Annotated in this window: 49 protein-coding genes and 3 pseudogenes; 18 read left to right on the top strand and 34 right to left on the bottom strand. The window is 67.0% G+C overall.

The genetic code is table 11. From position 1 onward, the window contains the following. The first annotated feature begins 199 nt into the window (after nt 1-199). Both GVY39_RS30165 and GVY39_RS30160 read left to right on the top strand, forming a co-directional pair. A complete protein-coding gene (locus GVY39_RS30165) occupies nt 200-772 on the top strand; it encodes a TetR/AcrR family transcriptional regulator (protein ID WP_159930313.1) in 573 nt (190 codons plus the stop codon). A gap of 310 nt (nt 773-1,082) precedes the next feature. Continuing rightward, nucleotides 1,083-1,274, top strand: a pseudogene (locus GVY39_RS30160) (pantetheine-phosphate adenylyltransferase); the annotation flags it as partial. Between the two features lie 342 nt (nt 1,275-1,616). Here GVY39_RS30160 and GVY39_RS30155 read toward each other — a convergent pair. From GVY39_RS30155 to GVY39_RS30125, 7 genes are all read right to left on the bottom strand, one after another. After that, entirely contained in the window at nt 1,617-2,681 is a 1,065-nt protein-coding gene (locus GVY39_RS30155) for an S-adenosylmethionine:tRNA ribosyltransferase-isomerase (RefSeq protein ID WP_159930311.1), read from the bottom strand. Nucleotides 2,682-2,833: 152 nt separating this feature from the next. Beyond that, nucleotides 2,834-2,986: a hypothetical protein gene (locus GVY39_RS30150; protein WP_159930310.1), complete on the bottom strand. Its 153-nt coding sequence runs from the start codon at nt 2,984-2,986 to the stop codon at nt 2,834-2,836. Nucleotides 2,987-3,473: 487 nt separating this feature from the next. Continuing rightward, the gene (locus GVY39_RS30145; protein WP_236565755.1) at nt 3,474-4,937 is read right to left on the bottom strand and encodes a DHA2 family efflux MFS transporter permease subunit; all 1,464 of its coding nucleotides are present in this window, start codon (nt 4,935-4,937) and stop codon (nt 3,474-3,476) included. A 5-nt stretch (nt 4,938-4,942) separates the two neighbouring features. Next, nucleotides 4,943-5,557 (bottom strand): NADPH-dependent FMN reductase, encoded by a 615-nt coding sequence (locus GVY39_RS30140; protein ID WP_159930308.1) that lies wholly within the window; start codon nt 5,555-5,557, stop codon nt 4,943-4,945. A 281-nt stretch (nt 5,558-5,838) separates the two neighbouring features. After that, nucleotides 5,839-7,425 carry a carboxylesterase/lipase family protein gene (locus GVY39_RS30135; protein WP_159930307.1) on the bottom strand — a complete coding sequence of 529 codons (1,587 nt, stop codon included), beginning with the start codon at nt 7,423-7,425 and terminating at the stop codon, nt 5,839-5,841. Nucleotides 7,426-7,597: 172 nt separating this feature from the next. Further along, nucleotides 7,598-8,104, bottom strand: a complete 507-nt coding sequence (locus GVY39_RS30130; protein WP_201295401.1) for a MarR family winged helix-turn-helix transcriptional regulator — start codon at nt 8,102-8,104, stop codon at nt 7,598-7,600. A gap of 169 nt (nt 8,105-8,273) precedes the next feature. Beyond that, nucleotides 8,274-8,705: a serine hydrolase gene (locus GVY39_RS30125; protein WP_255466325.1), complete on the bottom strand. Its 432-nt coding sequence runs from the start codon at nt 8,703-8,705 to the stop codon at nt 8,274-8,276. A 393-nt stretch (nt 8,706-9,098) separates the two neighbouring features. Between GVY39_RS30125 and GVY39_RS30120 the strand changes: the two genes are divergently transcribed. From GVY39_RS30120 to GVY39_RS30105, 4 genes are read left to right on the top strand one after another with little or no spacing between them, the layout of a single operon-like run. Beyond that, nucleotides 9,099-9,431: a PadR family transcriptional regulator gene (locus tag GVY39_RS30120; RefSeq protein WP_159930305.1), complete on the top strand. Its 333-nt coding sequence runs from the start codon at nt 9,099-9,101 to the stop codon at nt 9,429-9,431. 2 nt (nt 9,432-9,433) lie between these two features. Continuing rightward, nucleotides 9,434-9,793, top strand: a complete 360-nt coding sequence (locus GVY39_RS30115) for a DUF1048 domain-containing protein (RefSeq protein WP_159930304.1) — start codon at nt 9,434-9,436, stop codon at nt 9,791-9,793. Nucleotides 9,794-9,803: 10 nt separating this feature from the next. Next, nucleotides 9,804-10,610 carry an ABC transporter ATP-binding protein gene (locus tag GVY39_RS30110; protein ID WP_159930303.1) on the top strand — a complete coding sequence of 269 codons (807 nt, stop codon included), beginning with the start codon at nt 9,804-9,806 and terminating at the stop codon, nt 10,608-10,610. An 11-nt stretch (nt 10,611-10,621) separates the two neighbouring features. Beyond that, complete coding sequence (locus tag GVY39_RS30105) at nt 10,622-11,383, top strand: ABC transporter permease (protein ID WP_159930302.1); 762 nt, start codon at nt 10,622-10,624, stop codon at nt 11,381-11,383. 107 nt (nt 11,384-11,490) lie between these two features. Here the strand turns inward: GVY39_RS30105 and GVY39_RS30100 are convergent, their stop codons facing one another. Together GVY39_RS30100 and GVY39_RS30095 are read right to left on the bottom strand one after the other, a co-directional pair. Further along, nucleotides 11,491-12,201 (bottom strand): cation transporter, encoded by a 711-nt coding sequence (locus GVY39_RS30100; protein ID WP_159930297.1) that lies wholly within the window; start codon nt 12,199-12,201, stop codon nt 11,491-11,493. Next, nucleotides 12,201-12,530 carry a helix-turn-helix transcriptional regulator gene (locus tag GVY39_RS30095; protein ID WP_159930296.1) on the bottom strand — a complete coding sequence of 110 codons (330 nt, stop codon included), beginning with the start codon at nt 12,528-12,530 and terminating at the stop codon, nt 12,201-12,203. The genes GVY39_RS30100 and GVY39_RS30095 overlap by 1 nt, the downstream gene beginning before the upstream one ends. Before the next feature lie 274 nt (nt 12,531-12,804). Here GVY39_RS30095 and GVY39_RS30090 point away from each other — a divergent pair, with 274 nt between their 5' ends. Continuing rightward, entirely contained in the window at nt 12,805-13,641 is an 837-nt protein-coding gene (locus GVY39_RS30090; RefSeq protein ID WP_159930295.1) for an alpha/beta fold hydrolase, read from the top strand. Nucleotides 13,642-13,787: 146 nt separating this feature from the next. Here GVY39_RS30090 and GVY39_RS30085 read toward each other — a convergent pair whose 3' ends face one another. Next, entirely contained in the window at nt 13,788-14,084 is a 297-nt protein-coding gene (locus GVY39_RS30085) for a hypothetical protein (RefSeq protein ID WP_159930294.1), read from the bottom strand. Then, nucleotides 14,085-14,477, bottom strand: a complete 393-nt coding sequence (locus GVY39_RS30080; protein WP_255466324.1) for a heme-binding protein — start codon at nt 14,475-14,477, stop codon at nt 14,085-14,087. Nucleotides 14,478-14,537: 60 nt separating this feature from the next. Between GVY39_RS30080 and GVY39_RS30075 the strand changes: the two genes are divergently transcribed. After that, nucleotides 14,538-15,569 carry a DUF2293 domain-containing protein gene (locus tag GVY39_RS30075; RefSeq protein ID WP_236565752.1) on the top strand — a complete coding sequence of 344 codons (1,032 nt, stop codon included), beginning with the start codon at nt 14,538-14,540 and terminating at the stop codon, nt 15,567-15,569. Nucleotides 15,570-15,581: 12 nt separating this feature from the next. Here GVY39_RS30075 and GVY39_RS30070 read toward each other — a convergent pair whose 3' ends face one another. Next, nucleotides 15,582-18,908: a protein kinase gene (locus GVY39_RS30070; RefSeq protein WP_159930291.1), complete on the bottom strand. Its 3,327-nt coding sequence runs from the start codon at nt 18,906-18,908 to the stop codon at nt 15,582-15,584. Nucleotides 18,909-19,235: 327 nt separating this feature from the next. On the opposite strand from GVY39_RS30070, the pseudogene GVY39_RS35440 reads away from it, so the two are divergent. Further along, nucleotides 19,236-19,355: pseudogene (locus GVY39_RS35440) on the top strand (three-helix bundle dimerization domain-containing protein); the annotation flags it as partial. Nucleotides 19,356-19,382: 27 nt separating this feature from the next. Here GVY39_RS35440 and GVY39_RS30065 read toward each other — a convergent pair. Beyond that, on the bottom strand, nt 19,383-19,784 hold the full coding sequence (locus GVY39_RS30065; protein ID WP_159930290.1) for a hypothetical protein: 402 nt from the start codon (nt 19,782-19,784) through the stop codon (nt 19,383-19,385). A 64-nt stretch (nt 19,785-19,848) separates the two neighbouring features. On the opposite strand from GVY39_RS30065, the gene GVY39_RS30060 reads away from it, so the two are divergent. Beyond that, entirely contained in the window at nt 19,849-20,439 is a 591-nt protein-coding gene (locus GVY39_RS30060; RefSeq protein WP_159930289.1) for a DUF3558 family protein, read from the top strand. Between the two features lie 18 nt (nt 20,440-20,457). On the opposite strand, the gene GVY39_RS30055 is transcribed toward GVY39_RS30060, so the two are convergent. Further along, nucleotides 20,458-20,811, bottom strand: coding sequence for a cupin domain-containing protein (locus GVY39_RS30055; protein WP_159930288.1), 354 nt, complete (start codon nt 20,809-20,811; stop codon nt 20,458-20,460). 120 nt (nt 20,812-20,931) lie between these two features. Between GVY39_RS30055 and GVY39_RS30050 the strand changes: the two genes are divergently transcribed. Continuing rightward, entirely contained in the window at nt 20,932-21,930 is a 999-nt protein-coding gene (locus GVY39_RS30050; protein WP_201295399.1) for an aldo/keto reductase, read from the top strand. A gap of 97 nt (nt 21,931-22,027) precedes the next feature. Here GVY39_RS30050 and GVY39_RS30045 read toward each other — a convergent pair whose 3' ends face one another. Beyond that, nucleotides 22,028-23,269 (bottom strand): oxygenase MpaB family protein, encoded by a 1,242-nt coding sequence (locus tag GVY39_RS30045; protein WP_159930287.1) that lies wholly within the window; start codon nt 23,267-23,269, stop codon nt 22,028-22,030. Between the two features lie 599 nt (nt 23,270-23,868). Here GVY39_RS30045 and GVY39_RS30040 point away from each other — a divergent pair. Then, on the top strand, nt 23,869-24,183 hold the full coding sequence (locus tag GVY39_RS30040) for a hypothetical protein (protein WP_159930286.1): 315 nt from the start codon (nt 23,869-23,871) through the stop codon (nt 24,181-24,183). Nucleotides 24,184-24,232: 49 nt separating this feature from the next. Here GVY39_RS30040 and GVY39_RS30035 read toward each other — a convergent pair whose 3' ends face one another. The 5 genes from GVY39_RS30035 to GVY39_RS30015 all read right to left on the bottom strand — a co-directional run bounded on the left by GVY39_RS30035 (nt 24,233) and on the right by GVY39_RS30015 (nt 27,590). Then, entirely contained in the window at nt 24,233-24,433 is a 201-nt protein-coding gene (locus tag GVY39_RS30035; protein ID WP_159930285.1) for a hypothetical protein, read from the bottom strand. A gap of 60 nt (nt 24,434-24,493) precedes the next feature. After that, entirely contained in the window at nt 24,494-25,114 is a 621-nt protein-coding gene (locus GVY39_RS30030; protein WP_201295398.1) for an AAA family ATPase, read from the bottom strand. Nucleotides 25,115-25,195: 81 nt separating this feature from the next. Beyond that, nucleotides 25,196-26,434 carry a PepSY domain-containing protein gene (locus GVY39_RS30025; RefSeq protein WP_159930284.1) on the bottom strand — a complete coding sequence of 413 codons (1,239 nt, stop codon included), beginning with the start codon at nt 26,432-26,434 and terminating at the stop codon, nt 25,196-25,198. Nucleotides 26,435-26,620: 186 nt separating this feature from the next. After that, nucleotides 26,621-26,827: a hypothetical protein gene (locus tag GVY39_RS34805; RefSeq protein WP_223516885.1), complete on the bottom strand. Its 207-nt coding sequence runs from the start codon at nt 26,825-26,827 to the stop codon at nt 26,621-26,623. Between the two features lie 286 nt (nt 26,828-27,113). Beyond that, entirely contained in the window at nt 27,114-27,590 is a 477-nt protein-coding gene (locus tag GVY39_RS30015; protein ID WP_159930283.1) for an SRPBCC family protein, read from the bottom strand. A 112-nt stretch (nt 27,591-27,702) separates the two neighbouring features. Between GVY39_RS30015 and GVY39_RS30010 the strand changes: the two genes are divergently transcribed. From GVY39_RS30010 to GVY39_RS29995, 4 genes are read left to right on the top strand one after another with little or no spacing between them, the layout of a single operon-like run. Then, nucleotides 27,703-28,455, top strand: coding sequence for an SDR family oxidoreductase (locus GVY39_RS30010; RefSeq protein WP_195070731.1), 753 nt, complete (start codon nt 27,703-27,705; stop codon nt 28,453-28,455). Between the two features lie 44 nt (nt 28,456-28,499). Next, a complete protein-coding gene (locus GVY39_RS30005) occupies nt 28,500-29,366 on the top strand; it encodes a carbohydrate ABC transporter permease (RefSeq protein WP_159930281.1) in 867 nt (288 codons plus the stop codon). Continuing rightward, nucleotides 29,356-30,177, top strand: a complete 822-nt coding sequence (locus tag GVY39_RS30000; RefSeq protein ID WP_159930280.1) for a carbohydrate ABC transporter permease — start codon at nt 29,356-29,358, stop codon at nt 30,175-30,177. Before GVY39_RS30005 ends, GVY39_RS30000 begins: the two co-directional genes overlap by 11 nt. Next, entirely contained in the window at nt 30,174-31,448 is a 1,275-nt protein-coding gene (locus GVY39_RS29995; RefSeq protein WP_159930279.1) for a sugar ABC transporter substrate-binding protein, read from the top strand. The genes GVY39_RS30000 and GVY39_RS29995 overlap by 4 nt, the downstream gene beginning before the upstream one ends. 55 nt (nt 31,449-31,503) lie before the next feature. Here the strand turns inward: GVY39_RS29995 and GVY39_RS29990 are convergent, their stop codons facing one another. From GVY39_RS29990 to aztB, 6 genes are all read right to left on the bottom strand, one after another. After that, nucleotides 31,504-33,354 carry a hypothetical protein gene (locus tag GVY39_RS29990; protein ID WP_236565751.1) on the bottom strand — a complete coding sequence of 617 codons (1,851 nt, stop codon included), beginning with the start codon at nt 33,352-33,354 and terminating at the stop codon, nt 31,504-31,506. 59 nt (nt 33,355-33,413) lie between these two features. Further along, on the bottom strand, nt 33,414-34,094 hold the full coding sequence (locus GVY39_RS29985) for a hypothetical protein (protein ID WP_159930278.1): 681 nt from the start codon (nt 34,092-34,094) through the stop codon (nt 33,414-33,416). Between the two features lie 125 nt (nt 34,095-34,219). Next, the gene (gene bla / locus GVY39_RS29980; RefSeq protein WP_159930277.1) at nt 34,220-35,125 is read right to left on the bottom strand and encodes a class A beta-lactamase; all 906 of its coding nucleotides are present in this window, start codon (nt 35,123-35,125) and stop codon (nt 34,220-34,222) included. 67 nt (nt 35,126-35,192) lie between these two features. Continuing rightward, the gene (gene aztD, locus GVY39_RS29975; RefSeq protein WP_159930276.1) at nt 35,193-36,356 is read right to left on the bottom strand and encodes a zinc metallochaperone AztD; all 1,164 of its coding nucleotides are present in this window, start codon (nt 36,354-36,356) and stop codon (nt 35,193-35,195) included. A gap of 33 nt (nt 36,357-36,389) precedes the next feature. Further along, a complete protein-coding gene (gene aztC / locus GVY39_RS29970; protein WP_159930275.1) occupies nt 36,390-37,307 on the bottom strand; it encodes a zinc ABC transporter substrate-binding protein AztC in 918 nt (305 codons plus the stop codon). Next, nucleotides 37,304-39,310: a zinc ABC transporter permease AztB gene (aztB, locus tag GVY39_RS29965; RefSeq protein ID WP_159930274.1), complete on the bottom strand. Its 2,007-nt coding sequence runs from the start codon at nt 39,308-39,310 to the stop codon at nt 37,304-37,306. The genes aztC and aztB overlap by 4 nt, the downstream gene beginning before the upstream one ends. 57 nt (nt 39,311-39,367) lie before the next feature. Between aztB and aztA the strand changes: the two genes are divergently transcribed. Beyond that, on the top strand, nt 39,368-40,063 hold the full coding sequence (gene aztA / locus GVY39_RS29960) for a zinc ABC transporter ATP-binding protein AztA (protein WP_159930273.1): 696 nt from the start codon (nt 39,368-39,370) through the stop codon (nt 40,061-40,063). Here the strand turns inward: aztA and GVY39_RS29955 are convergent. Continuing rightward, nucleotides 40,060-41,259: an MCE family protein gene (locus GVY39_RS29955; protein ID WP_159930298.1), complete on the bottom strand. Its 1,200-nt coding sequence runs from the start codon at nt 41,257-41,259 to the stop codon at nt 40,060-40,062. The genes aztA and GVY39_RS29955 overlap by 4 nt on opposite strands. A 182-nt stretch (nt 41,260-41,441) precedes the next feature. Between GVY39_RS29955 and GVY39_RS29950 the strand changes: the two genes are divergently transcribed. Then, a complete protein-coding gene (locus tag GVY39_RS29950; RefSeq protein ID WP_159930272.1) occupies nt 41,442-42,809 on the top strand; it encodes a cytochrome P450 in 1,368 nt (455 codons plus the stop codon). Nucleotides 42,810-42,861: 52 nt separating this feature from the next. Here the strand turns inward: GVY39_RS29950 and GVY39_RS29945 are convergent, their stop codons facing one another. The 7 genes and pseudogenes from GVY39_RS29945 to GVY39_RS34800 form a co-directional block, all read right to left on the bottom strand. After that, nucleotides 42,862-44,088 carry a cytochrome P450 gene (locus GVY39_RS29945; protein ID WP_159930271.1) on the bottom strand — a complete coding sequence of 409 codons (1,227 nt, stop codon included), beginning with the start codon at nt 44,086-44,088 and terminating at the stop codon, nt 42,862-42,864. Between the two features lie 31 nt (nt 44,089-44,119). Then, complete coding sequence (locus tag GVY39_RS29940) at nt 44,120-45,250, bottom strand: dihydrodipicolinate reductase (RefSeq protein ID WP_159930270.1); 1,131 nt, start codon at nt 45,248-45,250, stop codon at nt 44,120-44,122. Between the two features lies 1 nt (nt 45,251). Further along, nucleotides 45,252-46,859, bottom strand: coding sequence for an acyl-CoA synthetase (locus GVY39_RS29935; protein ID WP_159930269.1), 1,608 nt, complete (start codon nt 46,857-46,859; stop codon nt 45,252-45,254). 24 nt (nt 46,860-46,883) lie between these two features. Beyond that, a complete protein-coding gene (locus tag GVY39_RS29930) occupies nt 46,884-48,134 on the bottom strand; it encodes a hypothetical protein (RefSeq protein ID WP_159930268.1) in 1,251 nt (416 codons plus the stop codon). Between the two features lie 5 nt (nt 48,135-48,139). After that, on the bottom strand, nt 48,140-48,691 hold the full coding sequence (locus GVY39_RS29925) for a nuclear transport factor 2 family protein (protein WP_159930267.1): 552 nt from the start codon (nt 48,689-48,691) through the stop codon (nt 48,140-48,142). Beyond that, the gene (locus GVY39_RS29920; RefSeq protein WP_159930266.1) at nt 48,691-48,915 is read right to left on the bottom strand and encodes a ferredoxin; all 225 of its coding nucleotides are present in this window, start codon (nt 48,913-48,915) and stop codon (nt 48,691-48,693) included. The genes GVY39_RS29925 and GVY39_RS29920 overlap by 1 nt, the downstream gene beginning before the upstream one ends. A 61-nt stretch (nt 48,916-48,976) precedes the next feature. Then, nucleotides 48,977-49,105: pseudogene (locus tag GVY39_RS34800) on the bottom strand (cytochrome P450); the annotation flags it as partial.

The raw sequence follows: 49,105 nt of genomic DNA, 5'->3' as shown, positions 1-49,105 counted from the left end.
ACACCAGACCGACGGCCATTCACCCGCAACAATATTCACTCACCCCGGCACCACCAAACCCAGCACAGCCAACTCCGCCGACAACTCACAAGCGGCCACGGCTGACGACAGTTTCCGGACGCTCACTAAGAGAACCGAATGGTCTACTCCGGCTCGCCGCTAGGCTGGATCGCCTGTACTGAGGGGAAGAGAGAGGCTCATGGCTGCGGATGCGCGACGGCGCTTGATCGAGAGCGCGATCGAGCTGATCCGACGTCGAGGGGTGGCAGGCACCGGGGTGGCCGATCTGCTCGAGCACAGCGGCACCGCACGGCAATCGATCTACAAGCACTTTTCCGGCGGAAAGACCGAGTTGATCGAGGAGTCCGTGCGGACCGCGGGGGCCTGGATCGAGCAGATGATCGAACAGATGGCCGAGACCCTCTCGCCGCAGGAAATGCTGCAGGCTTTCGTCGAGTACTGGAAATGGGTGCTGGTGACCAGCGACTACCAGTCCGGATGCCCGATCGCCGCCGCGGCATACGGCGGAAGCGAAGCACCTGGCGTCCGGGAGTTGGCCAGCCAGGCATTCCGGCACTGGGAGCACCACCTGGCCGAGAAAGCCATCGCACAGGGCATACCCGCCCGTACCGCCCAAGGCCTGGCGACCACGACAATCGCGGCGATCGAGGGCGCAGTCATGATGTCGATCGCAGACCACAGCATCGCACCCCTCAACCGCACCTACGACCAGCTCCGCCACCTGCTCCAGAACCATCTCGAAGCGCCGTGATCACGCCACCATCAAGCGCCTGCGACAAACGTCGGCAAACGGAAAAACGGAACTGGCGCAGCACAGTTTCACCCGAGACGATGACCATGCCCGCGCTGACCCACAAGACCCGTCCGCCCCAAGACCTCACGCACATAACAACGGCACTCCGGCGACGGGAGCCGGTTCTCGAGCACAGCCCGGTCAGCACCTCACCGCCGTCCAGCCCGAACGGTGTTCCTCCTTCCGCCGAGATCCGTCATCGCGATTCGACCGCGAACCAACCCACCAGTCGGACGGAAACCGGCAGCTCCCGGCCCTGCTCTGCGGCGACTTCGACTACGAGCGATCCATGGCACGTATGAACCACCCACTCACCGGCGTGGACACGGTCTTTATCGCCAGCGACCCGGCTTACGGGTTCGTGTCCAGCTCGTTGGTCAAGGAGGTCGCCGCGGCAGATGGCGACCTCACCGGCCTGCTGCCAGCGCCGGTGCGTAGTCGACTGCTGAAGCGGCTGTAGGTTCAGCCGATCGCTACGGAGACCCCCTCCTACCCTTGTCAGTCAGCAGAATCGGAGGTCCAGTCATCAGTGAACGATTGATTGCGGTGTGACACCAATATTACGAATGAACGTGCTTTCGCCTGGCGATGTCGTTCTAGCACTCTCACACGGGGAACGGTTGGAGAGCTGGCGGGACAGCGAGCTCGGCTTTCTGGGCGATGACAACTACGGAGGCTACTGATCCGCGGCACCGAATCGCGAACTCGGAGCTTGTCGGTCGGAGCCAGGACCGCACGCAAGACCGGCAACGACTGCCCGCGCTCGAAGTTGGTCGTGATGTGCGCGGAGTGCGCGATGCGGCTATAAAATCAGCATGCTGTCGCCGAACATGTCGAACTCATATCCGCCGTTCTCCAAGATCTCGGAGCAGGAGCGCATAACAAGATCTTTGCCGGCGAAAGCGGCAGTTAATACGATATGGCTGGACCGTGGCCGGTGGAGGTTCGTCAGAAGTGCGTCCACGACCTTGAACTGGAATCCGGGATAAATATAGAGATCGGTCCACGCCGCCTGAGGCCGAATAGCGGCCTTGGGCTCGTTGCGGACTGCCAGTGACTCGAGAGTTCGCATGACCGTCGTGCCAACAGCGACGATGCGTCGCTTCTCGGCTAGGGCTCGATTGATTTTCGCGGCGGACTCATCCCCGACCTCGAAGAATTCGGATCTCACGTTGTGGTCCTCGACCTCCTCCGTGCCGATATGACGAACTGCGAGGATTTCAGTGGCCCCTACATGCAGGGTAATGTATGCAAGCTCGACCCCCTTGTCGGCGATGCGATTCAGCAACTCTTCAGAGAAATGAAGGCCCGCCGACGGAATCTCCAGCGAACCAGGTTTCTCGGCGTAAACCGAGCGATAAGCCTCTGGCGTCGTCCGCCAGTATGTCGGGTCCAAGTGAATTGTCTCGTCGATGCGCCGCCCGTATCGATCAAGTGCCTGCGTCAATCGCTCGGCGGACTCGAACTTCACTCTCCAGAGCTGGCCGGGCTGTGATTCGAGTAAGGCACATGTAAGCAGGCTGTCGTCGATTGATGTCAGGGTCATCCCCGGCTCCAATCGTTGCCCGGCCTCCATTTTGACAATGGTCGCGCCGTCAGGCTCATGACCGTAAACGATCACGTCCACAGTTTCGTTACAATACCGAAAAGATAGCGTATTGGACATCATATAGCTATCATTCAATACCAGTAGATCACCCGGCCGAAGATAGTTGTAAATAGTCGAAAATACCGTGTGCTCGATCGTCGCCGTAGAACGTTCGAGCACGACCATCCTTCCGTCCTCACGACGTTTGCCGCGCAACTCGACAGTATCGGATGGCATAACCCTTTCCCCCGGATCGAAATCAAATTCTGAAGTCTTCATGATTCGTCATCCTCCTAGTGTGCCGTGATTCCGCTTTGCTTACCAAGGGGTTCGTGATTTGGTCGAGTCAGGCGGTGATGCAGGCCAGGTGTGGGTCATCGGAAAAATCGCGGACGAGATCGAAACCCGCGTCCCTGGAGCGAGACTCAGTACTAGGCATGGTTGTCGACGAGTTTCCGGAAGCTGGCATAGGGAAGAGCCCCTTCGGCCATGATCTCGCCGACGATGTAGCTCCACACGAACGGCACGGCCGTGGCGTTCCATCGGGTGATGCAGTCGCGGATCTGCGTGATCAGCACCTCCACCGGGCTGAAGAATGCCGCAGCGAAGCGACTGCATCCTTGCCCGTAATCAATTGTAGCCCTTCGTGTTTGGTTTCCAATGAGGATCGGCCGAAAATGCGCCGACATGCGCCGACATGCTCGAAGAGCTCAGACGTCGTACGCCACAGAGGATTCGCCACGACAGCATGGCCAGCGTCGACGTAGCTTCCGACGGTCCGCCGCGTCCTCGTAGTCTGAGCAGCGATAACGCGGAACATTCGGCAGCGAAACATATTTCGAGCTCCGCTGCGGCACTGCTGGTCGGCAGAGGCGGCGTTTCCGTGTCTGACTCGAACTACAGCCTCGAAAGCCGGGCTGTCGTCTCACTCGTCAATCGGGTCGTCAGCACAAGCGACTCCGAGGGCAGGACAGATTCCGGACTGGAATCTTACGACCGTCAGCGTGGTGGTCCGACAACGGGTGGCAGCTGTTCGGCCCACGGCGGCAAGATACTCGTCACCGGCGATGATCAGCGACCACAGCCAGCCGACCGGCGCGGTAGCAGCAAGGCCGGAATCAACGCGAGCGCGATCACGACCGGAGCGATCAGATAGGTGTGCTGGAACGCCTCGGCCAGGGCGGGAGCGATCTCGGTGCGCTGCGCCGGAGCCATGCCGTGCAGCGCTTGCAGGCCGCCGGTCACCGGGAGCAGCGCGCCCAGGATGACCGAGGACACCGCGGTGCCGACCGCCAGGGCGGTGGTGCTGATCATGTTCAGCACCGTCGATCCCGCCGGCTGATCCGCCCGGCTCAGCGACCGGGTCGCGGTGGTCATTACCGGCATCATGGTGCCGCCGCCACCGGCGCCCATGAGCAGCATGCTCGCGCCGAGCGCCCAGTACGGCGCGTCCGCGTCCAGCTGGACGATGAACAGCACGAAACCGGTGAGGGTTACCGTGATCGATACCGGTAGGTAGCGGCCGGGCGGAATCCGATCGATCAACCGGCCCGCTACCTGCATGGTCAGACCGGAGGCCAGCGCGAGCGGGATACCCAGGGCGCCTGCCACCAGCGCTGATTCGCCACGAGCCACCTGAAAATACAGGGGCAGCAACAGCATCGAACCGAAGTAGCCGCTCGCGAACAGGGCCAGCAGCAGCGCGGAGGTGCCGCTGATCCGGTTGCCCAGCACCCGCAGATTCAGCAGCGGCTGCGCGGTGGTCAGCGATCGGTGCACGAAGGCGGCGATGAGCCCGACCCCGGCCAGCAGCGGGATCAGCACGGCGGGTGTGGCGAATCCGGCCTGCTCACCCGCCGCGGTCACCCCGTAGATCAGCAGGGCCAGGCCGGGCGACATCAACAGGAGTCCGGGCAGGTCGAGCGCGTGCCGCGGTTCCGGCGGATCGTCGGGCACGATCCGGGCGGCCAGGACCAGCACCAGCGCACCCATCGGCAGATTGATGAAGAACATCCACCGCCACGACACCTCGTCGATCAGGTAGCCGCCGATCACGGGCCCGAGCAGCGGGCCGACCAGAATGGCCAGACCCAGGGTGCTCATCAGCCGTCCGAGCCGATCCGGCCCGGCCGCGCGCAGCAGGATCGTCATCGCGACCGGCATGAGCAGCCCGCCGCTGGCGCCCTGCACGACCCGGAAAGCGAGGAGCGACTCGATGTTCCAGGCGAGCCCAGCCAGCATCGAGCCGGCCGCGAAGGCGGCGATCGCGGTCAGGTACAGCCGTTTGGCGCCGAACCGGCCGACCAGCCACGCCGAGGTCGGCACCACGGCGCCGAGCGCGAGCGAATAGCCGGTCGCCACCCACTGGATGGTGTTCAGGCCCGCGTCGAACTGCGCGGACAGCGCGTTGATCGAGACATTGACGATGGTCTGGTCCAGTGTGGCCATGATCGTACCGAGCACCAGCACCAGGACGATCGTCATCGGGTTGCGGGCGGCGACCGGCGACGCGGGAGCCGTTGCGGTAGTGGCCACGGCCCTCACGCCCCGTACGGGTTGGCGGCACGGGCGGCGCGCAATGCCTCACCCCACCAGGTCAATTGCTTCAGCAGGGCCTTGGTGGCGGTGGCCGCGTCGGTCGGTTCGGCCAGCTCACCCGCGTCGTCGAATCGGCGCCACGGGTTCGTGAAGCTGACGGTGTCGCGGAGAGTGACCGCGTGCAGTTCGGCGAAGACCGGCCGCAGGTGTTCCACCGCGCGCAGACCACCGGAGATGCCGCCGTAGGAGACGAAACCCACCGGCTTGGCCTGCCATTCGACGTGATGTTCGTCGATCAGATTCTTCAGTGCCCCCGGGTAGCTGTGGTTGTACTCGGGCGTCACCACCGCGAACGCGTCCGCGCGGGAGAGCTTTTCAGCGGTCTCCGCCCGTGACGGGTGATCGGTGACCGCACCGAAGGCGTGCGGCAGCGCGACCTGTCGGGTATCGACGATCTCGACCTCGAGGGTGTCGTGGCGCCGGAGCTGACCGACGAACCAGTCCGCGATGGTCGTGCCGAACCGGCCTTCCCGGGTGCTGCCGACGACGACCGCGACCCGCAGCGGAGCCGGGACCCGACCGTGCGGCCCTCCGGTATCGACGTGCCAGTTGCTCATGAGGCCCCTCCTTTGGACGATCGCACCAGCGTCGGCGCTCTTCACAGCCTCCAACCTCAACCAATCTTCGGGTCAACCCTCCTGTGATCGAGGCCACATCACCCAGAGCTCAACCAGCTGGTGATCGCCCATGTGCTGCCCGAGGCACGAAATCCGCATTGCCGGACCTCCACCTGAATCCCTCCGCAGATACCGACCTGCGCGTCCCGGCCTAGAACTTCGTTGCTTCGTGCCATTGCTACCCGGAGGGCCGGCCGTGAGAAGCCTGAGATCCGGTCACCCTAGCCGATGCGGCTGATGCCCGACCATAGGTCGCAGTGGTGTTGGTGGGCGAAGGAGTCTGCGACAGTGATGTTGTCGCTGCCGAGTTCGAGGGTTGTGTCCGAAGTCGACGGCCATGGGGTGAAGGCTTGCGTTTCGGGGTTGCCGGTGTGGGCGAATTGTGCCCAGCTTTGCTGCATTTGCCGGGAGAGGCGGTCCGCTGCGGGCGGTAGCGGGATGGGCACACCCAACAGTCCTGAGAAGACGTAAGGCACTTCGGCACCGTGAAAGGCCCCGGGCAGGAGCGGGTTTCGCCCCACGAGCGCATCGTTGAACTGGTATTGCCATACTCGAGCACCGCCGCGACGGGCTGCTTGCGTGGTGAACAGCGCTGGACAAGCGAAGAAACCATCGGTGATCACGTGCTGCTTGGCCTCGGCCGCGGTCGCGAAGGCCGATACGGGGTATCGCTGCAGAACGCGATCGGCGTTGCCGGTGAAGAGTTCCTGAGCCCAGCTCACGTAGTCGGCTGAATCCGGCACTGTAGCGCGAGCGTAGTCGAGCAGGGCGAGGAAGGTCGCACCTTCGTCGGCGTTGCTGCCGACGACAAGCGGAATGTCGCGCACGGCCCCATCGGCCAGGGCGTTCTCCGGCGGGGTGGTGACGACGACGTCGTCGCGCACCGGGGTCCATGTGACAGCCATCGTGTGCAGAGTTGTCGTGGGAGAATCCAACATCCGGTCGGCCGGCAATGCCCGCAGGCACGTCAGGCGAGTTGCGGCCTCGGCGCAGCCGAGACTGGCGGCGTACTCGGCTGATCGTTGATAGGCCTGTTCTTTCGAAGCGGGCGCGAGGGGACTGCGTGCGCAGGAACCGCTTTGGATGATGGCTTTGGCATAGAGACCGCGGGCGGTCGGTGACGCCAGTTGCGTGCAGACGCTCATGCCTCCGGCGGATTCGCCGAACAGGGTGATGTTGTCCGAGTCCCCACCGAAGGCAGCGGCGTTGTCGCGGATCCATCGCAATGCCGCTTGCTGATCCAGGGTGCCGTAAGTTCCGGTGACACCACCCTCGCCCGCGGCGAGTTCGGGTAAGGCCAGGAAACCGAACGGACCGAGTCGGTAATTGGGGATCGCGACGATGACCTGGCCATCCCGGACGAGCCGGGCGGGTGAGTCGTACTGGGCATTGGACCCCAGGACGAATCCACCGCCGTAGAACCACACCATGATCGGAAGTTCGCTCGCGGCGGGATGTTCCGGGACATAGACATCGATGGTGAGGCAGTCCTCGCTCGCGGGTTGCACCGCCGGAATCCACGGCAACGGAGATGATTGCGGGCATTGCGGACCATGCGCAGTGGCCGCGAGCACACCCGTCCATGGCGGGGCCGGCTTCGGCGGCGCGAAACGGTTGACGCCCGCGGTGGAGGCCCCGAACGGGACTCCGAGATACTCGATCATCCCGTCGACGCGCGCGCCTCGGATCACTCCACCGGAAACACTCGTAGCCGGCCCTTCGTCGGCGCCGGCCAGACCGGCGGCGGAGCAGCTGACGACACCGAAGATCGAGACCACGACCGCGACCAACCACCGTAATGGGCTCACACGCTGGGATCTCCCGACGCTGAACGGCATGAGAACACTCCTGCACACCTGAGGTCAACGTCTGACACATCGCCGAGGCACCGACCTGAGGTCATCTACTTTTGTGACAAAAGCAAGTTACTAGGCGGACGTCGAGCGTGGGGAGGAATCGGACGAATCGGATCGCGGACGGCTATTCGGCGTCGGGACCACTCGTCAAAATGGCCAGCAATCGCTGCAACGCGGGCAGTGCGGACGCGATCGCAGCTCGGTCGGAGGCCGGGAGCCCGTCGAGAGCTTCCCGTAGCATCGCGGCGCTGGCTCGGTCATACCGGCCGAGCAACTGCCGTGCCCGAGCGGAGGCCATCAGTATCGCGCCACGCCGGTCCGAAGACAGCGGCTTGCGATCGAGCAGCCCCGCTTCAGCCATCGCCTTGACAAGGTTGCTGATCGTAGAGGGCGCCATCCGGAGTTCGCTCGCGGCGCGGGTGGGTGTCAGGCCGTCGGTGGCCACCAGCAACCGCAGTAATTCGATTTGAGGTTCCGGCAGGTCCGGCAAACCTTCGGCGGCCCGCGTGCGATGCAGCACCGCACGCCGCAACGGCCCGAGCAGGGCGCTGAGCTGAGCCTCGAAATCGGGCTCCGGCATCGATCGAGCCCGCACGGCGATGGCGTCCATGAACTCATTGTGCACTTGCATCAGACAAGCACCCGCCGGTTCGCTGCTTGGGACAAGTTGCCGATCTGTTCGGCTCGTCGCCGGCACACGGAACGGCCCGGCCGAGTTCAGCGAGCTCGGCCGGGTCCAGTTCGTGTTCTACCTGATGTAGGGCCCGTGACGTGTCCGCGTCGCCGGTGTGCGGCGCCGGCTAGTGCGTCGGCGCGGCCGGGGCGGAAGGCACGGTTCGGCCGTCGCCGAACACCTCGTCGACCAGGCGTTGCGTCGCCTGCTGGAACGGCACCGCCAGTGAGAGCGCGGCATCGTCCACGTAGTTCAGCGCGGCGGTCAGCGTCTTGCTGCCGTCGGGGGTGCTGAACATCATCGCCGCGTGGCCCGCGGCGCCGCCGTTGTGGGTGATAACGGTGCCGCCCAGACCGGTCTTCTGTACGAAGACCCCCAGGCCGTAACCCATGTTCGGGATGGGCGTCGGGTGCGGGGTGCACATCCGGTCGAGCAGCTCCGCAGGCAGGAGCTCGCCGCTCATCAGTGCGGAGATGAACGTGTGCAGGTCACGGGTGGTCGAGATCATGTCACCGCCGCTGGAGATCCAGGAGGGGTTGTGGCGGGTGACATTGGGGATGATCCTTCAGCTGGGCCTTTGCCGCATGCAGACTCGGCGTGCCGAGGCTGGGCTTCCACGTCCGGACTGGGCCCTTCCGCCCGTGGGTCTTGCACGCGGACCGCGCAGTTCGGCGGCGAGCGAGACCGGCGTGTGCCCTACGCCCGCTGAGGGGCGAAGCGGAGCGGGAAGTGCGGGCGTTCCATGCGCTCACTGGGCAGACACAAGTCGGGCTCGGGGGCATCCATACAGAACTGGCTTGCATGTACGTATATGTCTACTTATAGTGGGGATACGACATGTACGTACACATATACATATATCCGAGTCGTGACAACGAGGACTTGCTTGACAGCTACTAAGTGTTACTATCTACTAGTACTCAGCAACACTGAGTAGCTGAAGGGAGTGTTCATGGGCAAGCAAGAGACGGAGATGCTCAAGGGAACGCTGGAAGGCATCGTGCTGGCGATCCTTTTCGGCCGCCCCGCGTACGGCTACGAGATCACGGCATGGCTGCGGGAGCAGGGCTTCTCCGATATCGCCGAGGGCACCATCTATGCCCTGCTGGTCAGGATCGAAAAGCGCGGCTTGGTGGATGTGGAGAAGGTTCCCTCGGAGAAGGGGCCCCCGCGCAAGGTGTATTCGCTCAACACGGCCGGACAGGAATATCTCGCCGAGTTCTGGAGGACCTGGAGCTTCCTCGCTGAACGGCTCGAACAGCTCCGCGAAAAAGGAGGCAGATAGTCATGGATATCTCGGATCTCACCTCGAAGGTGGTCGGCGACCTCGGCGACAAGCGGCGGTGGCGGCAATACAAGTCGCGCGCTAAGCAGCTTCCCCCGAGTTATCGCACTGCGGTCGAGGCTTTCGAGCGATACCTGATGTACGGCGGAGCGGGGGGCGGCGGAGTCTCGATGTTCGAAGACCTCGTCGATCTGTTCGAGCAGAGCGCGGCCGATCGAACCCCGATACGCGAGATCGTCGGAGAAGACCCCGTCGAGTTCATCGAGATTTTCGCGCGCAACTACCACGAGGACTCCTGGCTCAACCGGGAACGAGCACGGCTGAACAGCGCCATCGAGCGCGCCGCCGGAGAAGGAAAGTAGGACCCGTCCGATGACGACACAGCAAGCTCCGGCGATCCATGTGCAGGGTCTGGAGAAGTCCTACGACAAGCTGGAGGTGCTGCGCGGCGTCGACTTCGATGTCGAGCGGGGCAGCATCTTCGCCCTGCTCGGCTCGAACGGAGCCGGCAAGACCACCGTCGTGAAAATACTGTCCACGCTGCTCAAAGCCGACGCGGGCACAGCCAGGGTCAACGGCTTCGACGTCGCGGGCCAAGCGGGCAACGTACGGGAATCCATCAGCCTCACCGGGCAATTCGCGGCGGTCGACGAAATACTCAGCGGCCGGGAAAATCTCGTGCTCATCGCCAAGCTGCGGCACCTGAAAGACGCGGACACGATCGCCGATGACCTGCTCGAGCGTTTCTCGCTGACCGACGCGGCCACCCGGAAGGTCTCGACGTACTCCGGTGGCATGCGCCGCCGCCTCGACATCGCCATGAGCCTCATCGGGAACCCGCCGGTCATCTTCCTCGACGAGCCGACCACCGGACTCGACCCCCAGGCCCGCATCGAGGTGTGGCAGGCGGTCAAGGAACTCGCCGAGCACGGCACCACGGTGCTGCTCACAACCCAATATCTGGACGAGGCAGAACAACTCGCCGACCGGATCGCGATCCTGCACAAGGGCCGGATCATCGTCAACGGGACTCTCGCCGAGCTCAAACAACTCCTCCCGCCCGCCGAAATCGAATACGTCGAGAAGCAGCCGAGCCTCGAAGACGTCTTCTTCGCCATCGTCGGTGACGAAGGCAGCGACAGCGCCCCCGGCGACGACCGCAGCGCGGCACGGACCTAGTAAGGAAAACGATGACCACGCATTTCTTCACCGACACCGCCCTGCTGTTGGGCCGGTCCCTGCGCCACATCGCGCGCAGCGCCGACACCATCATCACGACCACGATCATGCCGATCGCGTTCATGCTGTTGTTCGTCTACGTCTTCGGTGGCGCGATCGACTCGGGATCGGATTCCTATGTGCAGTATCTGCTGCCCGGAATTCTGCTCATCACCGTCGCTTCGGGCATCGCCTACACCGCGTTCCGACTCTTCCTGGACATGAAAAGCGGCATCTTCGAACGATTCCAATCCATGCCCATCGCACGTTCGTCGGTTCTCTGGGCGCACGTGCTGACCTCGCTGGTCGCCAACCTGATCTCGCTCGTGGTCGTCGTGCTCGTCGCCCTGCTCATGGGCTTCCGATCAGGGGCCGGAATACTGGCCTGGCTCGCCGTCGCAGGCATTCTGATCCTGTTCACCCTCGCGCTGACCTGGATCGCGGTCATCCCCGGCCTGTCCGCGAAGACCCCCGACGGCGCGAGCGCCTTCTCCTACCCGCTGATCTTCCTGCCGTTCATCAGCTCGGCCTTCGTGCCCACCGAGACCATGCCCGGCCCGCTGCGCGCCTTCGCCGAAAACCAGCCGGTGACCTCCATCATCAACGCCATCCGCAACCTGTTCACCGAGCAGCCGGTCGGCAACGACATCTGGATCGCTCTCGGCTGGTGCGTCGGAATCCTCGTCGTCGCCTACCTCTTCGCCATGACCACCTACCGCCGCAAAATCTCCTGAGCTATCGGCCACGGCCGGTCAGGGTAGCCGTCGGTCCCGGCGATCGCCGGGACCGACGGCTGTCTTTTTCGTGGCATGGCAGGTTCTTTCACCGGGATTCGGGATTGTCAGTGGCAGCAGTCGCAGTCGTGGCCGGCGGTGCGGTCGGTGGCGCCGAGCGCGACCGGTGCGGGACAGCAGGTGTCGCCTTTCCAGGCCTTGACGCCTTCGCGCACCGCGATCACCGCGATCACCAGCGCGGCGATCGGGTCGGCCCACGACCAGCCGAACAGGCTGTTGAGCAGCAGCCCGGCAAGCAGCACCGCCGACAGGTAGGTGCACAGCAGGGTCTGCTTGGAATCGGCGACCGCGGAGGCGGAGCCGAGTTCGCGTCCGGTGCGGCGTTGCGCGGCTGACAGCACCGGCATGATGACCAAGCTGGCGGTGGCCAACGCGATCCCGATCGGGGAATGCTGCACCTGCCCGATACCGGCCAGCGCTCGGATCGAGTCGACGGTGACGTAGGCGGCGAGAGCGAAGAAGGAGAACGCGACGATCCGTAGCGCGATCTTCTCCCGCTTCTCCGGATCGCGGCCTGCGAACTGCCATGCCACCGCAGCCGCGGAGGACATTTCGATCACCGAGTCCAGCCCGAACCCGATCAACGCCGTTGAGGACACCCGTGCGCCCTCGCTCAGGGCGATGGCAGCCTCGATGACGTTGTAGGAGATCGCGCCCGCGACCAACCAGCGAATCCGCCGCGCCAGGACCGCTTTGCGATCCGAGCTCGGACCGAGCGCGACCGCCGACGGCAGCGAGGGCGTACCGGGCGAAGACATCAGCAGCACGCCTCCGCATCGGCGTCCGGGCAGCAGGCCGGGTCCACCGCCAGCACCAGCCCCAGCAGGTCCTCCAACGCGGCCGCGATCCGGGCGTCGGCCAACTCGTAACGGCTGCGACGACCTTCCGGCACCGCAACAACCAGCCCACACCCGCGCAGGCACGCCAAATGGTTCGACAAGATCTGCCGCGACACCCCGATCCGCTCGGCCAGATCCGACGGATACCCCGGCGCCTGGCTCAGATTGAGCAGGATCTGGGTGCGGGTCGGGTCCGACAACGCGTGCCCGAAACGGGCCAGCGCGTCACGGTGCAGCACGGTTTCCACGCTCCAATAGTACAGATTTTCCTGTATTCAGATGGAACTGGATCATACGACCGGCTCGAACCGGCGTTGTCCAAGATGAATCTCGAGAACGAAAGTTATCCACCGTATCCAATTTCGCGCGCCTGATCAGAACGAACCGGCAGCGCCGGCACGTCCCGAACGGCGACGCTCCTCGAGCGTGGCCGAGCACTGCGGGCCAGGCGTCATTCCGTGTCAGTGGCCGTGTAAGGCTGGTGTCAGGGTGTTGTCAGGTCCGCCGCCGAGAGTGGTCGTCATGACGAACAACAGCACTTTCTCGACCAGTTCGAAGTGGACCGGCATGGTCACGGTCGACGATACGGCCTTGGCCGTCACCGACACCGGCGGTTTCGGTATCCCGGTGGTCTACCTCAACGGCCAGTTCGCCACTCAGGGGTACTGGCGGAAAGTCATCGCCGAACTCGGTCCCGGCTTCCGGCACATCACCTACGACGAGCGGGCACGCGGCAAATCACGGCGCTCGGCGGACTACTCCTTCGAAGCCGCCGTCCGGGATGTCGATGCCGTCCTGGCGGCCAGGGGTGTGGACCGGGCACTGCTGGTGGGCTGGTCCTACGGGGCAGTCGTCGCCGCACACTGGGCCAACCGCAATCCCGCCCGTGCCCTCGGCGCGGTCTTGGTCGACGGCGCCTTCCCCTACGACTGGCTCGACTCGGCCATGGAGCAGCGGATTCGCAAGCTGTTCAGACGGCTGAGCTTGTTCACCCCGCTGCTGCGCCCGACCGGCCTGACCCCGCGGATGACGGCCGAACAGATGGCCGACAGCAACATCGAACTCGGCAGGCTCTCCCGCGAACGCGAACTGGGGCCCGTGCTCGAGGACATCACCGTTGCGGTGCGGTATGTGGTCGCCTCGGGGACGTCCTTCGGAAGCCGCGGTGACGAGCAAGAACGGATCCGCGCCGGCCTCGACGCGGTGACCACCCGCAACCCGAACATCCAGATCAGCGCGAAGGTCCCCAGCAACCACGGCGCCCTCCTGCGCAAGGACTTCCGCGCCATCGCCGAGGCCGTACGCGAGACCGCAGCGGTCGCCCATGACCCGGACAGTGCGCCGAGCGAAGCGCTCTAGGATCTCGACCCGCGCGGCAACAGCCGTGTCAGGCGGCGCCGACGGATCGGCGGTCCGGTGCTCGTTGCCCGATCACCGGTTCCCGCCGATCCGGCGCAGGCGAATCGCGGTGGCGAGACCGCTGTGGGGCCTGGCGAGCCGGTGCGCTACGGGATGTAGACGATGCGGTCGTCCGTCTCCGCGTTCCACGTCTCGGCGACCTGGGCGAGGGGCACGGGACGTGCCCGCACGTCGATCGCGCCGGTGTGCACCGCGACGGCGAGTTCCGGCAGTTTCGCGAGGAAGTCGCGGGAGGAGACCGAGCCGATACCGCTACCGCAGATCTGCAACCGCGACGCGTGCAGCAGCGAGGAGTCGACGGGAATCGTCTGACCGGCGACGGATCCGATCGCGACAACGGCGAGTCCGAGGCACCGGCTGGTGACCGCCGACAGGACGGACACTCAGCCCGGCAGGGCGGCCGCCGACGCGATCTTGTGATCGACGATCGGGGTTGTCGCGCCGGATATTCCGAGTGCACCGATCACGCCCCCACCCGCTCGTATGAGCACACCGCCACCGTGTGGAACGAACGGATCGGGCGAGGACACCGCACCGGGCAACAGATGACCGGGGTCGTTGAGCGGGGCCATCTGAATGGTGTCGAACCCTAGCGCGATCGCGGCCGCCGCCTTGCGTTGGGCGGAGTCGATGGTGGGCGGCGGGGCGCCGGACATGCGTGCGAATGCGATCAGATCGCCGCTGGCGTCGACCACTGCGATCGTGACAGCTTCCCCGCGGACGGCCGCGGCTCGGCGGGCGGCGGCAACCACGGAATCGGCACGGTCGAGCGAGATCGTCTTGGGTCAAGAATGACCTACCGAGCGCACCCGCGGCGTGCGCTAGGGTTCGAACCCGTGTCCAAGCTGCGGCGGCGAGTGGTCGAGGCTGCGGAAGCAACGCTGGCCCAACGCAAATACGTGTCGGCGGTCGATATCTTCGCCGTTCTGGGGTGGGTGCGATCCAGCCATATCGATCGCTGGCGCCAAGGGCAGGTGCTGTCGTTGGAACGAGTCACGGCCGTCGACGGGCGGCGAATGAAAGAGGCGGCCGAACTGCTGAGCGAGTGGGCCCGCGAACACGGGCTCACCGCGAGCACAGCGGCGTATCTGTCGGGCGCGCGCGATCGCCAGGCGCTGCGATTCGTCGACGACGGTGACGAGGAGGCGTTCCGCGTGCACTGGCTTTCGGCGGAACTCAGCCCGGCCCGGCGCGAACAGATCGTCCAACGCCAGAACCGGCCCCCGGACCTCACGGTGGTCGAGGCCACGCAGCCGTGGACATGCGCCGAATGCGCCGAAACCGGCCCCTACCTGATCACCTCCGCGGCCGGACCGCTGTGCCTGACCTGTTCGGACCTCGATCATCTGGAATTTCTGCCCGCCGGGAACGCGGCGCTGAGCCGGCGCGCCAAGAAGGAAAGCGCCCTCGCCGCCGTCGTGGTCCGCCTCAACCAGCGTCGCAAACGCTACGAACGGCTGGGCATCCTCGTCGAGGAAGCCGCCCTCACCCGTGCCGAGCAACAGTGCCTGGCAGACGACGATGCCCGCACCCGCCGCCGCGAGCGCGACCGCGCCCGCCGCGCCGCCCAGGACGTCGAATACCACGCCCGCATGTCCGAGGAGATCCGCCGACTGTTCCCGGGCTGCCCCGCCGACCGCGCCACCGAAATCGCCGAACACGCCGCCGCCGGCGGCAGCGGCCGCGTAGGCCGCACCGCCGCGGCCAAACTTCTCTCTCCCGAAGCGCTCACCCTCGCCGTCATAGCCTCGATCCGTCACCGCGACACCGACTACGACCAACTTCTCATGACCGGCATCCCCCGCCCGGAGGCCAGGGCCCGGATCCGTCCCACCGTCGATCACGTCCTCGAAACCTGGCGCGGCTGACACGCCGGCGGGCTATAGCTGTGTCTGTTGGGCTTCCGCGACGATCCAGGCGGCGATTTGTGTGCGTGAGTTGAAGCCGAGTTTGGTCAGGATGTGTTCGACGTGGCCTTGGGCGGTGCGTTGGGAGATCATCAGTTTGGCGGCGATCTGCTTGTTGCTGAGTCCTTGGGCGACGAGGTCGGCGACCTGCCCCTCTCGCTTGGTCAGCTTCGTGGACCGGCCGGACGCGGACGACTTGCCGGTGGTCTGTTCCCCGAGCGCGTACGCGACTGCGGCGTCCATGCCCATTCCCTGGCCTTGCCGGAAGGCCGCGTCGAATCCGCGAGCGCCGAGGGCGCGACGCGTCGTTCGCTCACATTGCTCATGAAAGCGCGACATACTCCGCAAGACGGCCCGCACGCTGCTGCCCACCAGCCAGTGGCCCTGCGCGGCTCCCATCAGGACAGCAGCACGCTCGACGTCGCCGTGGTCGGCGACAGTCCAAGCCAGCGCCTCGAGACCGAACGCGACGACCACCGGGCTGTTCGGCCGCCGATTGACGCGCAACGCCTCCTCCAGCAACTGCCGGGCACGGTCCCGCTCACCTTGCTGCCAGGCGGCGACACCCAAGCCACGCAGCGCGGTCGAACGATAGAGCAGTTCGCCCTGCGCTTCGGTGATGGAAAGTACCTGGCCGTAATGTTCGCTCGCTCGTGCGACGTCGCCGCGCAGTTCGAACGACCAAGCGAGGATGGCCAGAGCGCTGACGTACAACTCTCCCGTCCGGTTGGAGCTGAGCATCTCGACAGCTCGTCCGAGGGCGGCCGATGCTTCGGCCACCTCGCCGCGAGCGAGGGCGACGACGCCGGCGGCGTAGGCGAGCTGTCCCTCGATGCTGGGGGTGGGGGTCTGCGCGGCGAGTGCTCGTCCCTCCTCCAGGAAGGCGGCGGCAGCCTGAAAATCTCCCTGTGGCGCGGCGACTTCGCAGGCGGCACGCAGGGCGCCGATGCGGTCGGGTATCGAGTGCGCGCGGGGGTGGGCGAGAACGCGGTCGATCCAGAAGCGGCCTTCGCCGTACAGGCCGCGAAAGCTCCAGAACTCGTGTAGCGCGGCGACGATGCGCAGCCCTGCTTCCGCCGCGTCCTCGGTGTCCTCGGACAAGCAGCATTCCAGCGCTTCGCGCAGGTTGGATTGCTCCCGCTCCAGTCTGGCGATCCACTCGGGCTGCCAAGGGCTGATCCACCCGGCTTCGGCGTCGAGCGCCAATTGCTGGTACCAAGCGCGGTGCCGTCGGCGCAGCTCGCTGTCCTCACCGGACTCACGCAACTTTTCCCGACCGTATTCGCGCAGTGTCTCGAGCATCCGGAAACGCACCACCGCGTCGACTTCCTCCCGGATCAGGATCGACTTGTCCACCAAGGAGGTCAGCGCATCCAGCGGACTTCGCTCGGCGTCTGCGACCGCCTGCTCGCAGGTGAGGCCGGTGCCGCAGATCTGTTCGGCGGCGTCGAGTTCGAAGTTGCCCGCGAACACCGACAGTCTCGCCCACAACCGCTGTACGGCTGGACGGCACAACTCGTAACTCCAGTCGATACACCACTTCAGCGTCTGCTGCCGAGGTGGGGCGGTGCGGCTGCCGCGGGTCAGCAGCGCGTACCGGTCGGTGAGCCGGGCCAAGATCTGATCAGGTGACATCGTGCGCATCCGTGCGGCGGCCAGCTCGATCGCCAGCGGCACCCCATCCAAATGGGCACAGATCCGGGTCACGGCGGATTTGTTGTCCTCGTCGATTTCGAAGCCCGGTACCGCTGCCGCGGCGCGGTCGGCGAACAATGTCACCGCATCGAAACGAGGCATTCCTTGTAACGTCGGCTCCCGGTTGGGGTCCGAGACCGTCAGCGGCGGCACCCGCAGCACAGCTTCCCCGGCGATATTCAGTGGCTCGCGGCTGGTGGCCAGGATCCGCAGATCAGGACAGGTCCGCAGCGCCGTCTCGGTCAACGCCGCCACGGCCTCCACCATATGCTCGCAGTTGTCCAACACCAGCAAGGTCTCGCGTGAGCCCAGAAAGTCGATAACGATCTCGAGCAATGGCCTGGCCCCCGCGTCTCGCAAACCCAGGGCCGCCGCCACCACATCGACCAGCAGCGCTGGGTCGGACACCTCGGCCAGCTCGATCAGCCACACCCCGTCTTCGAAATCGCGGCGCGCACCGGCGGCGGCGCGCAACGCCAACCGTGTTTTGCCGACACCGCCGACACCGGTCAACGTCACCAGCCGCGACACCGACAGAAGATTCTTCACCTCGGACAGTTCACTGCGCCGGCCGACGAAGCTGGTCAGCTCGAGCGGCAGATTGCCACTACGGTCCCGCGCTGCCGCGGTCGGCCTGCGCCACCCCGGCAGTGGTGGCTTCTGCTCGGGATGGTCGAGCTTCTGGTCGTGCGGCTCGTGATCGGCTTCGCTTCGCGACGCCATCTCCCCCACTGCGAACCCCAGGCGCCGCTGCACCTGCCGGAGAGTCTCGCCCAAAGCGGCGGCCGAGGGCCGTTCGTGGCGGTCGCGGCTCATCGCCGATTCCACCACCGCCGACACGTCCTCGGGAATATCGTCCTCTCGCAGGTCCGGCACCGGTTGGGTGGTGATCCGCACGAACTGCGCCACCATGTTCTCGCCGCCGCGCCGCTCGAACGCCGCATGCCCGGTCAACGCACAGAACAGGGTCGCGCCCAGCCCGTAGACATCCGCGGCCGGGGTCGGGTCGTCTCCCTCGAGGACCTCCGGGGCGGTGAACGCCGGTGACCCGGTCACAACACTCGCGGTCGTCCGGAACCCACCCGCGATATGGGCGATACCGAAATCGGTCAACGCGGGCTCGCCGTACTCGGTGAGCAGGATGTTGCCCGGCTTCACATCCCGATGCACGATATCCAGGCGATGCGCTCCTGCCAGCGCCCCGGCGATCCTGACCCCGAGCGCCAACACCTTCTCCAGCGAAAGCGGACCATTGGCGCGGATCCACGCATCCACCGAACCCAGCGGGTGATACGGCATCACCAGATAAGGCCGCCCGCTCTCGGTGGCGCCGGCCTCCAGCACGGTGACGATATTCGGATGCCCGGTCAACCGGCCCATCGCCCGCTGCTCCCGCACGAACCGCGCCTGATTGTCGGCGTCCAGTTCCGCGGACAGCACCTTCACCGCCACCGTCCGGTCCAACGTCGGCTGCCGACAGCGATACACCACCCCGAAGCCCCCGCGCCCGATCTCCACCGCGTCCTCGAAACCAGCCGCGCGCAGCTCCGCCGTGACAGGCCTCATCACCTCACGGCGCGTCCGCGGCAGATCGTCCTCGGTCATCGCGCGGCTGTTATCCCACCACCATGTCTCGAGAGACCGGCAACATGCGTTCACCTTTCGCCGAAGCCCAGCGTATCGCTGAAAACACCGGCGAAGGGCGACACCGCCCAAACAGCTACCGAGCTGGTCTTCCCGGCGAACTGAATCTTCAACCTAGCCACTATTGAGCGTGCCGTTGTATAGCGGTACATTGCTCGTGTGACGCTTAGGGCAGTCTCGGCGCGGTCGGTCCGCCACGAAGTCCCGGTTTGTGAGTGCTACATCCGGGGTCTTGCGACGCAGGGTAGGCGCGCTTCACGCACATGGTCACCGAACAGGGGCTGAGCGATGCAAAATGACGAGGTCAGGCAGATCGGGCGGGTGGTCACGCGACTCGCGAAGTGCCATCCGGAGCTCCCTTCAGAAACTGTCGCGGTGGTGGTGCGACGAGTCCATCAACGCTTCGGGGGAGCTTCGGTCCGGGATTTCGTTCCGTTACTCGTCGAAAGCCGTGCGAGCAGAGAACTGGCCGAGATCCCCAGACGCGACCCGTCCACTGACCACGCCGACCGGGCACAGGCGGGAATGTTCTTCGAGTTGCTCGTCGCGGAGGCCGAAGAACTGGACTCGTTCATCAAAGCGATGGCGCGGACAGGGGCGAATCCGGTGCAACACGCCACCGAATTGCGTCGGCTCCGGACCGAACTTCACGAAGTTCTGCGTTGCATCGCGCAGCTTCGCCGCCGCTTCCCTGGGATAGCCGCTGGGGGATCGTCCTCCGCGAGGGAAATAGCACCCGATGTCGCGGTTGCGACATAGAGCGCCGCGGCCGGGGAACCAAGCCTGCTCACCGACCCGACGAGTGGATCTGGAAACGCCGGATCCGAGCGTCGGCAATGCTCGATCCGTACGACTTCCGCCGGGGTCGTGTAACTCTGATGTGATCGAGCGGGAGGGGACGGTGACGCGAAAAGTGCGACGCGATCGGGCGTGGCTGGTCGTCGGGGCGGTCGTGGTGGCGGTGACCGGGTGCGACACTCCCGCTGCGACCGAACCCGCGGCCTCGCCGAGTTCGGCGACGACACCGGCGCTGGGGCCGCCGCCGTGGACGGTCGCGGAGCTGACCGATCATCCATGCGCGGTGCTGGGCCCCGACGAGATCGCCGGTTTCGTGCTCGACCCCCACGAGGTGCGCGCCGAGACCCCGCCGCAGGCGTTGCCGCGCTGCTCGTGGTTCTCGGTGCAGACGTCCCAGGCAGGCCGGTTCAACATCGGGTTCGCCCCGCGCAGTAGCGGTCTGACCGATCTGTCACAGCGCACGCGGCCCGACCCGCTCGAGACCGAGATCGAGATCGGGGGCCGCCGCGCCACCCTGCGACCGGAGATCCGCCCCGACGGCCGCAACGGCGGATGCGGCACCCACGTCTCGGTGCCCTCGGGCGGTTCGTTCCACCTCGGGATCGTCGCCCCCGGCATAGCCACGGGTGTCGACTGGGACGTGTGCGCCAAGACCGTCGCGGTGGCCACCGCCATCTCCGCACGCCTGCGCTGAACTCCGCCACCAGGCCGCCTACCCGGCCGGGTAGAAGACGAACAGTGTGCAGCCGGTCGTGGTCGCGGGCACGTGCCAGGACCCGGCCGGGGCGTGCAGGAACGTTCCGGCCGGGTAATCCCGCGCGCCGTCGTTGAACGTGCCCGCGACGACGTAGACCTCCTCCGGGCCGGGCTCATGGACGTCGCGGCGCGGCCACGACGTGCCCGGGTCCATCTCCAGCACGTTGGCGTGCGCGCCACCCGGTCCGGTCCAGAGGGGACGCAGACCGATTCCTGGAAAGAGTTCGCGGACAGGTGAATCGGCGACGAATACGGAGGTGTAGCCCTCGGCGGTGAACCTGCGCCGCCGCTTCCGCGACCAGGTGGGCACGACCCCGGGCACCTACCGGCGCACGTTCAGGAGGCCATAGCGCGGAGAGTGGACGCGGCGCCGGCTTACTGGCACTGCCACGGCCTGTCTACGGCCGCGTCGGCGAGGCATGCTGCACTCATGATGCGATATCGACTGTTCGGCCGAACCGGTCTGCGTGTATCCGAACTCGCGCTGGGCACCATGGCGATCGACGACATCGATGAATACCGGCGAATCGTGCACGTGTTCGCCGACGCCGGAGGCAACTTCATCGACACGGCCTCGGCCTACGGTGCGAGTGAGGAGATGCTCGGCACGGTGCTCGACGACCGCGACCGATTCGTCATCGGCACCAAGTACACGTTGACCCGCGATGCGAGCGACCCGAATGCCTCGGGCAATCACCGCAAGAACCTGATCAAATCGCTCGAGCAGAGCCTGCGACGCTTACGCACCGACTACATCGACGTGTACTGGGCGCACGTCTGGGACCGGCACACGCCGATCGAGGAAACGATGCACGCGCTCGATGACGTGGTGCGCGCCGGCAAAGTGCTGTACCTCGGCATCTCCGATGCCCCCGCATGGGTCGTGGCCCAGGCCAACACCCTGGCCGAATGCCGGGCCCGGACACCGTTCTCCGGCTTGCAGGTGCCCTACAACTTGCTGCAACGCGATATCGAAAGAGAACTGCTGCCGATGGCCGAGGCGTTCGGCATGACCGTGACCGCCTGGGCACCGCTGGCCCGCGGGATCCTGTCCGGCACCACAGGGCGACGCACCGACCCCGGCCGGTACACCGAACGGGAGCACGCCGCAGCCGCGGCTGTCGGCACCGTCGCGGCCGAACTCGGTGTGCCCCCGGCGCATGTGGCGCTCGCCTGGACCCGCCACCGGTCGCCCGCCGTCCTACCGATCATCGGAGTCAGCAGCGCGGCCCAGCTCACGCAGAACCTCGACGCCGCCGCCCTCGCGCTACCGGCCGACGCGGCAGCCACGCTGGAGGCGGCAGTCCCGTTCGAACTCGGATTCCCGCGCGATTTCATCGTCGAATGCGACCGGTCCGCACATGTTTACGGCGACACGGTGTCCAGGGTCGACGCCCGACCGATAGTCCCGTCCGGATACGGCGCATGATCTGGCACGGCCTACAGATTCCGCTGTTCTCGCCGCACGGAAGGTTCGACGAGCCGGTCAGCTACAGCGGCAGGCGAAATCGTTCACCACACCTGGGTCAGCGGGGTGGTCGGCTCATGTCTCGGTTCATCGTCGGGAGCTCGATGCTGATCGGCATTCGTAGTTCGGCCAGGTAGATCAGTGCTGCTTGACGAAGGAATTCGTCGAACAGCCAGTAGGCGTCCGGCGCGAGCGGGACCACGGGCAGCAGGCCTTCGCGCACGGCGATGAAAGGGCCCCAGCTCACCCGCAGCAGCGGGTCCCAGACCGGTTCCCTGGCGATGGCCAGCCCGTCGGCGATCTTGTCGCCGAGCAGGAAGCGGGTGAACGCGCCGAGCACCGGCTTGCTGAGAATGGCCAGGTCGAGGTTGACGCCCAGGCGCAGGAGCCGGTCGGCCAGTTTGGCGCCTTCCGGGGTCGGCGCCAGTATGGGATCCAGGACCTGCGCAGCCTGGGAGTTGGCCTCGGCCCAGGAATTGGGGATGTACTCGTCGCGGATGCCGAGCATGTGCGCGCAGACCTGCCACGAGTGCAGGAATGCCTCCGACTCGTGCGCCGGAATCGGCACCTTCCACGCGGTCAGGTGCCGCATGACGGTCGTCGGCAGGCTGTGCCAGGTGACCATCATGTCGTTCTGGCTGATGGGGATGTCCTCGTCGGCGGAGTGCACCCAGTGTGGGGACTGCGGCAGCAGATGACGCACTGCCGCGTGCACCAACCGGGTCTTGACGCAGGTGACGACCATCTCGCCATCGGGGCCGTAGGCATTCGCGGTTCCGATGTCGTAGCCGAGTTTCGCGGTCTTGAGGATGCGGTCCTTCAGATCGTGACCGCCCTTGGAGTAGTAGACCGCGCGCGCCTCCTTGGGAATGACCGTGCTCATCATGCCGCTGGCCAGCCCGTAGAGCACACCCAGATACAGTCCCCGCTTCTTGTTGAACTCGATCGCGGTGCCCAGCTTGCCCTGATCGGCCCAGGGTGGCAGCCGACGGGCGTACTCCATGAAATCCCGCAATTCCGACGGCAGACCAGCAGGCAACGGCTGACCGTTCCTGGTCCAGGTCCGCAACAACCCATTGATCATGGGGACTTCACCCCGGTCGATCAACGAAGCCACCAGCTCGTCGGCGTCGGGATCCCACACGGTCATCGGATCGGCCCCTGCACCGGTACCGGCCACCGAACCCTCCGGGGACCACGTCCACGGCTCCGCCCGTGCGGGACTCACCATCGCCAACGCGCCGAACGCACCCAACACGCCACCGGCCTTCAACGCGTTGCGCCTACTGAGGTCATCCATGTTTTCGCTACTCCTCATTGAGCCCGAGCGCGACCGCGATGATGCGACGAAAGTTGGCTGCGCTCGTTCCACTCCGTCGCAGAGTGATAAGAACAGTCATTAACTTATCAAGCAACCGCGCATGATGTCAGGACTTTCCGCAACTTGCTCGTACTTGACCTCCCCGCAATCCGAATCTGGCTCACTCGGTGGAATCATGCAGGTTGAACAGCACATCAGCGGCAATAATCGTTGGCTCACACCCGTCGGCGCCGTCGGGGAGGGCAAGGCGAGTTAGCGTCAACACGTCCGACCTCCAGTTACTGACAGGCACTAATAGACAGTTACATAGCTAGCAGATGACACCGCAGGTCTCGGTGCGGCACTTCCCGTGCTGTTCGAAGTACTGTTCGGGGTCGGCACGATCGCGGCGAGCGTCGAGATAGCGCTGAATCGGAAACCAGCGCGCGAACATTCGGGCTCGTGACGTCATCACGGCGGTCGGTGCCCGCTAGCGCCGACGCGGTGCATCGGGCCCGGTCGCGTCGGAAGCCATACCGGGAGTGCTGAGCGGACGTGTTGATGCGCGAGGGCGATGCGTACGGGGTTGGTTGACTCCTGTGGCGCTGCGGCCTATCTGTTCGTCGAACCGGGGCCGGGGAGAACAGCTCGGCAACCGCATCGACGAGGTGCGCCGTATCGCGGCGGGCCTGTTCTACCTGATCGGCATCCCGTTGAGCATCGCGACGCTGCCGCTCTGGCCACTCGGTGGCGGTGCCGGCGCAATGCGATCACGGCTCGGCTCTTGCTCCGCTGCGCGGACATCGGGCGCTGCTCGATCGGCTCACCCGATGACGCTGATCGGACTGACGACTTCGAGCCTGGTGGCTGTCGTGCCGCAGCGGCCGGCGCAGCCGGTTGCGGCGAATCGTTGACACAAAACGGGCCGGGCGGTTGTTCCGCCCGGCCCGTGTTCGATCGGTGTCAGCGATTGGCGTGGCTGTGCTCGCCGCCACGCACCTTGGCTTCGGTGGGCTGAGCTTCGGCGCCCTTGCGTCCGGCCGCGCTGGGATCGGCGGAGTTGCTGTCGCCGAAGCTGCCGGTGCTGGCCTGGCCGCCGCGGCGCGCCTGCTCCTCGGTGTCGGAACGGTTGCCGAACTGCCCGGGGTTGTTCTTGTCTGCCATCACTTGCTCCTTTCGGTAGCGGATGAAACCGACTGTGGCCCTTTGCGCCACATCCGCGTACTACCCGGCTCGGGGTAGGCGAATCAGCCTCGAGGCTTCTTCACACGATCGAAAAGAACTGTCCGGATAGGACTGCGGCGCGGACACGCCCGTTTCACGCCAAGCGGTGTTCGCCTGCGGCGAGGACACGCCGACTTCGGCGGCTGTCTGTTCCGCGTCGTGGTGCCCGGTGTCGATCGCGTGGCGGTCGAGGTCTCCGAGTCGCTCGAACGCGGTGTAGAGGCCGGTGATCGCGTCGATATCCTTCAGTTCGTGGTCGGCGCGCCGCTGCGCGCGTGACAACGTGATGTCCAGGTCGGGCCGCAGAACCACGTAAGACAGGGCCAGACCGTCGCGTTCGGCGGCCGCACGAAACGGCGGCAGGAACCACGGCCCGACGATTCCGTCGACCACGACGTCGTAGCCGCCGCGGGCGAACGTCGCGACGGTTGCGACGATCGCGTCCACGACCACTTCGTTCTGCCGTTGCGCTTCGGGCAGGTAGGGCAGGACGAATCCGGTGCGGATCGAGCGATAGAACAAGTCGGTCGTCACATGCACTGTCGGAACATGCGCGCCGGAGGCCAGGAGCTCGGCCACAGTCGTTTTCCCCGCGCCGGGCGGGCCGGTCAGGATGGTCACTGCACGGTTCCCGATCCGGAAGTTATCGGCGAATGCTCTGCCGCCGAGTGATCCAGCCCTCGCCGCAATTCGGATGAATGGCTATGTTCTCGCACGTTCGCGGCGGTGTCGGGTTCGACGCCGCAAGAGCCAGGTCGACAAGCCGGTGACAGCGAGCGCGAGCGGAGTCAGGCCGAAGGCCAGCCATACCAGTCGCCACCACCCGTTCACCATCCAGCCGAAGTGCGCGGGCTCGAAGACCTTGGCGTAGAGGGTATTCGCGAGCGGCCGGTCGTGGCTGGCGTCGACCACCTTGATGTCGGACTCGTCGTAGACGTTCACATACACCATGACGTCACCGCTGTAGAAGAGGCGGTGTTCGCGGGGCGAGTAGGCGCCGGCGACGGTGGCGCGATAGTACGGAGCGGCGTCCGTGGGTAGCAGCAGGTAGGCCAGTCGGCCCGGCGCGGCTCGGTGCACGATCGCACCCACCTCGCCGATGGGTATCGGCGCCCGGCCGGTGTCGACCGAACGCGGCACGAAGAACTTCTCGGCCCGAACGAGATTCGCGTTGCCACCGGTCGCGACGAGCCAGGCCCGCTGAACGGCGGGCAATTCGATGGTGATGCCGGTGATCCCCCACATCAACAGGAACGGCACGGCGAGGACGCCGATGACGTTGTGCAGATCGCGGTCGCGTGCGAAGCGGCCCTTCCGCCATCGGACGCGAAACCCGTGGCGCAGCCGTTTGAGCGACGGCCACCAGATGACCGCACCGGACACCGCGAGCGATACCAGCAGTAGGCCGAGCAAGCCCAGAATCATTGCCGCCCAGGTGATGTCGATGAGCGGAGCCTGGTTCTCCAGCATGGGTATCACGCCCGAGTAGCGCGCGCAGCCGAAGGCGCAGTCGTGCAGATTGACCAGCCAGCCCAGCACACCGTCGGTCAGGTTCGCCCGCTCGTTGATCCGCCCGGTACCCGGATCCACCGAGTACGCGGCGGTGTACTGCGCGTTACCGATGACGATCACACCGCCGTCCATGCCGACCCAGCCGACGTCGAAACCTGGATCGGTCTCCCGCACCAGCGTGACGGCTCGCTCGGTATCGATCACCGGCGGCGCGTCCGTGTGGTGATAGAAGGAGGCGTGCCGGGCTCGGAACAGTTCGGCGCGGTAGAGCAGGATCGCGCCCGACGTCGACTGGACGACAAGGACCACGCCGAGAATCAACGCGGACCAGCGATGTATCGAGATCAGTTTGCGCCGCAGCGGCTTTCGGGACCGCTTCGATCGGACGGCCCGCGGGCCCGGCTCGTGTACCACCGCCGTCGCATTCATAAGGGTAGGCTAACTTGAAAAGCAGGCCTTCCCAGCGTGGGCAGCAGGTCGACCGCCCGCCCTCGGCGTTCTTTCCGCCCTGCGGACCGGGCCGCACGCGCCCGACGCCCTCAGTCCGGCCGGGCACCGGTATCGGCATCGGCATCGGCATCGAGCCCCCGTGCCTACCTACGGCTTCGGCTCCCGTTAGCCGGCACACGGCGCGGCGAGCCTCGGGCGCGGTGACGTCCCACCCGCGCGGCGCGCACCGCGCTGATCCGGATCCTCCAGCTTCTCCGCGATGAGGGCGTCGAAGCCGCTCTCCGCGAAGACCTCCCGTGCCGCCTGGATCAGAGCCGCCCGGTTGCCGGCCGCCGCCTTCGGCCCCCTGTTCACACGGCGTGGCGAGGTCATCGGGCAAGGTTACCGGACCACCACCGACCAGCCGCATGCGCGCCGAACGCCCGGCTCGAACGGGCATGCGGCCGTGACGTGATCGCCCCGATCGACGCACAGCGGTGATTTCGCGCCTCTTCCCGGGGGGTTACCTGCCGTGCAGTCCGCGCCGAGTCACGCTCGTGAGGTCAGCCCGGACGACCACGTCGTGCCTGTGCACGCCGTTCGGGCACCAGATCGAGACCTGTATCGGGCCACGGAAAATTGGCGACGAACAGGTTGCATGGGGCAGGGACCGCGAGGCTCACGGTGTCGCCGGATTCGCTTCCTGTTCGACCAGTGCCGCGAGGCGGTCGAGCGAGGCCGAGAGCTTGTCGGCGGTGGTCGCACGGGCGCGGACGAGGCGCTTCTCGTCGGTCAGCGATGTCCAGTCATAGGTGTGGGTCACCCGGGTGCGGCCCTCGCCCACCGGTTCCAGCTCCCAGCGCCACAGGTGGCCGGGCGGCTGACTGCCGGGCTCCGACGGGCGCCACGCGATTCGGCTGCCCTCCTCGAACTCCACCACGTGGTTGTCGCGCACGGCGCCGTTGGTCAGTGTCGTGCTGAACACCGACCCGGCTTGCCGCACTCGCTGCCCGGTGGCGGCCTGCGCCAGATTGTCGTTGCCGTCCCAGCGCGGCTGTTGGGCCGGATCCGCGATGAGCTCGAAGATTGCCGCGGCGCTCGCGCCGATCTCGCGGCTGGCGCTGACGATGCGGGGTACGTCGTTCTGGTCGGTCACCTGGCGATCGAATCACCGGGTCGACCGCCGAGCAAGCCTTCTGCTCGAGAATGTGGTAATTCAGCGGTGCGGAATGACCGCCTCGACATCCGATCGACGAAGGGACGCGCTCATGGCCGAGCGAGTTGCAGTAGTGTCCGGCGCCGCACGAGGAATCGGTGCGGCGATCGCCAAGCGATTGGCGGCGGACGGGCTTCGGCTCGGCGTGCTGGACCTCGATGCGGCCGCGTGCGCCGACACCGTCCGCGCGATCACCGAGGCCGGCGGGCGGGCCGTCGCGCTCGGCGCAGACGTGTCGAACGAGGAGTCCGTCGCCGCCGCCGTCGGGCGACTGGAGGATGAGCTGGGCGCGCCGACCGTCGTGGTGAACAACGCGGGCATCCTCCGGGACAACCTGTTGTTCAAGATGAACGTCGGCGACTGGGACGCGGTGATGAACGTGCACCTGCGCGGAGCCTTCCTGCTCACCCGCGCGGTGCAGAAGTACATGGTCGAGCAGAAGTGGGGCCGGGTCGTCAACATGTCCAGCACCTCTGCGCTCGGCAATCGCGGCCAGGCCAACTACTCGGCGGCCAAGGCGGGCCTGCAAGGTTTCACCAAGACCCTGGCCTTCGAGCTGGGCAAGTTCGGCGTCACGGCCAACGCGATCGCTCCGGGGTTCATCGTCACCGATATGACCGCCGCCACCGCCGACCGCGTCGGCGTCTCGTTCGAGGACTTCCAGAAGGCCGCCGCCGCGCAGATTCCCGTGCAGCGTGTCGGCACTCCCGAGGACATCGCGCACACCGCCTCGTTTCTCGTGAGCGAGGGCGCTGGTTTCGTTTCCGGCCAGGTGATCTACGTGGCGGGCGGCCCGACCGACTGACGCCCGCCGGGCGGCGGCGGGCGGGGGCGGTAACGTCGCAGCACATGAACCGGCGTGCGGCTCGTCGTAGCGTGACGAGCTATGTCCTCCTGCTGCCGAGCCTGATCGGCGTCGGGGCGTTCCTGCTGCTGCCGATCCTGGTGGTGGCATGGCTCAGTCTGCACAGTTGGAACCTGTTGGGGCCCAGGGAGTTCGTGGGCCTGCGCAATTGGCGCTCGGTGCTGGGCGACGCCGCGTTCGGCCATGCCCTGCTGGTGACGCTCGCGTTGACGGTGATCGTGGTGCCCGCGCAGACCGTGCTGGGTTTCACGATCGCGGCTCCGCTCGCGCGACGGCGCGGCGCGCGGAGTCTGCGGGTGATGTACGCGCTGCCGTGGATGTGCGCGCCGGTGGCGGTGGGTGTGGTGTGGCAGTGGATGTTCGCGCCGACCGGGGGCGTCGTCAACGCCGTGCTCGGGCGGCGTATCGAATGGTTGTCGGATCCGGCGCTGGCGCTGCCGTCGGTGGCCGCGGTGAGCGTGTGGGCGAACTTCGGGTACGTGGCTCTGTTCTTCGTGGCCGGGATCCGCGCGATACCCGGCGAGATCCTCGACGCGGGGGCGCTGGACGGGGCGACCGGCTGGCGCCGGACCCGCTGGCTGATCCTGCCGCTGCTGCGTCCCACCATGTTCTTCGTGCTCGTCACCGGCGTGCTGAGCGCGTTCCAGACCTTCGACACCGTCTACGCGTTGACCAAGGGCGGGCCCGGCGATCGCACGGATGTGGTCGCGATGCGCATCTTCTCCGAGGCGTTCGACGCCGCACGGCCGGGCCGGGCCGCCGTCATGGCGCTGGTGGTCTTCGCGGTGATGTTCGCGATCACCGTGGCGCAGCACCGCTACTTCCGGAATCGGACCACCTATGAGTTCTGATCGCCTTCGTTCGGCGGCGGCGTACGCGGCGCTCTCGGCAGCGGCGTTGCTGACCGTGGCGCCGCTGCTGCTCAGCGCGCTCACGGCGGTGAAGACGCCGGACCAGTTCGCAACCGGGTCACCGCTGTCCCTGCCGCATCCGGCCACCACGGACAACTTCCGGACCGTGCTCGACTACGGATTCGGGCGGGCGGTGCTGGTGACCGCGCTGATGACGGTGTTCGTCACGGGCGGCCAGCTGATCACCTCGGTGCTCGCGGCTTATGCGTTCGCCCGCACCGACTTCCCGGCCCGTGACGCGCTGTTCTGGGTGTATCTGGCCACGATGATGGTGCCGCCGATGGTGACGTTGATCCCGCTGTATCTGATGTTCGCGGAAGTGGGCCTGCTCAACACTTTCTGGGCGCTGGTGCTGCCGTTCGTGTTCGGCTCGCCCTACGCGATCTTCCTGCTGCGCCAGTACTTTCGCGCGATTCCGCAGGAGTTGATCGGTGCGGCGCGGCTCGACGGCGCCAACACCCTGGACATCATCGTGCACGTGATGGTGCCGATGAGCCGGCCGGTGCTGGCGACGCTGACGCTCATCACGGTCGTCTCGCAGTGGAACAACTTCATGTGGCCGCTGGTCGCGAGCAGCGGTCGCTCGTGGCAGGTGCTGACGGTGGCGACGGCGAATCTTCAGACCCGGTACAACGCGCAGTGGACGTTGGTGCTGGCAGCCACGACGCTGGCCATCGCGCCGCTGGTGGTGCTGTTCGTGGTCTTCCAGCGGCAGGTGCTGCGGTCGATCGCGTGGACGGGGGTCAAATGAGAACCTCGACCCGCCTGGCGCTCGCCCTCGCGCTCGCCGCGGCCCTGCTGGTCGCGGCCGCCTTGTGGCTCGGTCGCGGCGGCGACGGGTCCGGCCGCACGGTGGTGGGGTTGCGGATCTGGGACGAGAGTTTCGTTCCGGTTTACCGTGCCTCGCTCGCGGAGTTCGAGCGGGCGAATCCGGACGTCGAAGTGCGGATCACGGTGGTGCCGTGGGCGTCCTACCAGCAGAAGTTGCGCCTGGACGTCGCCGGGGGCACCGCCGACGACTTGTTCTGGACCAACTTGTACGAGGACTACGCCGATGCCGGGCGTTTGATCGACATCGGGGCGGCGCTGGGTCCCGAAGCCGCGCGATCCTGGGACCCCTCGGCGGTCCTGCGCTACACGCGCGGCGGAAAGCTCTGGGCCGTACCGCAATTCGTGGATGCCGGCACAGCGGTGTACTACAACCGGGAATTGCTTGCGGCCGCGCACGTCGATCCCGCGGAGCTGACCGCGGTGCGGTGGAGTCCGAGCGACGACGACACCTTCCGGCCGCTGCTGCGCAAGCTGGCGGCGGCCTCCCCGTGGGCGTACAACGCGGGCCACGACTTCCAGTCCATCGAGCTGCCGTTTCTGGGTTCCGCGGGCGCCGCTTTCCAGGACGACCGGGACCGCTTCGTCTTCGACAGCCCGCAGGGCGTATCGGCGTTCGCCTATCTGGTGCGGTTGATCGCCGACGGGCTCGCGCCGGCACCCGCGGATACGAACACCAACCCCGAGTTCGCGAAGAATGCCTTCCTCCAAGGCAAACTGGCGCTGCTCCAGTCGGGGACGTTCAATCTCGCGCAGATCTCCCAGCAGGCCCGGTTCGAGTGGGGCGTAGCGCTGTTGCCGGAAGGGCCGACTGGGCGAGTGAGCACGAACAACGCGATCGGCGTGGCAGGCAACGCCGCCACCCGCCATCCGGACGCGGTGCGCCGGGTGCTGGCCTGGCTCGGAAGCGGCGCGGGCAATCGCCACCTGGCCGAGAACGGCGCCACCATCCCGGCGGTCGTCGCCGAACAACAGCGCTATCGCGACTACTGGCGCGGGAAAGGGATAGACGTCTCCCCCTTCTTCGATGTGCTGCGCGGCCCGCGCATCTCTTCCGGTGGCGGTCCAGGTTTTCCGGCCGCACTCCGCGCCGTCGAACCCCTTCTCGCCGAGATGTATCTGGGCCGGATCCCGGTGCCGGAGGCGCTGTCGCGCGCCCGCACCGCGGCCGAGGCCGCCGTTGCCGGGAACTGAGCGAGCACGTGATCGCCGGGCCGCGCCGCTTGCGATATGACGCCGCGGTGGTGGTTCAGTTGTCGTAGGAGGCGACGCCGACCGGTCCGACGCCGACGCACAGATCCAGTCCGGTCGTCCGGGAGGCGATCCGAAGTGCGGATCCGCCTCCGACGAGGCGGACGAACACGGTGTTGGGCCCCTTCCGGACCGGCGCCGTCACCGCTTCGCCGTGTTCCAGAGCGACGGTTATCCGACCGTCACGGCTCGCGAGGTAGTTGAGTTGCGCCGTCCATTTGTTCTCGAGCATCGGACCGTCGAGCAGCAAGCGGGCCTGCGCTGCGCCGTGGATCCGGTACCCGCAGCCGGGCTCGGGGCCGGGGAGGATGATCCGGTTCCACCACACCGCCGCCTCGACGATCCGACCGTCGTCGGTGATCATGCGCAGGTGGGGTGTCGAGTCCGCGAACGTGCCGGGAGCGGCGATGGGCGCCAGCACATTGCTGGTGAGATTCTGGGGATAGGCCAGGGGGTTCAGCACAGTCCACGGGACCTCCTGCTCCAGAAGGGGTGCGCCGTCCCATGCGCTCAGCGCCGATCGCACATTCGCTAGATAGGTTTCGGTCGGACCCGCACGCCACGATCGCACGAACGTCCAGGTGGACGACAGACTGCTCACGAGGAAAACCACGGTCACCGCGACCGTCACGGGTCCGCGCGGAAGCGCCACGCGCGTCGGGCCACTCGACGGCCGGGGACGGGCGCGCAGCATCAGCGCACCGGCGGCGGCCGACACCACCGCCATGTCGGCGACGTAGCGCAGCGACTGCATCAGCTCCGCCGCGGTGTTCGGCCCGCCGCGAGCCAGGGCCACCGCCAGCTGAACGACCAGAACGTACGCCGCGGCCGTCGACCAGACCGCCCCGACCCGCTGCCTGACGCGGATCGTCAGCGCCACCACGACCAGCAGCGCCAGCCAGGCCGACACCACCGCCCATCCGGGCGGATCCGCCCACGGCGTCGACGGTAGCCACCGTTCCCACACCCAGGGCCCGCCGAACAAGGCGGGCACGATCCCCAGAGACGCCGCACCGGGCAGTAGGTCGCGCAACTCCTCCCACCCATCGGGTAGGCCGGGACCGTCCACCACCACGAAGTATCCGATCGACCAGCAGGCCAGCACCGCGCCCGATCCGATCCACAGCGCCGCGCCCCTGCGCAGCACCGTGCGTATGGCGCCCTCGCCGCCGTCGACGTAGTGGGCCAGCGCCGTGACGGCGAACGCGACGAACGGCACGATCACCGACTTCTCGAAGAAGAGCAGCGCCACGGCCGTCACCGCGACCCCGGACAGCGCGTATCGGCGCCGCCCGCCGCGCACCAGCAGCACCGCGTCGCCGATCACCCAGGCGAGGGCGAATTGCAGCGGCAGCGCGTTCAGAGCGGCTGCCCACCAGGCGAAAGCCGGGATGGTCAGTGGACAGAAAAGGTAGAAGACCAGCGGGAGCAGGATCGGCCACCGCGGGCCCGCCACCAGCAGCAGCATGCGAACCACGGCCACCGACGCGCCGAGCTGCATGACCAGCAGCACCACCACCGGCCCGGCCCAGGCCAGGGGCGCCACCGCGTTCACCGCCCACGCCGTGGCGAAGGCCAGCGGCATGAAGTGTCCGTCGTGGTCGTACAGCAGCAGGTCCGTTGACCACAGCCCGTATCGAGCCGCTCGGCCTGCCAGGATGAGATCGTCCCAGTAGAAATAGCCGCTGTCGGCTACCCACCAACGGATCGCCAGCTGCGCTACGACCAGACAGCAGGCCACGACAACCACCGGCTGCGCTTTCGAGATGCCACGGAACCGGACGCGCGCCGACGCCCCGGACCGAGGGGCGGGCGCGGACTCCGGCAGGGCCAGCACAGCAGTGTCCATGTCATCCCACCGTAGCGTCGGTCAGGCCGGGATCGCGTCCCTTCGGGTCGCCGGACAGTTCAGGTCCGGTCCCGCCAGTACGGCGGGGAGTCCGACGGCTGCGTCTCCTCGACGTCCAGTGCCGCGTCGGCCCGCAATGCCTCGATCAGCGCGGCGCTTCCCGCGACGCCGGTCCAGGGCAGATCGATCTCGGTCGCGACGAACCACGCCCGGTCGGCGGGCCAGATGAGATTCGGGCTGTTGATCGGTCGTGACCAGCCCGGAAGCAGGTCCGCGGCGCCCCACTGCCCGGCCTCGCGCAACGGCCCGCGGAACAGCAGGTAGTCGCGCGCCGGAATCCGCACCCGGGGGCCGTCTATGACCTCCGGCGGGAAGGCCGGTGCGACGCTGGGTGCGGCCGCGAGATTCGTGGACGAGTCCATACTGAACGACACGACGACCGACGAGCCACCGTAGATGTCGCCGAAGCCGTCCCAGAGTCCGAAATAGCAGTCGTCCGGCGTCTCGGTGTGCCCGGCGAGGATGTTCGACAGCCGCTGCAGGACCTCGGAGTCGAGGTCGCCCGCGCGGTCTCGCAGCGCATCCGGATCCGACGGGTCCTCATCGGGTGTGGCGGGGTGGAACAACCGGGCATACCGGGTGAACCCACTGGGACCCATCGAACACAACTGCGTCCATGGATCGCCACGCTCGGTGAACCAGTCAGCCTTGGAGACGTCCGGTTCATGTCGCAGTGGCATCGTGCCAATCTAGCTGCCGCGCAACGTTTTCCCGCCAGCGCGAATAGCGGGAGCCCGAGAACTCCGACTCGGACATCGCGAGGTTCCCTCCGGCACCCGATCGAGAGCGCGGGCACCCCATCGGTCTAAGTGAGGGTTTCTACGACGTACGCGGCGGCCTCGGCGAGGAGGGCTTGGTCGTAGGCGGCGTCCCGGGTGGCTTTACCGGACATGATGGCGACGACGAGCGGCGCCGAGTCCGGGGGCCACACGATCGCGATGTCGTTGAGGGTGCCGTAGTCACCGGTTCCGGTCTTGTCGGCCACCTTCCATCCCTGCGGTACGCCGGCCCGGATCCGCTGCGCACCCGCGGCCGTGGCGTTGCGTTCCAGAAGGTCGCGGAGGAAGTCGCGCTTGTCGACCGGCAGGGCGTCACCCAGCACGATCCGGTCGTAGACCTCGCCGAACGCTCTAGGAGAAGTCGTGTCGCGCGGATCGTCAGGGGTGGCCTCCGTGATCGCGGGCTCGATCCGGTCCATCCGGGTGACCATGTCGCCGAGACTCCGCGCGTACGCCGTCAGCTCGGCCGGTCCACCCAGATCACGGAGCAGGAGATTGCCGGCGGTGCCGTCGCTGTAGCGGACCGCGGCGTCACACAGCTGACGGATCGTCATTCCCGTGTCCACGTACCGCGGGGTCACCGCGGCGTTCTTCAGGAGGTCGTCGCGGGTGTAGGTGACGACGGTGTCCAAGTGCGACAACGGATTACGCTGGAGCACCGCCGCCGCGGCCAAGCCCTTGAACGTCGAGCAGAACGCGAATCGTTCGTCCGCGCGGTGGGCGATGGTGGCGCCTGTCCCGGTCGCGCGGGCATACACGCCCAGGCGTGCGTCGAACTTTCGTTCCAACTCGATCAGGCGATCGTGGCGCTCGTCCGCTTGGACGGTGGGGGCAGAGGACGGGGTCTTCTCCCGTGCGCACGCGGCCAGCGGTAGGAGCGCTGCCGCGGCCAGCAGAGTGCGGCGACCGATGGTCGAGGGCGACAGCGTCATACTCGTCCTTTCACCGAACTCGTCATCGCGGTCATCATCCTCTGTCCCCACCGACGAGAGCCAGGAGTCAGTGAGCGACCACACCGCTCATTTCGTTCGGGGTGCTCGGCAGCGTGACACTCGCCGTCTTCGCTCCGGTCTCCAGCTCGATGCGGTGGACCTGCTTGGTGGCGGGGTCCGAGACGTAGGCGGTGCCGCCGCGGACGAACAGCGCGGGCCGCGGCTTCTGCCATTCCAGCGGTTCCTGCCAGGTACCCGTGACCGGGATCGTGCGCACGACGGCGCCCGCGACGGGATCGATGACGTGGATGCGGCCATCGGTGCCCAGGACCAGGGCTTCGCCGCGCGGGCCGCGGGCCAGCGAGCGGAAGGTGTAGCTGGTGCCGATATCGACCAGACGCAACGCGCCGGTGACCGTGTCGATCAGCGAGATCTGCTGCGGTCGTTCGAGTTCGGCGTCCTTGTCCTGCTTGTAGTCGCCGAGGACGATGGGCGAGGTCTCGCTGCCCGCCTGGTTGCCGATCCGGCCGTACTCGGTCGGGCTGGTCACTTTGGTGATCGTGCCGTTGCGGTAGACCAGCACGCCGTTCTGGCAGCCGATCACGACGGCCTCGCCCGCGGCGGTCGCCTCACCGTGCACGCCGGGGCAGTCCTCGTTGCGCGCCTTCTCGGTGCGGTTCTTGTCGAGCACCACGATCCCGGTCCGCTTCTCCTCGGTGCCGAGCGTCACGACGAGGTCTCCGTTGGCGAGTTCGATCGCGACGCCGTGGTGCGGGGCGGCCGCGCGGTAGGTGGAGGTCTTCGGTTGCCCCTCGGTGAGTTCGGCCGAGTCGAAAGCGACCACTTCACCCGTTCCGTCGCTGAACAGCACGGTCCGTCCGGCATGCCGCACCACGTGGCCGGGCTCGGGGGCGGGGAACGCGGTGCCGGTGAATTCGGCCGCGGCGGCGTCGAGGACACGGAAGCCTTCTTTGGTCGAGACGATCAGATGGCGGTCGTCGCCCGCCGGGTTGAGCCGGTTGAAGCCGTCGAGGTCGACCGTGCTCGCGAGTCGGAGGGTGGTTCCGTCCAGTACGTGGATTCCGCCGTCGTAGGTGACCGCGACAGGCTCGGCGATCTGTTCGCGCCGAGAGTCCTGCGCCGGGGAATCGTCGGCGCCGCATCCTGCGACGGCGAGGGTCAAGGTCAGCAAGCCGGTCAGGGCAGCCGATTTCGTGGTTGGTGACCGCATGGGTGGCTCCGTCTTTCGTTCTGTGGGTGGGCGCTAAGGGGCGGTGAGGCCGCGCACGATGGACTCGGTGTTGGCCCGCATCATTTCCAGGTAGGTGCCCGCGCCGCCGCCCGGTTCGGTGAGCGACTCCGAGTACAGGGGGATCACCTGCACGTGCACACCCGCTTGGTCGGCGAGCACACGCGCCAAACGGTCGGGTTGCGAAGAATCGGCGAAGATCGCGCCGACCCCGGCGGCCCGGATGGTTCCGGCGAGGGCGGACAGATCCGACGGGCTCGGCGAGGCCAGCGTGGTTCCGCCCGGGATCACGGCGCCGACCACGTCGAAGCCGAATCGCTGCGCCAGGTAACCGAAGACGTGGTGGTTGGTGACCAACTTGCGCCGCTCGGCAGGGATCGTCGCGAATCGCTCGGCCATCCACTGGTCGAGTCGATCGAGTTCGGCGAGGTAGCGGTCGGCGCCGGTGCGGATGGCCGCCGCGTCGACACCGTCGACATGCTCGATAATCCGGTCCCGGATGACCTCCACCGCCCTGCGCACACGGCGCGGATCGGTCCAGAAGTGCGGATCCGGCCTGCCGTTCCCATCGTCGGCGGAGTAGTTGATCGGATCGATCGCCGCGCCGACGGAAACGCCTGCCACCCCGGACTTTTCGGCAGCCTCGACATTGCGCAGCACGCTCTCCTCGAGACCGAGACCGTTGTAGACGATCAGGCTCGTGCGTTCGAGCAGGGCCGCCTGCTGAGCGGAGATCGCGAAGAAGTGCGGGTCCGCGTCAGCCTGCATGAGCACGGTGACCTCGACGGTGTCGCCCGCGACGGCGCGGGTGAGGTCACCGAGGATGTTGGTGGTGACGACGATTCCTTCGCGGTTCGCGCCGGAAGTCGAGCATGCGGTGAGTGCGAGCAATGCGACGCCGATCAGCGCGCACAGCCGTGCGGTGAGTTTCATCGGCCGGTCTCCACCATCGTTGTCGGGTTGATGTCGAGGTCGAATGTGCGTGCGGTGCGCAGGTTGTCGGTGTAGTCGATCTCGTGGACCGCACGCCCCGCGGGATCGTTGACGTAGGCGCGGTGCTCGTCGACGAGGATCAGCGGCGCAGGCGCACCGGGGCGTACCGGCGCGGTGAGTGGTCGCGCCGCCGCGGACTCGCGGCCGGACGCGGCGTCATAGCCGTGCAGGAGGCCGTCTTCGGTGAGGGTCAGCAGCGCGGCGCCCTCCCCCGCCGTGTTCGCCGCTACCACGGGCCCGGTGTCCACCGAGGTCCAGGTCTTGCGCCTGACGTCGAGCACCCAAACGCCCCGCCGACCGGCCTTCGCCACCAGCGTCGCGCTGCCGGGGCGATGGAAGAACTCGACCGCGCGGTCGGCCTCGGCGGTCCCTTGCGGATAGGGGATCTTCTCGCCCGTGAACTCCGCGTTCCGTGCCGTCACCACCAATGCCCCATCGGCGCAACCGAAGACGACGCCGCGCCTGGTCACCGCCGAGCCGCGCGGATGCGTGCAGCGTTGCGCCACGACCGCGACCTGCGCGCCGTCCCGGGTCCGGACCTCGATGTGCTCACGGCCGGGCACGGCCACGAGCAGGTGCTCTGCGTACGGCACGGCGGCTCCGTCCGCGATCGCGCCGCGTTCGGTCGGCGACCCCGCGCCGAGCGCGGAGCGGTCCAGCAGCCTGGTGCCGCCCGTTTCGAAAGCCACTGCCGTGACCGCGCTGTCACCGTGCGTCGCGGCCACCGGACCGCCGGTGAGCGTGCCCACATCGCGGGCGGACGCGCGGTAGTAGTGCACGTGGTCGCCGTGGTCGACCGTCCACGCGCCCGCGTCCACGATCCGCACCCCGCCGCGGGCGGACAAGAAGGCGAAGCGCCCGTCGGTGCTCACGCGGTCGACGCCTTCCATCCTGCCGAGATCGATGACGTCCTCGGTGATGAGGTCGAGCACCCGCACGGCGCCGGTCCCGTTGTCGGCCACGACCAGACGCGGCTGCGCTTCATCGGTCTCCTCCGCGCCCGCCACGTATCCGTGGGGCGTCGGCGCCGCAGGTGGCGGGGATTCGGTGGTCCCGCAACCGATCAGAGGTGTGATCGCGGCGAGGACCAGCAGCAGTGCCAGTGGTCTCGGGGTCGCGCGCGCGGAGCGGACCCGATCGCGCAGCCAGGCCGACAGCGCGGAGACGAAGAACAGAGCGACGGCGGTCGCCGCGATGGTCGCCCCCGCCGCGGTCCCCGCGTGCCAGGAGATCAGCAGCCCGGCAACGGTGGCCACCGCGCCGAGCGCCGCGGCGGTGAGCATGATCAATGGGATGCGATGCACCCAGTAGACGGCCGCCGCGGGCGGCGCGATGAGCAGACCGAAGACCAGCAGCGTGCCGACGATGTGGAAGGACGCCACGATCGCGAGGGTCACCAGGCCGATCAGCGCCACGTTGGCCACGCGGGGACGCATCCCGAGGGTGTGCGCCTTGCGTGGGTCGAAGGTGAGTGCGACGAACGCCCGGTAACCCAGCACCGAGACCACGAACGCGATGACCAGGGCCGCAGCCAGATACCACAGGTCACGCTCGCCGACAGCGAGCACATCACCGAAGAGGAAGCCGGTCAGGTCGACCGCGAACGAGGGCGAACGCGACACGATGATCACGCCCGCCGACAGCATCCCGACGAACAGCAACCCGATGCCGGTGTCCGCGGCGAACCTGGTGCTGCGGCCGAGCACCGAGACGCCGACCGCCATCGCCGCGGCGCTGCACGCCGCACCCAGCAACAGGTTGCCGCCGAGCAGCGCGGCGATCGCGACGCCGGGCAGCATGCCGTGCGCCATCGCGTCGCTGAGGAAGGCCATGCCGCGCACCACCACCCATGTTCCGGCCAGCGCGCACAGGCACGACACGAGCAGTCCGCCCCACAACGCCCGCTGCACGAACGAGACCTCGAACGGGGCCAACCACTCCATGACGCATCACTCTACAATGAGAATGATTTTCATTTCAACGAGGAGATCGGAGTAGCCATGCCGCCGCCAGCTGTCCATATCGCCGGGGTGACGGCCGGGTACCGGGGACGCCCCGTCCTGCACGAGCTCACCGCCACGATCCCGGGCGGACAGGTGACGGCGCTTGTCGGCCCCAACGGGTCCGGAAAGTCCACTCTGCTCGGCATCCTCGCCGGAGTCATCGCGCCCACCGTGGGCACCGTCCACCGGGAGCATCTGCGGCGCCCGGCATTCGTCGTGCAGCACAGCGGCGTTCCCACGACTCTGCCGATCACCGTCCGGGAAACGGTCACCATGGGTCGTTGGGCACACCGCGGCGCATGGCGGCGCCTCACCCGGCAGGACCGCGCCGTCGTGCGCGCGTGCCTCGACCGGATGGACATCACCGACCTGGCCGAACGCAGGCTCGACACCTTGTCCGGGGGGCAGCGTCAACGAGCGCTGCTCGCCCAGGCGCTCGCGCAGGAATCGGATCTGCTCTTGCTCGACGAACCGACCACCGGCCTGGATTCGGCCGCGCAGCAGGAGATTTCCGAGGCCATCCGCCGGGTGGGAGCCCAAGGCGTGACGGTCGTACACGCCACGCACAGCCGCGAGGACGCCCTGCGCGCCGACCATTGCCTGCTGTTGGACGACGGTCGCGTGACCGGCCACGGTGATCCGCACACGATCTTGCACCAGGACGCCGAACCGGTTCGCGCCGCCGTCGACTAGCGCGGCACTCCGGGCATGCCGGCGAACAGGATCTGAAAGACCTCGGGTGGATTGGGCGTGACTACGGTGGACGGCGCGAAGGGCGCGCCCTCGTTCGTGTCGGTGACCACGTAGTCGGCATGACTGCCGGGGACCCGGTCGAGGATCCCGGCGCAGCGTGGCCCGCCGGTCGCGTTCACTTTCGGCAAGTCATCGGGGTATTCGTAGGGTTGCGCGCCGTACATGAAACTGGCGTTGAAGATCGCGCCGGGCTTGTTTCCTCCGATGATGGCCTCGGCCGCGGGAAGCGCTGTCGCTATGCCGACGACTACGCAGTACAGCACGGGTGAGTACGTGTCCAGCAGCGCACTGGTAGGCCGCAGGATCTCCAGCGCGGTGGTGAGCTCTCGCTCGTTCTCCGCGAGCGCCGACCGGGTGGTGCCGGCCAAACCGATGAGGTTGAGCAGCACGGCGTCGAGGTCTCGCGAACCGTGAGTGAGCGTCCCGCTCGTCGTGGTGAGATTGTCCGCCGTACGCAACAGATCGGGTGCGGTGTCGGCATACAGTCCGGTGACCTCTCCCGCGGCCGACAGATCCCGCCGCAGCGCGGGCAGGCTCGGGTTGAGCTGCCGCAGGTAGTCGTCGGTGCGGGCGAGCAGATCGCCCAGCCGGTCGCCGCGCCCGTGCAGTGCTGTGCTCAGCGCGGCCAGAGTGGCGTTGAGTTCGGCCGGTTCGACCTCGGCCAGGATCTCGCTCAGGTGCTGGAACAGCGTGTTGTATTCGACGGTGACCGATTCCGCGCGGATCGTCGCGCCCGGTCGGATGGATGTCGGCGCGGGAATGTTCGGCACGACGAAATTGACGTATTTGGCGCCGAATACGGTGGTGGAGCGGATATCCACCGTCGCGTTGGCGGGCACCAGCTCCAGGAGTTCCGGGTCGAGCGCGAGACGTAGGCGCGCCTGGTCGCCACGAGACTCCACCGCGCTCACCCTGCCGAGCTCGACACCCCGGATGCGCACCTTGGCATCGGTATCGAGGACCAGTCCCGAACGCGGTGTCTCGACGGTCACGGTCACCGTCGAGCGGAACCGTCCGGCGTACATCGAAACGGCGACCACGACTATCGCGCCGATGAGCAGGATCATCCCCGCACCCGCGACTTTAAACCGCACCAGCCGCCACGTCACCACAATGGTCTGTCTGCCGAAATTCATTGTCGAATCCACCGATCACTTCTTGTCGCGGGCTGTGCGGAGACGGCGGTGCGGCACAGCTGCGGCCCGAGCCGTCCGGCCTGGGCGACGGCGATCGCCTTGCCGGACGGTCGCTAGCCGTAGTACTGTCCAGACACGTGTCCATCATAAAACTTGGACACTTATCTGGGGAAGGATTTCCAATGACTCTGGTGAAACCACGTCGGGTATCCGGAGGCGACCACGAGCACGGTCATCTGGAGGAGTTCCGCGTCGACCCGATCGGCCTGATGCGCCGGGTCCGGGAGGAGTGCGGCGACGTCGGATCGTTCGATCTGGCGGGGCGTCAGGTGATCCTGTTGTCGGGCGCGGAGGCCAACGAATTCTTCTTCCGTTCCGGTGACGAGGACCTCGACCAGGCCGCCGCCTACCCCTTCATGAAGCCCATCTTCGGCGACGGCGTCGTCTTCGACGCCAGCCCGGAGCGTCGCAAGGAAATGCTGCACAACCAGGCGTTGCGTGCCGAGCACATGCGCGGGCACGCCGCGACCATCGCCCGTGAGGTCGAGCGGATGCTGGCGCGCTGGGGCGACGAGGGCGAGATCGACCTGCTCGACTTCTTCGCCGAACTGACCATCTACACCTCCTCGGCGTGCCTGATCGGCGTGAAGTTCCGCAACGACCTCGACGACCGATTCGCCCACCTCTACCACGACCTGGAACGAGGCACCGACGCGCTGGCCTACGTCGACCCGTACGCGCCGATCGAGAGCTTCCGCCGCCGCGACCAGGCACGCGCCGAGCTGGTCGAGCTGGTCCAGGCGATCATGGATCGCCGGGCGGCCGACCCGCCGACGGGCAAGGACGACCGGGACATGCTCGACGTGCTCATCTCGATTCCCGGCGACGACGGCAAGCCGCGATTCAGCGCCAGCGAGATCACCGGCATCTTCATCTCGATGATGTTCGCCGGCCATCACACCACCTCCGGCACGGCGGCCTGGACGATCATCGAACTGCTGCGCCATCCCGAGGTGCTCGGCCAGGTCGTGGCCGAGCTCGACGAGCTCTACGCCGACGGCTCGGACATCAGTTTCGGAGCGCTGCGGCAGATTCCGCACCTGGAGTCCGTCCTGAAGGAGACGTTGCGCCTGCACCCGCCCCTGATCATCTTGATGCGGGTGGCCCGAGGCGAGTTCGAGGTCTGCGGTCATCGCATCGAACCCGGCGACCACGTCGCGGCCACCCCCGCGATCTCGAACCGGATTCCGGAGGACTTTCCCGATCCGGACGCTTTCGATCCCGGCCGCTACATCGATCCCAACCAAGAGGACATGGTCAACCGCTGGACCTGGATTCCGTTCGGCGCCGGCCGCCACCGCTGCGTCGGCGCGGCGTTCGCGCTCATGCAGTTGAAGGCGATCTTCTCGTTGTTGTTGCGCGACTGGGAGTTCGAGATGGTCCAGCCGTCGGAGAGCTACCGCAACGACCACTCCAAGATGGTCGTGCAACTGGCCCAGCCCTGCACCGTCCGCTACCGACGGCGCCGCAAGGACGACGACATCCGCTGATGGGCCCGGCGTGGGCTCCCCGCCGGCAGCGCCGGGGAGCCCGCACCCGAAGCTATTCGTATCGCACCCGCCAGCTCTTGATGCCGTTGATCCACCCCGACCGCAGCCGCACGGGTTCGGATACCTGACGCAGATCGGGCATCACGTCGGCGATGGCGTTGAACATCAGATCGATCTCCAGCCGGGCCAGATTCGCCCCGACGCAGTAGTGCGTGCCGGTGCCGCCGAAACCCACGTGCGGGTTCGGATTGCGCAGGACATCGAAGGCGTACGGATCCTCGAAGCCCTCTTCGTCGAAATTGGCCGAGCTGTAGAACAGTCCGAGCCGCTGGCCCTGCCGGATGGACTGCCCGCCCAGCTCCAGATCCGCTGTCGCGGTGCGCTGGAAGGCCGTCACCGGCGTCGCCCAGCGCACTATTTCGTCCGGCGCGGTGCGCGGACGCTGTTGCTTGAAGGTCTCCCATTGTTCGGGATTGTCGATGAAAGCCTTCATCCCGTGCGTGATGGCATTGCGGGTGGTCTCGTTGCCCGCCACGGCGAGCAGGATGACGAAGAAGCCGAACTCGTCGGAGCCGAGCGCCTCGCCGTCGACATCGGCGTGCACGAGCTCGCTCACGATATCGCCCACCGGACAGGCGCGGCGCTGCTCGGCCATGTTCCAGGAGTAGCCGAGGATCTCCGCCGAGGCCATGGCGGGATCGCCGTACTCGGGATCGTCGTAGTTGAGCATCTGGTTGGACCAGTCGAACAGCTTGCGCCGATCCGACTGCGGCACACCGATCAGCTCGGCGATCGCCTGCAACGGAAGTTCGCAGGCGACCTGTTCGACGAAGTCGCCGCCACCGGCCTGTTTGGCTCCGTGCACGATACGAGCGGCGCGTTCGGTGAGTGCGGCTCGCAGGTTCTCCACCGCGCGCGGCGTGAATCCCTTGGAGATGATCCGCCGGATCTTGGAGTGTTTGGGCGGGTCCATGTTCACCAGCAGCGCGCCGGTGACCGCCATCTGATCGGGCGTGATGTCGCCGGGCAGGCGGATGATGGCGCCTTTGCGCTCCGAGGAGAACAGTTCCGGGTGCTTCGAGATCTCCTTGATGTCGGCGAGTTTGCTGACCACCCAGTAGCCACCGTCGCGGAAACCACCGGATGTCTCGTCGGATTGCGCGTTCCACCACACGGGTGCGGTTCGCCGCAGCTTCGCGAATTCCTCGACCGGACGACGGTTCTGCCATAACGCCGGGTCGGTGAAGTCGAATCCGACCGGCAGTGCCGGTGCTGCCATAGCTACCTCCTAGATGAAACGTGCGAGCCGATCAGCGCGGCGAACTGCGTTGTGCGGCCGTGTGTTCCGGACGGACGGACGAAAGGTCGGCCGCCTCGTCACCCTCGGCTCCGCACAAGGAGGCGGCGGCACGCCCCGCGACGAGCGGCAGGTCGAGATAGGTCCGCACACCCGGTTCGGCGGCGACGACGTAGGGAATCGAGTTCACGCAGTGCATGGCCGTGGCGACGATGCCGGGATTGCGGGCCAGACCGGCGGCGGTACTGTGGGCGTGCATGCCGGTGAACGTCACCGTCGCGCCGGGATCGCCGACGATTTCGACCTCGTAGCGCTCACCCGAGGGCCCGAACGTCCACGGCGGATCCAGGTTCTCGGTGCCCATGAACCAATTCACCGCGGCCGTGATCACCGCCTCGCCGTGAACGGTCCCCTGCCAGCGGAATCGTTGCGCGGCCACGCGTCCCGGCGCGATCGGGCCGATGGGCGAATCGATCGGCGCGGTGGCCACCGCCACCTCGTGCGTCACCCGCAGCCGTTCGTCGAGCGCGATGCCCAGCGCTTCGGCGATCATCCACACCGACTGGCTGTAGCCGCCCGCGAGCACGTTCGCCATGACACTGGTCGCGGCCTGTTCCGGCGTGGCGCCGAACAGCATCCAGTCGCGGACCACCTCGGGCGCGCCGTAGGTGCGGATGTCGGAGAACTCTTCGGCGCGCACTTCGGTGATCGCGCCCGACAGCGCCGATACCACCAGCGGGATCTTCTCGGTGATCCCGCCGGGATGTATCCCGGTGCCGTGCAGGGTCACCCCGGCCGCGCGGCACAGCTCGTCGTAACGCTGCCGCTCCGCGCGCCGCGGATGAAACCAGCCCAGCGGAGTGACGATGTTCTTGCCGGACCGCAGGATCGCGCGCACCGTCTCGGTGTCGGCCATGAATGGGCTGTACAGCACGCAGTCGGCCGGCGTGGCGAGCAAGCGGTCCACGTCGGTGGTCGCCCGCACCCCGATCGGCGGGCGGCCGACCAGCTCGCCCAGATCCACGCCGTCCTTGCCCACGCTGTGCACCCAGGCTCCCACCAGCTCCAGCTCGGGATGGTCGAGGACGCCCTCGATGGCGGCCCGGCCGACCCCGCCGGTCGCCCACTGGATCACGCGGATCATGTCAGTCCACCTTGTGATCGGGTCCGCGATCGGCCACATACTGTTTGGCCCACCGGTAGTCGGGTTTGCCGCTGGGCGCCCGCACGATGGCGTCCGCGACCCAGATCTGTTTCGGCACTTTGTATCCGGCCAGGAAGTCGCGCACGTGCGCCTGCAGGTCGCCGAACTCGACCGGCCCGGGGCCGGACAGCGACACCACCGCGGCGACCTGATGCCCCCAGCGCTCGTGGGGCACTCCGATCACCACCGCGTCGTCGATCGCGCCGTGCGCCTTCACCACGCTTTCGACCTCTTCGACGAACACTTTCTCGCCGCCGGTGTTGATCACCATGTTGCCGCGGCCGATCAACGTGATCGAGCCGTCGGTCTCGGCACGGGCTCGGTCGTCGGTGGCGACCATGCGCAGGCCGTCGACGGTCTTGAACAACTTCTCGGTCTTGCCGGGATCCTTGTAGTAACCGATCGGCACGTTGCCGGTCTTGGCCAGCCAGCCTTCCGATCCCGGGGCGACGGGGTGACCGTCGTCGTCCACGACGACCGCGCCGCGGCCGGTCTGCACGCGGGGTCCGCGCGCGGGATCGTCGTGCTTCTGGGCGAACCCGATACCGCCGAAACCGGTTTCCGACGATCCGATGGAGTCCGAGACGACCGCCCAGGGAAACAGTTCCAACAGCGTGTTCTTCACCGGTTGCGACAGCAGCGCGGCGCCGGAGGCGATCGCCAGCAGCCCCGAGGCGTCCACCGGCTCGCCTCGGTAGGCCTCGATCAACGGTCTGGCCATGGCGTCGCCGGTGATCACCATGACCTGAGGTCGTTGCTCGGCGACGGTCCGCCAGACGCGTCCGGCGTCGAAGCGGGACTCGAAGATCACGGTGTTGCCCGACCACAGCGCCGTGAAAGTGGGCATCATGGCGGCGGCGTGGATCAGCGGCGGCAGCACCAGCCAGGTACCCGGATCGTTCCGGGCACCGGCGCGCGACTGCTGGAACTCGTCGGCGACCGGTTCGCCGGTGTAGAAGTCGATGCCGCCACCGAGGACCCGCCACATGTCCTCTTGCCGCCACATGACGCCTTTCGGCATGCCGGTGGTCCCGCCGGTGTACATCATGAACAGGTCGTCCCCGCTGCGCGGCACCACCGGGCGTTCCGTCGGCCGGGCGGCGAGGGCGGACTCGTAAGCCGTCGCCGCGGCATCGGCCACGCCGGAGAATTCGTCGGCGACGCAGATCGTGTGCCGCAACGTGGAGGTCAGCGCAGCGGCTTCCCGGACGGTTCCGACGTAACAGGAGTGGTGCACGAGCACCTCGAGATCCGCGTTGTCGTAGACGTAGGCCAACTCGGTGACGCCGTACCGGTAATTGATGTTGATCGGGACGGCGGAGAGTTTGAAGCACGCGATCAGCGTCTCCATCGTCTCGATACTGTTGTGCATCTGGAAACCCACGTGGGTGCCCGCGCCGACGCCGATGCTCGCCAGATGGTGCGCGAGCTGGTTGGCGCGGTCATCGAGTGCACGGTAGGTCACCCGGCGGCCGGACTGGATCAGAGCCACCCGTTCGGGCATGGCGTCCACGGAGTGCTCGAAGAGGTCGGCGAAGTTGTTGGCCATGGCAGTCCATCTCTGAGTGGGCGGTCACACGACGGTGAGGGGAAGGGGTATCCCCCGGTCGGTGAACGTGAACGCGGCGCCGGTGCTGAACCGGGTGATCGCGACCTCCGTCGCCTCCCGGATCGGTTTCTCGCCGAGCGTGACGGCGGCGCTCCAACCGTGTTCGCCCGCCGCGACGACCTCCGCGCTGAAACGCGGATTCACGCCGCGTACCAGGGCGTTCAGCGGCTCGATGTGCTCGGGGGCGAGCATCGACGGCCAGGTTCCGTCGGTGTGCGCGCCGCTGGCGGACGGGAACGCCACTGTGACGGTGTTGTCGGTCATGCCGATCTCGACACCCGTGTAGGGCAACGGGTTCAGGGCGGGATGCAGGCGCAGTACCGTCGCCAGCGCGGCGGCGTCGTCGCCGAGGCCCAGGCAATTCCGCAGCCGCTCGCTGGTGATCCCGGCGATCCCGGCGAACTGTTTGCGGCCGATCTCCAGCGCCGCCGCCGCGTCTGCCCGCGCGCGCACCGCGATCATGAAACCGAGGGTGAGCAGATGGTGTTGCAGGCAGACCTCGTCGGCCAGACGCACCAGCGCGGATCGGGAGAAGTCCGCGAAGCGCACATCGCTGAGCAGTGGACCGGAGTAGTCCGCCCGCCCTTCGTCGTCGCGGTCGATCGCGGTCAGCTCCAGCCCGGCCGCCGCCGATCCGGCGACCAGGTCGGCGTCGGGCGGCACCGGCGGCGGCACATGAGCGGGGTCGATGACGACCGTCCACGCGCACACCGGTTTCCGGTCGGCCGGCCGTCGCGGCGGGCGGTGGATCGGCCGGACCTGAGCGTGCGGGTTGGTGGCCAGCGCGGTCGCGTCGAAAGTCGGGTCCTCGATGTCGTGGCACATCGACACCACGAAGTCCTCGCCCATGGGTTCCACGTCGGCCAGTGCGCCGCAGTGGTCGAGCCAGAACTCTCCGCGGTGGTCATCGTCGACCCGGAAACGGAAGTCCATGAACTGCGGTGGAGCGCCGATATCCAGTTGCAGGCCCTTGAAGATGGTCTCCACGCCGTCACCGGCGAAGCCGAGCGCTCGCTGCATGCGCCGGGTGTAGACCGGGCTGGCCACCTGCCACTCCGCGATGGCGATCTCGGTCATGCCCTCGCGACCGAACGCGCCGAGCGAGTGCGCCATGCCGGAACGGTCGATGAGGTGTCCGCACAAGAGCAGTTCGGGAAGCAGCGCGGCCAAGGTGTCCCGACCCAGGTCGGCGAATCGGCTGTGTGGTGCAGTCATGTCGGTCACCACAGCGCGACGGGCGATTCGCCGACGCGATACCAGCCGGGCAGCGGCTTGCCGGAGGTCGAGCGCTCGATGCGCTTCTGCATGCCCGGCGTGAGCGCTTTGTTCGTGATCATCTCCAGGAACAGCGCCGAGACGTTGCCGAAGTCGAAGAAGTCACGCTGCCAGGACCATTGGAAGTCGCCGCCGTAGCGGAACCAGCTGCCGCCGATGCCTTCCGGCGAATAGTTGCGTCCATCCGGTCGTTCGGCATCGCTGATCTGCTTCCAGAATCCGATGACGTTGCCGGTGCGTTCGTCGACCACGAATTCCTGATAGGGGTAGGTCCAGCCCTCCAGCCCGGCCATCTCCTGGCCGAGTGCGAGTTCGCGGATCTCCTCACGTCCGACGGCCATGAATTCCTGGGTGGGACCGTAATTCCACCCGTAGGTGGCGTCCTCGGTATACATCTGCGCAAGCGGCTTCCAGTCGCCCTTTTCCTCGCAGCGCTGGTTCTCCACGATCCAGCGCTGGATCATTTCGTCGAGCTCGGCGCGATCGAAATCTGGCATCAGTCGGTACCTTTCGGTGCGGAGTCGGTCGCGCCTTCAGCGATCGACAGGGCTTGGGTGGGGCAGTAACGGATCGCATTCGCCACGGCGGACCGCAGGTCGGCGTCCGGGGCGTCGTCGAGGATTTCGACCTGGCCGCGTTTGGGGACCGTGAACACCTTCGGCGCCTCGGCCTGACAGACCGCGTGTCCTTGGCACAGATCGAGGTCGGCCCGGATTCTCATGATCGGCTCCTCGCGGCCGGGCGCGGACACCTCGGCACACGGATCCGGTGGGATCGACGGCTCATCGGGTCTCCACGGTGATGGGCAGGTGCGCGAAACCACGCACGTTGGACGAATGAACACGCACGATCCCCGACTCCACGACCTCGAAGGACCGCACCCGCGACGCGAACTCCCCCAACGCGACCCT

The organism is Nocardia sp. CY15 (assembly GCF_009829295.1).
Lineage (GTDB): Bacteria > Actinomycetota > Actinomycetes > Mycobacteriales > Mycobacteriaceae > Nocardia > Nocardia sputi.
This window is presented reverse-complemented; position numbering and strand designations above follow the sequence as displayed.

Excerpts from the sequence above, each read along its gene's own strand:
- GVY39_RS30165 (WP_159930313.1), top strand. The coding sequence starts at position 200 with ATGGCTGCGGATGCGCGACGGCGCTTGATCGAGAGCGCGATCGAGCTG.
- GVY39_RS30155 (WP_159930311.1), bottom strand. The coding sequence starts at position 2,681 with ATGAAGACTTCAGAATTTGATTTCGATCCGGGGGAAAGGGTTATGCCA.
- GVY39_RS30140 (WP_159930308.1), bottom strand. The coding sequence starts at position 5,557 with ATGAGCAACTGGCACGTCGATACCGGAGGGCCGCACGGTCGGGTCCCG.
- GVY39_RS30130 (WP_201295401.1), bottom strand. The coding sequence starts at position 8,104 with ATGCAAGTGCACAATGAGTTCATGGACGCCATCGCCGTGCGGGCTCGA.
- GVY39_RS30120 (WP_159930305.1), top strand. The coding sequence starts at position 9,099 with ATGGGCAAGCAAGAGACGGAGATGCTCAAGGGAACGCTGGAAGGCATC.
- GVY39_RS30115 (WP_159930304.1), top strand. The coding sequence starts at position 9,434 with ATGGATATCTCGGATCTCACCTCGAAGGTGGTCGGCGACCTCGGCGAC.
- GVY39_RS30110 (WP_159930303.1), top strand. The coding sequence starts at position 9,804 with ATGACGACACAGCAAGCTCCGGCGATCCATGTGCAGGGTCTGGAGAAG.
- GVY39_RS30105 (WP_159930302.1), top strand. The coding sequence starts at position 10,622 with ATGACCACGCATTTCTTCACCGACACCGCCCTGCTGTTGGGCCGGTCC.
- GVY39_RS30100 (WP_159930297.1), bottom strand. The coding sequence starts at position 12,201 with ATGTCTTCGCCCGGTACGCCCTCGCTGCCGTCGGCGGTCGCGCTCGGT.
- GVY39_RS30090 (WP_159930295.1), top strand. The coding sequence starts at position 12,805 with ATGACGAACAACAGCACTTTCTCGACCAGTTCGAAGTGGACCGGCATG.
- GVY39_RS30070 (WP_159930291.1), bottom strand. The coding sequence starts at position 18,908 with ATGACCGAGGACGATCTGCCGCGGACGCGCCGTGAGGTGATGAGGCCT.
- GVY39_RS30050 (WP_201295399.1), top strand. The coding sequence starts at position 20,932 with ATGATGCGATATCGACTGTTCGGCCGAACCGGTCTGCGTGTATCCGAA.
- GVY39_RS30045 (WP_159930287.1), bottom strand. The coding sequence starts at position 23,269 with ATGGATGACCTCAGTAGGCGCAACGCGTTGAAGGCCGGTGGCGTGTTG.
- GVY39_RS30035 (WP_159930285.1), bottom strand. The coding sequence starts at position 24,433 with ATGGCAGACAAGAACAACCCCGGGCAGTTCGGCAACCGTTCCGACACC.
- GVY39_RS30025 (WP_159930284.1), bottom strand. The coding sequence starts at position 26,434 with ATGAATGCGACGGCGGTGGTACACGAGCCGGGCCCGCGGGCCGTCCGA.
- GVY39_RS34805 (WP_223516885.1), bottom strand. The coding sequence starts at position 26,827 with ATGACCTCGCCACGCCGTGTGAACAGGGGGCCGAAGGCGGCGGCCGGC.
- GVY39_RS30010 (WP_195070731.1), top strand. The coding sequence starts at position 27,703 with ATGGCCGAGCGAGTTGCAGTAGTGTCCGGCGCCGCACGAGGAATCGGT.
- GVY39_RS30005 (WP_159930281.1), top strand. The coding sequence starts at position 28,500 with ATGAACCGGCGTGCGGCTCGTCGTAGCGTGACGAGCTATGTCCTCCTG.
- GVY39_RS30000 (WP_159930280.1), top strand. The coding sequence starts at position 29,356 with ATGAGTTCTGATCGCCTTCGTTCGGCGGCGGCGTACGCGGCGCTCTCG.
- GVY39_RS29995 (WP_159930279.1), top strand. The coding sequence starts at position 30,174 with ATGAGAACCTCGACCCGCCTGGCGCTCGCCCTCGCGCTCGCCGCGGCC.
- GVY39_RS29990 (WP_236565751.1), bottom strand. The coding sequence starts at position 33,354 with ATGGACACTGCTGTGCTGGCCCTGCCGGAGTCCGCGCCCGCCCCTCGG.
- GVY39_RS29985 (WP_159930278.1), bottom strand. The coding sequence starts at position 34,094 with ATGCCACTGCGACATGAACCGGACGTCTCCAAGGCTGACTGGTTCACC.
- bla (WP_159930277.1), bottom strand. The coding sequence starts at position 35,125 with ATGACGCTGTCGCCCTCGACCATCGGTCGCCGCACTCTGCTGGCCGCG.
- aztD (WP_159930276.1), bottom strand. The coding sequence starts at position 36,356 with ATGCGGTCACCAACCACGAAATCGGCTGCCCTGACCGGCTTGCTGACC.
- aztC (WP_159930275.1), bottom strand. The coding sequence starts at position 37,307 with ATGAAACTCACCGCACGGCTGTGCGCGCTGATCGGCGTCGCATTGCTC.
- aztB (WP_159930274.1), bottom strand. The coding sequence starts at position 39,310 with ATGGAGTGGTTGGCCCCGTTCGAGGTCTCGTTCGTGCAGCGGGCGTTG.
- aztA (WP_159930273.1), top strand. The coding sequence starts at position 39,368 with ATGCCGCCGCCAGCTGTCCATATCGCCGGGGTGACGGCCGGGTACCGG.
- GVY39_RS29955 (WP_159930298.1), bottom strand. The coding sequence starts at position 41,259 with ATGAATTTCGGCAGACAGACCATTGTGGTGACGTGGCGGCTGGTGCGG.
- GVY39_RS29950 (WP_159930272.1), top strand. The coding sequence starts at position 41,442 with ATGACTCTGGTGAAACCACGTCGGGTATCCGGAGGCGACCACGAGCAC.
- GVY39_RS29945 (WP_159930271.1), bottom strand. The coding sequence starts at position 44,088 with ATGGCAGCACCGGCACTGCCGGTCGGATTCGACTTCACCGACCCGGCG.
- GVY39_RS29940 (WP_159930270.1), bottom strand. The coding sequence starts at position 45,250 with ATGATCCGCGTGATCCAGTGGGCGACCGGCGGGGTCGGCCGGGCCGCC.
- GVY39_RS29935 (WP_159930269.1), bottom strand. The coding sequence starts at position 46,859 with ATGGCCAACAACTTCGCCGACCTCTTCGAGCACTCCGTGGACGCCATG.
- GVY39_RS29930 (WP_159930268.1), bottom strand. The coding sequence starts at position 48,134 with ATGACTGCACCACACAGCCGATTCGCCGACCTGGGTCGGGACACCTTG.
- GVY39_RS29925 (WP_159930267.1), bottom strand. The coding sequence starts at position 48,691 with ATGCCAGATTTCGATCGCGCCGAGCTCGACGAAATGATCCAGCGCTGG.
- GVY39_RS29920 (WP_159930266.1), bottom strand. The coding sequence starts at position 48,915 with ATGAGAATCCGGGCCGACCTCGATCTGTGCCAAGGACACGCGGTCTGT.